Genomic DNA, 56397 nt, shown 5'->3' with positions numbered 1-56397 from the left:
CGTCATAGCCTATGCAGTGATGAGCCGCACGCCACCAGCGACGATCGCCGACTACTTCCTCGAGAAGGCATACAGCGAAGGCGGCGGACGCAATGTCGTCAACGTCATCCTGGTCGACTTCCGTGGCTTTGATACCTTCGGAGAGATCACCGTACTCGGCATCGTGGCGTTGACCGTGTTTGCCTTGCTGCGGCGCTTCAGGCCAGCGTCCGACAACGTCGGCTCGCCCGAACAGCAACGCATCCAGACGGCCTTCGACGAAGCCCAGCCGGATCGCCAGGTGGGAGACACGGCCAGCGACTGGCTGATGATCCCCGCCGTCATCATGCAATGGCTGTTTCCGGTCATCATCGTGTTCGCCGCCTATCTGTTCCTGCGCGGGCACGACCTGCCGGGCGGCGGCTTTGCCGCCGGCATCGCCATGGCCGCCGCCTTCATCCTGCAATATATGGCGGCGGGTACCAGATGGGTCGAGGATCGGCTCAAGGTGCTGCCTGTCAGGTGGATTGGCGCCGGCCTGCTGATGGCCGCGATCACAGGCGCGGGTTCGTGGCTGTTCGGCTATCCGTTCCTGACGTCGCATTCGCGCTATGTCGACCTGCCGCTGATCGGCGAGGTGCCGTTGGCCAGCGCCCTGTTCTTCGATCTCGGCGTCTTCTCGCTGGTCGTCGGCGCGACGGTGCTGATGCTGATCGCCCTTGCCCACCAGTCGATCCGGCGCCATCGCGTCCGCACCGCCTCAGCCGTAGTCGAGGAGAAAGCCTGATGGAACTGATCCTCGCCATCGGCATCGGCGTGTTTGTCGGTTCGGGCGTCTGGCTATTGCTGCGGCCGCGCACCTATCAGGTCATCATCGGCCTTTCGCTGATCGGCTATGGCGTCAACCTGTTCATCTTCTCGATGGGCAGGCTGCAGAGCAATGCGGCACCGGTGCTGGCGTCCGGGACGATCGACCCCGCCGACTATACCGATCCTATACCCCAGGCGCTGGTGCTGACCGCCATCGTCATCGGCTTCGCCACCACGGCGCTGTTCCTGGTTTTGCTGCTGGTGTCTCGCGGCCTCACCGGCAGCGACCATGTCGATGGCCGGGAGCCCCAGTGATGACGTGGGCGAACCATCTTCTTATCGCCCCGGTTCTGCTGCCGCTGGTCACAGGCGCATTGCTTTTGCTCTTCGACGAGCGCCGCCATTCCTTCAAGGCGCTGGTCAGCCTGTTTTCGACGCTGACCTTGCTCGCGATCTCCATCGCATTGATGGCCTATGCCGACGTTGCGCCAGATCAGGGCGCCGCAACCAAGGTCTACCTCCTCGGCAACTGGGCCGCCCCGTTTGGCATCGTGCTCGTACTCGACCGTCTGTCGGCGCTGATGCTGGTGCTGACTTCGGTGCTGGCGATTGCGGCGCTGACCTTCTCGCTGGCACGCTGGCACAAGGGCGGCCCGCATTTCCACACCCTGTTCCAGTTCCTGCTGATGGGGCTCAACGGTGCATTCCTGACCGGCGACCTGTTCAACCTGTTCGTCTTCTTCGAGGTTTTCCTGGCTGCCTCCTATGGCCTTGCCCTGCATGGTTCGGGCACACAGCGGGTCAAGGCGGGTCTGCATTATGTGGTCATCAATCTCGCCGGCGCGTCGCTGTTCCTGATCGGCGTCAGCCTGATCTACGGCGTCACCGGCACGTTGAACATGGCCGACCTCGCACTGCGGATTCCTCTCGTCGACGCCGACAACCGCATGCTGCTGGAGGCGGGCGCGGCCATTCTCGGCATCGCCTTCCTGATCAAGGCTGGCATGTGGCCACTCGGCTTCTGGCTGCCCACCACCTACAGCGCCGCGGCGGCGCCGGTGGCGGCGATCTTCGCCATGCTGAGCAAGGTCGGCATCTACATCCTGCTGCGCCTGTCACTGCTGCTGTTCGGGGCCGACGCCGGCCCCACCGCAGGCTTCGGCGAGCCCTGGCTGCTTTACGGCGGCATGGCGACGATCGCCTTCGGCGCGATCGGCGTCCTCGCCTCACAGGCCATGGGACGGCTGGCCGGCTCCTATGTGCTCGTCTCCTCTGGCACGCTGCTTGCGGCGATCGGCATGGCCAATGTCTCGGTCACCTCGGGCGCGCTGTTTTATCTGGTCAGCTCGACGCTGACGATATCGGCCTTCTTTCTGCTCATTGAACTGGTCGAACGGGCCCAGGACCCCGCCGCGCACGTTCTCGCCGTCACCATGGAAGTCTATGGCGACGACCTCGACGAGGAAGAGGTGGAAGCGGAGGTCGGGGTTGCCATTCCGGCGACGTTGGTCATCCTCGGCATCTGCTTCACAGCCTGTGCTGTGCTGCTTGCCGGTATGCCGCCACTGTCTGGTTTTGTCGCCAAATTCGCCATCCTGACGGCCCTGCTCAACCCGCAAGGATTGGGCGTCAGCGAAGGCACGATCTCGATTGCCGCCTGGTGCCTGGTCACGCTGCTGATATTTTCGGGTCTCGCCGCCATGATCGCCATGACACGCGCCGGCATCCGCACCTTCTGGGCTCCAATAGAAGGTACGGTGCCGCGCGTGCTGGTCATGGAGTTTGCACCCGTCGCCTTCCTGCTTGTGTTGTGCGTCGGCCTGACCATCCAGGGCGGCAAGGTGATGGCCTATATGGACGCAACCGCCCAGTCGCTGCACGACCCGCAGAACTACATCGCCGACGTGATGTCGGCGCAGCGCCTGCCAGGCTTCAAGTCGTCGGAGGCCAGATGAGGCGCCTTCTGCCCTACCCTCTCCTGACCGCCTCACTAGTGGTCATGTGGCTGCTGCTCAACCGGTTCTCGCTCGGCCATCTGGTCCTTGGCAGCATCATCGCGCTCGTCGCGTCGCGGGCGATGGCGGCGCTGCAGCCGGCCAAGCCGCAAATCAGGCGATGGGACAAGATCCCTCTGTTGGTCTGGCTGGTGTTCGTCGACATCTGCCGCTCCAACATCGCGGTCGCCAGGATTGTCCTGTCGCGGGGGCGGCGGCAGAACTCCGGCTTTGTCAGCATTCCGCTCGATCTGCGCGACCGTACCGGCCTGGCCGTGCTCGCCTGCATTGTCACCAGCACGCCCGGCACCGCCTGGCTCGAATACAACTCGACCAGCGGCCACGTCTTGATCCATGTGCTCGATCTGGTCGACGACCGGGCATGGATCGACACGATCAAGCACCGTTACGAGCACTTGCTGATGGAGATTTTCGAATGAGCGGCGTCATTCTCATCCTGGCCATCACGCTTTCCCAGATGATGCTCGTCGCAGCAATGGCCTGTGCCGGGTGGCGGCTGGTACGCGGACCTCGCGCCCAGGACCGCGTGCTGGGGCTCGACGCACTTTATGTGGCGGCGATGCTGTTGTTGCTGGTGTTTGGAATTCGCACAGGCTCGACGACCTATTTCGAGGCTGCGTTGGTGATCGCCCTGTTGGGGTTCGTCTCGACAGTGGCGCTGGCGAAGTTCCTCATGCGCGGCGAGGTGATCGAATGAGCCACATTGCCGACCTTCCTGTTTGGGCAGCCTTGCTCGTCGCATTCTTTCTGGTGCTGGGGTCTGGGCTTACCCTGTTGGGGGCCATAGGGCTGGTCCGGTTCGAGACCTTCTATGCGCGTGTCCATGCGCCAACCCTCGGTACGACCTGGGGCGCCGGCGCGATCTTGATCGCCTCGATCGTCTGTTTTTCGGTACTGCAATCCCGACCCGTTCTGCACGAGGTTCTGATAACGATCTTCGTCGTGGTGACCACACCCGTCACCTTGATGCTTCTGGCACGCGCTGCGCTTTATCGCGATCGCACTGCAAATGAACCGGGCATTCCACGAGACGATCAAATCGAGAGCTAGCAGAACCGCCCTGCCGGGGCGCGGGCGGCCATCGCCGCTTCCAAGCACGTTACGCTCGAGGCGAGACCGCGTAGCCGCACTCGGTCCGGCTGGGCCAGATGACCCGGCCGCCGGCCGAACGGGCTGGTGTCAGCGTCGGTTCTCTCTACCAGTATTTCCCCAACAAGGCGCTGCGTGCAGGATCAATAGCAGACGTTCAGGTCCCTTATCAGTGGGCAAGATTGTCGGTGAGAAACGAGAGGAGAGGTTGAACGATCCGCGCTTCGCTCTTTTCTTCTCCGATAACGACGATCTCGGTCATGGGAAGTGCAGGCCACTGATCCGACGGGCGGATAACCTGCATACCTTCCTGCACAAACGACCTACCGAGCACAGTCACCCCGAACCCGCCTGCGACGGCCGCACACGCGCCGGCCAGGCTGTTGGTGGTACAGGCTACATACCAATCGCGCCGAACCGAATCGAGCGCCTTGATGGCCACGCCGCGATATGTGCAGGGGGCTGGCAAGAGAACCAGCGGCACCGCTTCTCCTCGATCGCGATCAAACTGCTTGGACGAGATCCACATCAACGGTTCGCGCCAGATGACCCTGCCGCGCTGCGCGCGTCCGTCCTTTTTTGCGATCACGATGTCGAGCCGGTCCTCGTCATAGGCCGCCAAGAGGTTGCAGCTTAGGCCCGTCATCAGTTCGAGCCGTACTGCCGGACACAAGCTCGTAAACTTCGACAGCAATGCGGGCAGATGGTGAGGCACGAAATCTTCCGAAATGCCTATGCGCAACAGTTCGGCATCCGAAGTGTCGACGAGCGTACGAACCGCCAGATCATTGAATTCGAGTATGCGCCTGGCAGCGGAGAGAAGCCGCTCTCCCTCGCCGGTGAGGACGAGGGAACGGCTGGTCCGCCGGAAAAGCGGGCGCCCCAGCAGATCTTCGAGCCGGATGATCTTTTGGCTGACGGCAGACTGCGAACGTCCGACAACGTCGGCAGCCGCAGTGAAACTGCCCGTTTCGGCGACCGTCGTGAACGCGCGGAGCAAATCGATTTCTAGATCGGGATATCTCATTGCGGCCCCTGTCGTCGTCCAGGCGTCACCATAAGCCAGAAGCGTTCCAGATCGATAGCATTAGATTTATGCGTTTCCTCTGAGGCGGCGCTGCCGGCAAAGTGCCCAATAGACGAAATGTGTTGGGATTGGTGGATGCGTGCCATGGTCGTGGGGGCTTTCGGAGGCCCGGAGAATTTCAATCTAGCCGAGCTAGCGACGCCTCGGCCAGGCCCGGGAGAGGTGTTGGTGAGGTTGCAGGCCGCGTCCGTCAACCCAGTCGATGTCCGTATCCTGAGAGGGCTCCCGATCGGGCCTGTCTTGCCTGCCGTACTGGGCGCCGATCTTGCCGGGACAGTGGAAGCCATTGGCGAAGGCGTTTCGGACCTGGCACCAGGAGATCTGGTCTATGGCTGCGCAGGTGGCGTCAAAGGGCTTGGCGGGACTTTCGCCGACTACATTGCCGCCGATGCTCGCCTGCTCGCGCCGAAGCCACGCAACCTTTCGATGCTTGAGGCAGCGGCGCTGCCATTGGTTTCGATTACGGCGTGGAACTGCATGACGCGAGCAGCCGTTGGCGCATCCGATCATGTGTTGGTCCATGGCGGCTGCGGTGGTGTTGGTCACATCGCCATCCAGCTGGCGAAAGCACGTGGGGCGCGTGTCGCAGCCACCGTCTCGTCGATGGAAAAGGCAGCACTTGCCCGCGAACTGGGTGCCGACGACACGATACTCTACCTGCGGGAGACGGTTTCCGACTATGTCGGCAGACTGACTGGCGGCCATGGGTTCGACGTCGTCATCGATACGGTCGGCGGCGAATGTCTCGACCGTTCGCTGCAGGCGGCTGCACCGCACGGCCGTGTTGTCGCCACTGCAGCGCGAAGTACCCACGATCTGTCGCCGATGCATGCCAAGGCGCTGTCTCTCCACGTCGTTTTCATGTTGATCCCGCTGCTTTCGGGCATCGGCAGGGAGCAGCATGGCCGGATCCTCGTCGAACTGGCTGGCCTCGTCGAAAGTGGCAAGGTTCGGCCACTGCTCGACCCTGGACACTTCACTCTGGACATGCTGCCCGACGCGTTCCGCCGTCTCGAAAGTGGGCAGGCGGTTGGCAAGGTCGTTATCGATACAGCTGGGGGCTCCCATGCGTGAAACACCCGGGACCTCGAAACGCCTCGACATGCGCGAGGCGGCAGAGGCAATCCTGAGAGCCGAACGCAGTGCGACGAGCATGCCTCCGCTGAGCGGCGAACATCCTGATCTGACGCTCGATGAAGCATATGGCATCCAGAACCTGTTGAACGACATGCGCCAAAAGCAGGGGCTGCGCTTCGCTGGCTACAAGATCGGCCTGACCTGGCTGTCCACCCAGATAGCCTGCGATCTGACCGAGCCGATCCGCGGAAGGATCCTGAGCGATGCCGTCTTCGACAGCGGCTCCAGGATTCCAGCTGCACGGTTCGTGAAGCCGCATATCGAGGTCGAACTGGCCTTTGTCATGGGACGCGACCTCGATAGGCCAGGCGCAACGATAGAAGAGGTGCTGCAGGCAACGGACACCATCGTCCCTGCCCTCGAGCTCGTCGACCATCGAATGGCTCCGCCGCGAATTGTTGCCGACACGGTTGCCGACAACTCGGCCTTCGCCGCCATAGTCCTTTCTGAACGGCGCTTTCGCCCAGAGGACATTGACGTTCGTTGGGTCGGCGCCACCCTGTCGCGCAATGGCATCGTCGAAGAGACGGGCGTTTCGGCAGTCGGCATGGGCCACCCGGCCGCCTGTGTCGCCTGGCTGGCAAACGCGCTTGTCGAGACTGGAGAGCGTCTTCGCAAAGGAGACATCGTCATGTCCGGGGCCTTCGCAAGAGCCGTCGCGGTGGTGGTCGGCGACCAGATCGAGGCAGATTTTGGTCCATTCGGAAGCGTCAGGGCATCGTTCTGAAGCAAGTCCGTTTTCGGCTCGGGCGGCCCACTCAATAGCCGACTTTCACCCGTCGCCACGATTTCGTGGCACCGACATTCCCAGCGAGGAGCACGCAATGAACAATCGCAACCATGATGAAAAGCCGATACCGCCGGCGGTCGCGCAGATGGCGCGGATGGCCAAGGCCGGTCGAATGGATAGGCGCGAGTTTCTGACCATCGCCAGCACCATGGGACTGAGCGCAGCGACCGCCTATGCCCTCGCCGGACTGGCGATGCCTGTGGCTGCGCTGGCGGCGACCCCGCAAAAAGGCGGCGTGCTCAGGGTTGCAATGCCCGTCAAGGAACTGAAGGACCCGCGCACGTTCGACTGGGGCGAGATGGGCAATCTGGGCCGGCAGTTTCTCGAGCCCTTTGTCAAATACACCGCCAACTACACGTTCGAGCCCATGTTGCTCGAAAGCTGGGACGTCAACGACGATGCGACGCAGTATGTGCTGCACCTGCGCAAAGGCGTGAAGTGGAACAACGGCGACGACTTCACGGCGGAGGATGCGATATTCAACATCATCCGCTGGTGTGACAAGAAGACCCCGGGCAATTCCATGGCCGGGCGCATGGCCGCGCTTGTCGATCCCGCAACCGGCAAGGCGCGAGCGGACGCCATCGCCAAGGTTGACGATCATACCGTCAAGCTGTCCTTGTCGAAATCGGACATCTCGCTGATTGCGAACTTTGCCGATTTCCCGGCGCTCATCGTCCACCGCAGTTACGAGCAAACGGGTTCCGAGCTGGTGCAGCACCCGATTGGGACAGGACCGTTCGAACTCGTCTCCTTCGAAACATCGGTGCGCGCCGTCTACAAACGCCGCGATGGCTGGTGGGGCGGCGAGACCTACCTCGACGGCGTCGAGTTCATTGACTACGGCACCGATCCCAATGCACTCGCCAGCGCATTCGAGGCGGGCGAAGTCGACGCCAACTTCGAAACCACTGGCGATCAGATTCAAGTGCTGGACTCAATGGGCCTCTCACGCAGCGAGGCCCAGACCGCTGCGACCGCTGTTGCCCGCTTCAACGTGACCAACAAGCCCTATGACGATCAGCGCGTGCGCAACGCAATGCAACTCGCCGTCGACAATGCTGCGGTCCTTGAGCTTGGATATAGCGGCCGCGGCAATGTCGCCGAAAACCATCATGTCTGTCCAATTCACCCCGAGTATTTCCCGTTGCCGAAGCTGGAGCGGAATCTCGAAAAGGCAGCAGCCCTGATGAAGGAAGCTGGCGTGGTGGATTTCGAACATGAGCTCATCAGCAGCGACGACGACTGGCATCGGGGAACGGCAGACGCGATTGCGGGTCAACTCCGAGAAGCAGGCTTCAAGATCAAGCGCACCGTGTTGCCCAGTTCCACATTCTGGAATGACTGGACAAAATATCCGTTTTCGCTGACCGGGTGGACGATGCGGCCGTTGGGCGTCCAGATCCTGGCGCTCGCTTATCGCAGCGGCGAAGCCTGGAACGAAACCGGGTTTGCCAACGAGGAGTTCGATACAAAACTCAACGAGGCACTCTCGATCTCCGATGTCGAAAAGCGGCGTAGCGCCATGGAAGACATTGAAAAGATCCTTCAGGGGTCCGGGGTGATCATCCAGCCCTACTGGCGCAAGGTCTTTGCCCACTTCGTTCCAAAGGTCAAAGACCATCACGCCCATCCTCTCCTTCAGATTCAGCTTGAAAAGGTGTGGCTGGAATCTTGAAGGATTGACCGATCTTGAGGGATGGGCGTGGCAACCATGCCCTCCCCTCCTGGCGGCATGAATTCCGATTGCCAGAAGAAATCCACGCATGCCCTTGAGTCGATAAGATCGGCGCAAGCAATACATACAGCGCAGGTCGATCTCGCTTTGGTATCCCGCTATCTGTTCCGGTCCCAAAGCGTGACGACGGCCAAGGAATGAGATCCGTCGGCTCAGTGCTAGGTTCCAACGTGTGCGGCCGTGCCGTGCTCCCAATCGTTCGACACTCATATCTCAGGCCTCTTGACAGCGGGTGCGAGTCTGCGGCTTTATTGTAAAGCGGTTTAGTAAAGCGATTTACAACGCGCAGGGAGGAAGTGCGGTTGGCCAGGGAGAAGGTGACAAGCCTCAAGGATGTCGCGGGCGTTGCGGGTGTGTCCGTAACCACGGTTTCGCGACTCCTGAACGGCTCGCTCGAATTGCCGCACGAAACCAGGACGCGCATCGAACAAGCGATCCGCGACCTCAACTACCAGCCGAACCCCCATGCCCGGCGCCTGAGCCGGGGCCGCTCCGACACGATCGGTCTTGTCGTCCCCGATATTGCGAACCCCTTTTTCGCAACACTCGTTGCAGCGGTGGAAGAAGAGGCGGACAGCCGCGGGCTTGCGGTTTCCCTCTATGCGACGCTCAATCGACCCGGCCGTGAAATCGCCTACCTGCAGCTGATCGACCGCAATCATGTCGATGGCTTGATTTTTGTCACCAACCATCCCGATGACGGGCAACTGGCATCGCTGATCAACCGCAGCGGAAAGGTCGTCGTCGTCGACGAAGACGTTCCCGGTGCGCGCGCGCCAAAGCTGTTCTGCGACAACCGGCAGGGCGGATACCTGGCCGGCAAGCATCTCGTCGAGCATGGCCACCGCGATGTGTTGTTCATCGGTGGACCAGACGAGATGATCAGCTCCCGTCGCCGCTTCAGTGGCCTCGAGCATGCGGTGCGCGAAGGTTTCGACGCCGATGCCCGGCTGATCAAATATGCCGGTGACTACACCGTCGGCTTCGGCCGGGAGGCGGCGAAGCGCTTCATCGCCGATGTCAAGCCGGCGACGGCGATCTTTGCCAGTTCCGACGAAATCGTCATCGGTCTCATGGAGGTTTTCCGCTCCGAAGGCGTCTCAATCCCCGAGGACGTCTCGGTTCTTGGCTTTGACGATGTCGGACCGCTGCATCTCTTTGCTCCATCCATGACTGCAATACGGCAGCCGGTTCGAGCCATCGGCCAGCGCGCGGTATCGCTGCTTCTCGAAACAAACTGGCAGGAAACTGATGCGTCCTCGCGCGAGGAACTGCTGCCGGTCGAAATCATCGTGCGGAAATCCGTTGCTCCGCCGGCGAAACGATAATCACGCAATGGAAAACCCTCAGAGGAAGATAATATGACCTGGAATTTGAAACGCAGAACTTTCGTCGCTGCTCTCGGCGCCACCGCGCTGACCTCCATCTCCGTATTCGGCCCTGCAGCGGCTGCCGAAAAGACCATCGCCCTGGTGCAGATCAATCAGCAGGCGCTCTTCTTCAACCAGATCAATGAAGGCGCTCAGAAGGCTGCCGACGCCGCCGGCATGAAGCTGGTGATCTTCAATGCGAACAACGATCCGGCCGCCCAAAACAGTGCCATCGAAACCTATATTCAGCAGAAGGTTGACGGTATTGCCGTCGTTGCCATCGACGTGAACGGCATCATGCCCGCCGTCAACCAGGCAGCCGAAGCTGGCATTCCGGTCGTCGCTATCGACGCGATCCTCCCCGAGGGTCCGCAGAAGGCGCAGATCGGCGTCGACAACGCAACGGCCGGCGCTGACATGGGCAAATTCTTCCTCGACTACATCAAGGCCAACGCCGATGGCAAAGCCAAGATCGGCGTGGTCGGAGCCTTGAACTCGTTCATTCAGAACGTCCGCCAGGAAGGTTTCGAAAAGGCCGTCAAGGTCGATGGCGTGACGTCTGCCGGCGTGGTCGATGGACAGAACGTCCAGGATACCGCACTTGCCGCGGCCGAAAACCTGATCACCGGCAACCCTGACCTGACAGCGATCTATGCCACCGGTGAACCGGCCCTGATGGGTGCCATCGCAGCCGTCGAAAGCCAGGGCAAGCAGGACAGCGTCAAGGTATTCGGCTGGGACCTGACCGCCCAGGCGATCGCTGGAATTGACGCAGGCTATGTCGCCGCAGTCATCCAGCAGGATCCGGCTGCCATGGGCGCTGCAGCCATCGACGCTCTCAAGAAGGTCTCCGACGGCGGCAGTGTCGAAAAGACGATTGCGGTTCCGGTGACCATCGTGACCAAGGACAACGTCGAACCGTACCGGGCAGTTTTCAAATGATGACTGACGGACAGCATCCTCCCGCTGTCGCCGGTGTCGGGGGGGCCATGCCCCCCCGCATCGGTCCCAGCCCGCGCATATCCCTGAAAGGAATCCGCAAGGCATTCGGATCGCACCAGGCGTTGCGCGGTGTGGACCTCGACATCTATCCCGGCGAATGCCTCGGCCTGGTCGGCGATAACGCCGCCGGCAAGTCGACGCTGACCAAGATCATCTCGGGAACCTATATTCCCGATGGCGGCACGATCACGCTCGAGGGCGAAGACATCAGCTTTACCGGTCCCGCCGATGCCCGCAGCCGCAACATCGAGATGGTTTTCCAGGATCTCAGCCTCTGCGATCATATCGATGTCGTCGGCAATCTCTTTCTTGGCCGCGAGATCAGCAAGGGCCCGTTCCTCGACACCAAGACGATGCTCGAGGAAGCGCGCAAGATGCTGGATGCGCTGGAGATCCGCATTCCGCGCTTGACCGGAAAGGTTGCTCAGCTGTCGGGCGGTCAGCGGCAGGCAATCGCCATCGCCCGCGCTGCTTCTTTCAATCCCAAGGTCCTGATCATGGACGAGCCGACTTCGGCTCTCGCTGTTGCGGAAGTCGAGGCTGTTCTGGCGCTGATCAACCGCGTCAAGGCCAAGGGCGTCTCGGTGATCCTCATCACCCACCGTCTGCAGGACTTGTTCCGCGTCTGTGACCGTATCGCTGTCATGTACGAGGGCACAAAGGTCGCCGAGCGCGAAATCGGCAAGACCAATCTCGAAGATCTCGTCAAACTGATTGTCGGAGAGGGTGCCAGGCAATGACGGCCTATACCGAACGCGCCAAGGGCTCGCCCGCGGCAGACTTCCTATCCGAGCACGCTCAGGTGCTGTCGATCACCTTCTTCTTTCTTGCTTGCGTGCTGTTTTTCGCATTCACCACAGATACCTTCATGACGCTCGGAAACGTCCTGAACGTTATCCGTCAGGCCGCTCCCATCCTGATCGTCGCCGTTGCCATGACCTTCGTCATCATCACCGGCGGCATCGACCTTTCGGTCGGCTCGCAAGTGGCGCTCGTCAATGCTATTGCCGCCATCGTGCTCGCCATGGGCTACCCCTGGCCGGTGGTGGTCGTCGCCATGCTCACCTTCGGTGCATTCATCGGCTTCGTGCAGGGCTGGTTTACCGCCTATCAGGGCATTCCAGCCTTCATCGTCACCCTCGCCGGTCTTTCGATCCTGCGAGGCTTCGCGCTCTATCTCACACAGGGTTATTCCATCCCCATCAAGGACGTTCCGGGCTTCTTTGCGCTCGGTCGCGGCGAGCTCTTCGGCATACCTGTCCCCGCTTTGATCGCCATTGTGGTAGCCATTATCGGTTACGTCGTGATCAGATCGACGAAATATGGCCGCCAGGTGGTTGCGGTCGGCTCCAACATGGAAGCGGCGCGCCGCGTCGGCATGCCGGCGAAGTGGATCATCGCCTCGGTCTACATGATCGCTGGCGTTGCCTGCGCGCTGGCGGGCCTCCTGATCGCTGCCCGCCTCGGTTCTGGTTCTTCGAACGCGGCAGTCGGCTTCGAGTTGCAGGTCATCGCGGCGGTGGTGCTGGGCGGAACCTCGTTGATGGGCGGTCGCGGCACGATCCTCGGCACCGTGCTTGGCACGCTGACGATTGCCGTGATCGGCAACGGTCTGATCCTGATGCATATCTCGCCTTTCTTCACGCAGATCGTCACCGGCGCGATCATCCTGATCGCCATTTGGCTCAACACCCGCATCTTCACGGCCAACTTCCGCTTCGGCGGAAAGAAGAGGTGAGTGGCATGACCAACGAGCTCTCCGAAGGTCACGTCCGCTCCGGGCAGGTCATGACCGTCAACGGGCCAGTCGCGGCGGAAAGCCTCGGCATCACCTTGATGCACGAGCATACGCTCAACGACTGCCGCTGCTGGTGGCATGCTCCGAAAACCAAGGAGCGGCAATACCTCGCCGAAGGGTTCGTCTGCATGGAAATCCTGGGCGAACTCAGGCAAGACCCTTTCGTCAACAAGGACAACATCACCCTCAATGACGAGGCATTGGCAATTGCCGAGCTGGAGGCCTTCGTCGCCGAAGGCGGCCGGACCCTCGTCGAACCCACCTGCAACGGTATCGGCCGCGACTCGCTCGCACTGCGACGTATTTCGCGCGCGACGGGCCTCAATATCGTGATGGGAGCTGGTTACTACCTCGGCTCCTCCCATCCGGCGAAGGTCGCCGGCATGAGCGTCGACCAGATCGCCGATGAGATCGTGGTCGAAGCTCTCGACGGTGTCGACGGCACCGACGTCAAGATCGGGCTTATCGGCGAGATCGGTGTCTCGTCCGACTTCACCTCCGAGGAGGAAAAGTCGCTCCGTGGTGCAGCACGCGCCCAGGTTCGAACCGGCCTGCCGCTGATGGTGCACCTGCCGGGATGGTTCCGCCTTGGCCACAGGGTGCTCGACATCGTCGCTCAGGAAGGCGCAGAACTTCGCCACACCGTGCTCTGCCACATGAACCCGTCACATGACGACTTCACCTATCAGAGCGAACTCGCCGATCGCGGCGCCTTCATCGAATACGACATGATCGGCATGGATTTCTTCTATGCCGACCAGCAGGTCCAATGCCCCAGCGACGAAGAGGCGGCACGCGCCATCGTGCGGCTGGTCGAAGCCGGTCACCTTGACCGCATCCTGCTTTCACATGACGTGTTCCTGAAGATGATGCTCAGCCGCTATGGCGGCAACGGCTATGCCTATGTGCTGCGTCACTTCCTGCCGCGGCTGAAGCGCCATGGACTGCCCGATGCCGCACTTGAGCAAATGATGCGGGCAAATCCCCGCTCCGTGTTCCAAGCCGGGTCCTGATTTCCCGCCCTCAACGCATTCAACAAAGACGGATGAACCATGACAAAAAAAGTACTCCTCGTCGGCGAGAGCTGGATCAGCTCAGCCACCCATTACAAGGGCTTTGACCAGTTCGGCAGCGTGACGTTCCACCTTGGAGCCGAACCGCTCGTCAAGGCGCTCAAGGGCAGCGAATTCGAACTGACCTACATGACCGCGCACGAGGCCGTGGACAAGTTCCCATACGAGATGGCCGGCCTCGACGAATACGACGCCATCATCCTCTCCGACATTGGCGCAAACTCGCTGCTGCTGCCGCCGGAGGTATGGCTGCACTCACGCACCGTTCCGAACCGCCTGAAGCTGATCAAGGCCTGGGTCGAGAAGGGCGGCGCGCTGCTGATGGTTGGCGGCTACTTCTCCTTCCAGGGCATTGACGGCAAAGCCCGCTGGCGCCGCACGCCGGTCGAAGACACCTTGCCCGTCACCTGTCTTCCTTATGACGACCGCATCGAGATCCCCGAAGGCGCGGTTGCCGATGTCGTCAAGCCGGATCACCCTGTCATGCTTGGGCTAGGCGACAAGTGGCCGCTGTTGCTTGGTGTCAACGAGGTGGAAGTCCGAGACGGGGCCGAAGTCATCGCCAGACTGCCGCAGGACCAAGGTGGTCATCCGCTGCTGGTACTCGGCAGTCACGGCAAGGGCCGCACTGCTGCCTGGACTTCCGACATCGGTCCACACTGGCTGTCGCCGGCATTCTGCGAGTGGGAGGGCTACGGCCGCCTTTGGAAGAACATTCTCGGCTGGATGACCAAAAGCCCGCGCTGAGCCTGGACAGGCCCGCGCTGAAACTCAGCGCGAGGCCATTATAGAGGCCAATTGCTGGGCTGAAGGAAATGCCGACCGGGTTCCGGGCCGGGCGACGGTGATCGCAGCGGCCTGGGACGCATGCTCGATCGCGGTGCGATCGAGACGGGTTACGCGCAGTGCCGCCGAAGCAAGAGCGACCGCCATGAAGGTGTCGCCGGCGCCAGTCGTGTCGACGACCTCGCAAGGTACCGCTGGAACGCGGACAACGCCGTCCTCGGTGGCAAGTAGCGCGCCGTCGCCGCCAAAGGTCAGGACGACTTCACGAACCCCGCTCGCAAGCAGTTTGCGGGCGGCATCTTCGCCGCTGGTGCCGGTCAACGCCAATGCCTCTCCCTCATTGAGGAAGGCGATGTCGACAAGGCTCCAGAGGCTGCCGAAGAAGGGACGAAGAGGAGACGGATTGAAGGCGGTAACCATGTTGCGGGCGCGGGCGGCCTCGAGAACACCGCGTGTCGCCTCATCCGAGAGGTTTCCTTGCAAGACGGCAAGGTCCTTTGGAGCGGCCCCGGCAAGCAGGCTGACGGCATCGGCGACGGGAAAGTTCCGGGCGGAATCGGTCGTTGTGATGTTTACGTTTTCGCCGTCCGGGGTGGTCAAGACGATCGAGAAATCGGTCGATTTGCCCGGGAGCGGAAACAGTCTGCTGATCACCGGCTCTTTCGCCAGGTGTTCGCGGATCAACTCCGCGCGGAAGCCGTCGCCGAAGGCTGCCACAAGGCTCGTCGGCAGGCCTGTGCGGGCCATGACGACAGCCTGGTTGGCGCCCTTGCCGCCAAGGTCGCGGGACTGCTGGCTGCCATGGATGGAGGCGCCGGCTGCGGGCATCTCCGAGATCCGGATCGTTTCGTCGACAGCGACATTACCGATTACGTAAGCGTGCATGAACATACTTTCGAAAGGGAAAGAAATGCAGGAAATCTCCAACAGCTCAGCAAGCGCCGTAAGGGAAATATTCGGAACTGACAAGGTTCTGATTGGCATGATCCATTGCCCGGCTTTCCCCGGCGCGCCCCGCTATCGCGGCGCGGACATGTCGACGATCTATGACGCCTGCATGCGTGACGCAGAGGCCCTGATCGAAGGCGGCATGCACGGGCTGATGATCGAAAACCATGGCGATGTTCCCTTTTCCAAGCCCGAGGATATTGGCCAGGAGACGGCGGCATTCATGTCGGTGGTGACCGACAGGATCGCACGCGAGACCGGCGTGCCGCTCGGTGTCAACGTGCTTGCGAACGCCCCGATCACAGCCTTCGCCATCGCCATGGCCGGCGGCGCCAAGTTCATCCGGGTCAACCAGTGGGCAAATGCCTATGTCGCCAACGAGGGCTTCATGGAAGGCCGCGCCGCTGAAGCAATGCGCTACCGCTCGCTGCTGCGTGCCGAGCATATCAAGGTCTTCGCCGACAGCCACGTCAAGCATGGCTCTCATGCGATCGTCGCCGACAGATCGATCCAGGAACTGACCCGCGACCTCGCCTTTTTTGATGCCGATGGCGTTATCGCCACCGGGCAGCGCACTGGCAACACGGCGACGATCGAAGAGATCGAGGAGATAGGCTCGGCAACACACCTGCCGCTGCTCGTAGGCTCCGGGGTGACCAAGGACAACATCGTGGAGATCCTGAAGCGCACCAATGGCGTCATCGTCGCTTCGTCGCTGAAATTCGACGGAGTGTGGTGGAACCCCGTCGACATCGAGCGTGTAAAGGCGTTTCGCGCTGCTGCCGCTCCCGAACTTGAGGGCTGAGCCGGTGGCTGGCGAGACCCTATCCGAGCAGATTCTGCGGGAAAACGCGGCAGTCTTCGAGGCGATGCTTCACCATCGCTTCGTCGAAGACGTCAAGCAGGACCGGCTGACCAGGCAGGCTTTCGAACGCTATCTGGTTTATGAAGGCGCGTTCGTCGATACTGCGATCTCGATCTTCGCCTATGCCGTGGCGAAAGCCCGGACGATCGAGCAGAAACGCTGGCTCATCGCCGTTCTCGAAGCGCTTGCCAATCAGCAGATCACCTATTTCGAGAAGACCTTTGCCGAGCGCGGCATCGATCCCGCCACTTACGATCTCGACCTTCCTGAAGTTGCCGAATTCCGGATCGGCATGCTGGCAATCGCGCGCGACGGCGGCTTCCTCGATACGGTCGCGGCGATGTTTGCTGCCGAGTGGATGTACTTGACCTGGTCGAAGGAGGCCGCAGCGCGGCCGATCGCTGATCGGTTGTTGAAAGAATGGGTGGATATGCATGCTCACGACGATTTCGCTGCGCAGGCAAAATGGCTCAGGCAACAGCTAGACGAGGCCGGCGACCACCTCGACACCACCGAGCGCAAACGGTTGAGTGATATTTTCGGACGCGCCCAGCGCCTGGAGATCGCCTTCCACGACGCGCCCTATCGCTGATCCCGACATCGAACATTTGAGGTTGCCTGCATGAACTCCAATGCGCAGATCAATGGCGAACGCCTGCTGCAGCGCATCGACGATTTTGCCCGGATCGGCGGAACCGCTGCAGGTGGCGTCAATCGCCAGGCGTTGTCAGCCGAAGACAGGCAATCGCGCCGGCTGCTTGCGGAGCTCGCACTGGCACGCGGCTTCCGGGTGTTTCAGGATCCGATGGCCAACCTCTTCATCCGTCGCGAAGGCCGCCTTGTCGATCGGCCGCCATTTGTGATCGGCAGTCATCTCGACAGCCAGCCTACCGGCGGACGTTTCGACGGGGCGCTCGGCACGCTGACTGCATTCGAAGTCATGGAAAGCCTTGAGGACGCCGGCGTCGCGACCGAGCTGCCACTCGAAGTGGTTGCCTGGACAAACGAGGAAGGTAGCCGGTTTGCGCCCGGCACCATGGGCTCCATGGCCTTCTCTCTGGGTGCGATACCAGAAGCCTGGTCCGACCTCCGCGGCAGCGACGGAGCGCTCTTCACCGAAGAACTCAAGGCGACGCTCGACGCCCTTCCCGACATAGCCATGCGGCCGCTCGGCTTTCCGATATGCGGCTATCTGGAACTTCACATCGAACAGGGACCGTCGCTCGAAAGGGAAAACGTTCCTGTTGGGATCGTTCACGGCATTCAGGGCACCCGCTGGCTGGAGGTGACGATTTCGGGCCAGGCGGCACATGCGGGAACGACAGCACTCGAATTTCGCCGCGACCCGATGGTGGCGGCGACAGCCGCCCTCGACATATTGTTCAAGCGCATCATGCCAGGAGATGCAGCTGCGCGCGTTACCGTCGGACGTTTCACGATCGAACCGGGATCGGTAAATGCCATACCGGGCTCGGTCACATTCACCGTCGATTTGAGGCATTCCGACGCCACGGTCATCGATCAACTGGAGGCGCTGGTGCGCAAAAACTGCGCCACGGCTGCGAGCGCCGCCGGCTGCCAGGCAAATATCCGACAATTCTTCGACATGACGCCGGCCGCGTTTCCCGAGACGCTGCTCGGCTGCCTCGAGAGGGCGGGGCGCGCGCTCGATCTTCCGGCAAAACGCATGCTGTCCGGCGCATTTCACGACGCGCTGTTCATCAACCGGGTCGCGCCCTCGGCGATGATCTTCGTGCCCTGCCGCGACGGGCTCAGCCACAACGAGGCAGAGTTTGTCGAACCGGAGCATTCAATCATTGGGGCGCGCATGCTGCTGCAATCGACGCTGGAGGCGATGACCGAGCTGGGAAAGCCGCCAGCTGTTGCTTAAGGACCGGGCGGCCGTCGTCTGGCGGCATGCAGTGCGAGTGGAGAACGAGACGAGATGGGCAAGAACACAGTGGACGATATGCCGCCGGCCGGGTTGGTCGAGGCCCAAAGATTGGCGATAAGGATTGCGGAGGCCATTGCCGCCGACGCGATGGCAGGGGAAACGGAGATAGAGGTCCGTGACCGCGCGGACCGACTTGTGCGCGAATTCGGCGGGACCGATGTCTGGACCCCCACGATCATCGGGTTCGGAGCCGGAACCCTGAGTTGCTTCCCGACCGATCGACCGAGCACACGCCAATTGTGGGATGTGGACCTAGGCATGATCGATGTTCACCCAGTCACAGCGGATGGATGGTGGGGCGATTGTACGCGGACATTTCAAAGAGGGAAAAATGTCGGTCAGGGCAAGGCTTTGGCGGCGGTCGAGGCTATTCACGCAGCGGTCCTGGCCTCGGTGAGACCAGGCATGCGTGCCTGCGACCTCTTCCGTGTATTCGCATCGGAGCTGGAGAGAACCCCTTATCTTCTTCTGGATCGCCTATCGAATATCGGCCATTCGCTGAATGTCGGTTCGTCCTACGACGCGGGATACATCGATGCATGGAATGAAACCCCGATGACCGGGGCCTGGGCGATTGAACCATTCATTGGCAACCACCTCTATGGCGCGAAGAAGGAAGACGTCGTCTGGTTCGGACCAGCGAGGTGCACCGTTATTTCCTAGTCCGATCGGCAGGCCGTCAAAGGGCGTGCCTTCGGCGTTGTGACCCAATGGGTTGGCCCCACAGGGTCTTCTGGTCAGCCGCGTTGGTGCTCCCCGCCTTGCCGCGACGGGCCTAATGCTGCTGCAGGCCCGTGATCATGGCGATGATCTCGTTCTTGTCGGTCTTGGCTGTCTCGCGGATGCCGATCTGGCGGCCGCGGCGGAGAACGCAAATGCGATCCGACAGCTTGAACACCTGGTCGAGGCTGTGGCTGATGATCAGAACACCGATGTTGCGCTGCTTGAGCGAGAGCACGATTTCTTCGACCTTGGCCGTCTCGGCTACACCGAGTGCGGCGGTCGGCTCGTCGAGCAGGATCAGCTTGCTCGCCCAGTGCGTCGCCCTGGCGATCGCCACGCCCTGGCGCTGGCCGCCCGAGAGATCGCGGATGGTGGCATGGGCCGATGGGATACGGACATCCAGCTCCTTCACCAGCTTCTCGGTCTCGGCGATCATCCTGCGGCGGTCGAGCAGGCCGAAGCCGTTGACGGGTTCCCGACCGAGGAACATATTCATGTAGACCGTCTGCTGGTCGGCCAGCGCCAGGTCCTGGTAGACCACCTCGATGCCATGGGCGCGCGCCATCGTCGCGTTCGCCATGGTCACGGTCTCGTCCTCTATGGTGATCGTGCCCGAGGTCGGTGTGTAGACGCCCGAGATGATCTTGATCAGCGTCGACTTGCCGGCGCCGTTGTCGCCGACCAGCGCGACGATCTCGCCAGGGCGGACTTCGAGCGAGAAATTCTCGATCGCCGTAATGCCGCCGAAAACCTTGCGGATGTCGGTAAGCCTGAGAACAGGGGCTGCTTGCGTCGCGGTCATCTCAACCTCCTAGATCGGCCAGGCGGCGGTTTCGCCGAAGCCGTTCTCGATCGTTTCCACCTTGGGCTCGCCTTTCGAGATGCCCGAAACACCCACCACATAGGCGCGGGTGACGAACGCCTGGCCGCGGAAGCCGAAGACAGCGGTGTCGCCCGGCTTCGGGGCATTCGGACCGGCGGCATCGATCATGGCATAGTAGTCGATGGCCGAGGGCGGCGGCACCTCGACGCTGCGCAGTGCTGCTGAGGCGGTCGTCGGTTCGGAACCGACGATCGCCTTGACGTCGTAGTCGGGGAAGATCGGATCGATGTAGAAGCCGCCGCCGAAGCAATAGGCCTTGCCGCCCGACAGGTGCGAGACCTCGGTGAGATAGAGCACCGCAGGCTGTTCCGGAAGGTCTTCCATCGCATGCAGCGCGGTGGTGCCGTGCAGGCCATTGCCCGGTTCGCATTGCGTCGCCCCGGCTTCGGCGAGCGCGGCGAGCATGACGCTCGACGTGGTCCCCGGTGCGTTGACCTCGATATCCTTGCGCCCTGCCTTGGCCAAAGCCTCGGCGGCCTTGGTCAAGGTCACCAGATTGTGGGTCGGGACCACCTTGCGGCTGGCGTGATCGAACAGCAATGCGGGGAAGGTGGTGATGCCGGCGAAGCGGCCGCCGGCGAGCGCGTCGAACCTGTCGGCCACGTCAGCCACCTCGGTGGCGGCGAAGCCGCCCTCATGGCCGCGATAGAAGGTGTCGCCTTCGGCATGGATGCGGGCCAACAGGTCTTGCGTGCGGCCGGCTGCCTCGGCGCCTGCGGCAGCTTCCCTGGCCTTGGTGTCGTTGAAGACAGTCCAGTAGTCGGGCTTGAAGGTCGCGGCTGCGGCTGCGGCCTCTTGGCGGGCAACCTGCTGCAGATGGCCGAGATGGGCGACCTTGAGCCCTGCCTTGTGGGTGGCGCGGGCACAGGCCATGTCGACGGCGACCGCCGCGTCGATGCCGCCGCGCCTGACTGCCTGGCAGAACGAGCTCGAGCGGCCGACCTGCTTGGTCATGGCGAAGATCTTGAGGCCATGTCGGCGCGCTTCGGCGCTCAGCACGCCGGCATTGCGCTCGACGACATCAAGGTCGAGGACATAGGCATTGGCCGGAATCTTGCCCTGCTGGTGCAGGGCCATCGCGGCTTCGATGAAAGCCGGGTTGCGGCGGCGCAGGACGTCGAGAAACATGTCAGCTTCCTTCAGCGAGACTTTTCGCGCAGCGATACTGCAACTGCCGCGAGGATGATGAGACCGCGAACGATCATCTGGTCGGAAACGGAAAGGCCCATCAGGATCAGGCCGTTGTTGAGCATGCCCATCATCAGCGAGCCGACCAGGGCGCCGATGACCGAGCCCTTGCCGCCGTTGAGCAGCGTGCCACCGACGATGACGGCGGCAATCACCGTCATCAGGTCGGTTTCGCCGAGCGTGTACTTCGCCGCCTGCAGGCGGCCGGCATAAAGCAGCCCGGCAAGCCCGGCCAGGCCGCCGCTGATGGCAAGCACTGCGAGCCGGATGCGCGGCACACTGATGCCGGACACGCTGGCGGCGCGGGCATTGTCGCCGGTCGCCAGCACATGGGCGCCGAAGCGCGTCTCGCGATAGATGATGTGGCCGACTGCAACGGCGATCGCCGTCCACCAGATGAGCGAGGGGATACCCAGGAACACGCCCGAGCCGAAGAAGCCGGTGAAGGTGCTGTCCGTCACCGGAATCGAGCGCAGGTTGGTCATCGAGCGGGCGACGCCGGCAAACAATCCCAAGGTCGCCAACGTCACCAGAAACGATGGCAGCCTGACATAGGCGACCAGCGCGCCGTTGAGCAGGCCGATCAGGAGGCCGGCGCCCAGACCGGCGAGCACGCCGGCCACCAGCCCGTATTCGTTGATCGTCACGGCTGAGGCGAGCGCGGCCACGGCCACGGTGGACCCGATCGAGAGATCGATCTCCCCTGCAGACATGACGAAGACGAGGCCGATCGCCATGACGGTGGCAGGTGCCGTCTGCAGGACGATGTTGGAGAGGTTCCGGACCGTCAGAAAGCCGCTGTCCTTCAGCACGATGGCGAAGAAGAGGAAGATCGCCAGGAAGCCGAAATAGACGACGTATTGCTGCAGGTTGATGCGGCTGGCCAGGCCGGCTTGCTGGCCCGTGAGGCTAGTGTTGGCTGGGGGCATCTTTCTTCCTCCTGTTGGCAGGGGCGCCAGCCCCCTGCCCGGACAACTATTTTGCGGCCGCAGCGACGCTCGCCGGCACATCCTTGTTGAGCGACGCCTTCCAGCCATCGGCCACGGTCGCCTTGGTGACAGCGAGTGAATCGACGACGAGGAACGGCTTTGATTCAACGCCGACCAGCGAGCCGGCTGCCGAACGCGCCGCCGTCACGCCGATGCTGTACGCTTCGTCGGCCACCAGCGCCGCGATGGCACCGTCCTTGACCATGTCGAGCGCTGCCGGCTCGTTGAGGTCGAGGGTGACGATCTTGGTGTGGCTGTTGCCGGCATTGCGCAGCGCCGACAGCACGCTCAGCGCCGGCTCTGCCCAGGTCACGTAGATGCCGTCGAGGTCGGGGTGCTGCGTCACCATCGCCTGGGCGATCTCTTCGCTCCGCGCAGGGTCGGCCATGCCCGCCTCGGCGACGATCTTCATCTCGGGATAGTCTTGCTCGATCGTTGCCTTGAAGGCGCCGTCGCGCTGGTTGGTGACGTAGAAATCGGCGTCGTGGAAGATGTAGCCGAGATTGCCCTTTTTGCCGAGCGCGTCGGCCATGGCGACGGCAGCCTTGTTACCCATCTGGAACAGGTCGTCGGAGACGATGGTCACATAGTCCTTGCCGTGAACGTAACCCGCTGGCGAGTTGTCGACAAAGGCGAGCTTGACGCCGGCGTCGCGCGCAGGGTCGTAAACGACAGCGGCGGTTGCCGGGTCGACCGGCAGCGAGACGATGATAGACGGCTTCTTGGCCATCACCGTTTCGACGTCGGCTTTCTGGCGCGCGGCGTCGAAGCCGGCGTCGGTCTGCGCGATGACCTCGATGCCCAAGCGCTTGAACTCGTCATGCGCGCCGGCATTCACCGCATTGGTGTACTCACTCATCTCGTGCCAGACCAGGGCTGCGGTGAATTTGCCGTCCTTGATCTTCTGTTCCTGGTCCGGCGTCAGTACGACGCTCTTGGCCGGCGTTGGCTGTTCGCCATTCGGACCCTTGGTGGCGCCATCGGCCGCGAAAGCCGCGCTCACCGAAAGTATTGCCGCGAAAAGGGCTGTGCCCCTTGCTGCCATGTGCATGACTGTTTCCTCCCGGGTAGATGGTGCACCGGCGGCGGTATTGCCGCCGGTGCAACTGGCTTACTTGGCTGCGTCGAGCACCGACTTCGGCGCTTCGCGGTTGAGCGATTCCTTCCAGCCCTCAGCGACATTGTCCTTGGTCACAGTCAGGGCCGGAGCGACGACGAAGGGTGGGGTCTGCTGGCCGAGCAGCGACTTGAGCCCGGCGGCGGCCATGGCGCGGCCGAGTTCATAGGCCTTGTCGGCGACGAGCGCAGTCACGTTGCCACCCTTGACCATGTCGAGCGCCACCGGTTCGGCGAGGTCGAGCGTCACCACCTTGGTCTTGGCGTTACCGCTGGAGCGCAGGGCCGAGAGCACGCCGTCGGCGGGCTCTGCCCAGGTCACGTAGATGCCGTCGAGATCGGGGTTCTGCAGCAGCATCGCGTTGGCCAGTTCCTCGGCTCGTGCCGGATCGGAAATGCCCTGCTCGGCGACGATCTTGATATCGGGATAATCCTTCTCGATCGTCGTCTTGAACGCCTGGTCACGCTGGTTGGTGACGTAGTAGGTGGCGTCGTGGAAGATATAGCCGACCTTGCCCTTCCCGCCGATGGATTTGGCCAGGGCATCGGCTGCCTGCTTGCCCATCTGGAACAGGTCGTCGGTGACGATTGCGGCATAGTCGGTTCCGTGCTTGTAGCCGCTCGGCAGGTTCGACAGGAACACCAGCTTGGTGCCGTCCTTGACCGCCTGGCGGAAGGCCTCGGCCGAGGTGACCGGGTCGAGCGGCAAGGCGAGAATGACATTCGGCTTGGCCGCGAGCGCGGTTTCGATGTCGCTGCGCTGGCGTGCCGCATCGAAGCCGGCATCCGTGGTCACGGCAACCTCGACACCGGCACGGGCGAACTCATCCTTGGCACCGGCCGAGACGGCATTGGTGAAATCGGAAGAGGTGTGCCAGAGCAGCGCCGCCTTGTAGCCCTTGTCCTTCAAGGAGGCGATGTCGGCATCGGACAGTGCGACGTCGGCGCTCGGCGTTGCCGTCTCGCCCGAGGGACCGACTGTCTGGGCGAAGGCCGCACCGGCAGCAAGCATAAGGCTGCCAGCGAGAGCAGCGGCAAGTATCTTCTTGATGATCATGTTTTCCTCCCGATCATTTTCTAGCGAAGTAGGCAGTTCACTCGATCACCCCGCAATAGCGGGCCATGAAGGCGGCGAGGGCGACGACGCCGGCGAGATATTCCTCGACGTCGACATGCTCCTCGTAGGTGTGGCAATTGCGGATATCGCCGGGCGCGCAATAGACGGCGGGAATGCCCAGCCGGTTGACGAAGAACGGCGATTCCGACCAAAACGGCGCACCTTCGACGGTGCCGCGCCCCGGGAGCGTCTGGTCGAGCGCATCCGACAGCATGGTTACCTCGGCCCCATTGGCGTCGATCTCGGCAGCGGTTCCGCCCAAGGCGTGGTCACGCCCGGCAGGATAGGCAAACTCGATCCTGATCTCGGGATCGGCGATCGCCGAACGCACGGTCGCTTCGATCTCGGCGGCAGCGGCATCGAGGGACTCACCCGGCAGCAGCTTGCGGATGAGCGACAAGGTGCAGCGCTCGGGCACCGCTATATAGCCGCCGCCGGCAAGCCCGGTGATGAGCAGGAAGCCGCGCCCGACCAAAGGATGCTGGGCGCGAGCCGCAACCTCGTCGGAGTGCTTCCACAGCGCCGTCATCGCCTGATGGCTCGCCTTGAGGGCATCCTTGCCCAGTTCCGGCACGCCGAAATAGGCCGACTTGCCGGTGATCGTGATGTCGGTGATGAAGAAGCCGATCTGTGCCGGGTAGACGGAAAGCCGGGTCGGTTCGACATAGACGGTGAAATCGGGACGCTGCACCTCGCCGCTCTCGATGCGGGCGGCAAAGTCCTTGATGCCGGCGGAGACGCCGGTTCCAGGCTGGCCGCTCTCCTCGTCACCGACGAAGGCATAGGACACGTCACCGGCAAGGCGGATGCCGGCCCTGTCGAGCAGCGCAAGTGCGGCAAGCGATGCCGAGATGCCGGCCTTGAGGTCGCCCGCGCCACGACCCCAGACAGCGCCATCGATGACAGGAGCGGCGAACGGATCCTCGCGCTCGGTCCCGGCCCAATGCTCGCGCCAGCCATCGACATGCACCGTGTCGGTGTGGCCGATGAACAGAAGCCGCTTGCCGCCATCCGCACCCTTGCGTTCGCCCCAGATGTTGGGCCGCCCGGGCAGGAACTCCGCGGTGTGCAGGCCGGAAAGTCCAAGCGCCTCCATCTGCTCGTTCAGATAGCTGACAAAATTCGCCTCGTTGCCGGTGATGCTGTCGCGGCCAATGGCGCCGCGGAACAAGGCGAGTGCCTCGTCGCGGTCGAGCGCAGCCTTGAGACGCCTGGTCAATTCATCCGTCATCACACAGCCTCCCTCAAAGCACGCATGTCGACCTTGGGCAGCGAGATGCGCCCTTCGGGAGCGTCGACGCCGAACAACGTGTTGTGCAACTGACCGAGCCCGATCGCCGCAGCGCCGATGATCGCTGCACGCGAGCCCAACTCGCCAGTCTCGACATTGACCGGGTAGGGGAAGCACTGCGGCAGGAACACCTTGACGCGCGACAGGATCTCCGGTCGCAGGCCGATCGACCCGCCCAGGATCACCTTCTCCGGATTGGCTATCGCTGCGATGGCTCCTATGCCACGAGCGAGGTGCCGGGCGATCTCGTCGAGCACGGTCAGAGCCGACTGATCGCCTGTATTGGCTGCCTCGAATATCTCGGGCACAGAGCGGCGATGGCCAGCAAGAGCGGCATAACGGTCCGTTATGCCATGCGAGGCCACCGCCCGCTCGAATGCGCCCGTGCGCAGCGATTCCGCCTCGAACGGGTCAGCACCCAGCGGCAGGAAGCCCATTTCGCCAGCAGCGTTGATGGCGCCCCGCACGAGATGGCCGCCGACCATCAGGCCACTGCCGACGCCGGTGCCGAGCGCTACATAGGCGAGATTGTCGATCCCCCGCCCCTGCCCGAGCCAGTTCTCGCCGAGCACGGCGAGGTTGACGTCATTCTCCAGCATCGCATCGAAGCCGAAGGCTTCCGAGAATGCGCTGACCACATCCATCTTGTCGAAATCGGCAATGTTTGGCGCGAGCAGCACGCGGCCGGTCGCATTGTCAGGCGCGCCGGGGACGCCGATGACCGCAAGCTTGATCTTGTCGCGGGCGATGCCTTGCTGGGCCGCTGCCCGGAAGGCCAGCGCGGCGATCTGGTCGACGATGTAGCCGCCGCCGCGTGGATCTGTCGGCGCCGTGTCCTCGGCGAAGATCTGGCAGGCGAGATCGGTAATCGCGACACGAACCTTGGTGCCGCCGAGGTCGACGGCCACGATATAGGCGGCGTCGTAGACAAGCTCGTAGGTTACCGCCGTGCGGCCGACATGGCCACTGGTGCGACCGGTTTCCTGGACCCAGCCTTCCTGCTCCAGCACGCGGACGATTTCGGAGATGGTCTGTTTGGACAGGCCGGTCTGCTTGGAGATCGACGCACGCGAAATGGGCCCGCCCTGCACGATCGCTTCCATCACCGAGCGCTGCGAGAACTTCCGGGAGATGCGCAGGCTGTCGTTCACGCCGACCTCATTTAATTCGTTCTATAACCGAACTTATTAGCGAGACGGCCGGACTGTCAATCGTTTTGTTGACGCCAGGATTGTTGCGAGGGCGGCAAGCGCGGGGATGAGGTTTCATCTCGAAGCGGCGGCGTCCGGGCAATATGCTCGTAGCGGATGAGTCGCCGGCCATTTCCGGAGACGATAAACTCCAGCGAATGAGGCGTGGCAGCGAGCCGATGGTGACGAGCGAGCGATCAGGACATGGCGGCGACGAGGCGACAACCGAGGGCGCGCCTCATCGCAAGGTCATCCATGTCGACATGGACGCGTTCTATGCCTCGGTCGAGCAGCGCGACAATCCGGAGCTGAGGGGAAAGCCGGTTGCGGTTGGCGGGTCAGCGGCGCGCGGCGTGGTGGCCGCCGCCAGCTACGAGGCGCGCGCCTTCGGCGTGCGGTCCGCCCTCCCTTCCATCACCGCAAAAAGGCGATGCCCGGATTTGATATTCGTACCGCCCCGCTTCGACGTCTATCGCGCGGTTTCGACCCAGATCAGGGAGATTTTTGCGGAGCATACCAACCTGATCGAGCCGCTTTCGCTCGATGAAGCCTATCTCGATGTCACCGAGAACAAACAGTCGATTCCGGTCGCGACCGAGATCGCCACGCGGATCCGTGCGCGCATCAAGGAGGTGACGGGGCTCAACGCCTCGGCGGGGATTTCCTACTGCAAGTTCCTCGCAAAGATGGCGAGCGATCTGAACAAGCCGAACGGCCAGGCCGTCATCACGCCGCGCATGGGCGCGGCCTTTGTCGAGGCTCTCGCCGTGAAGAAATTCCACGGCGTCGGGCCGGCGACGGCCGCGAAGATGGAACGGCTGGGCATCCTGACTGGCGCCGATCTGAAGGCAAGGCCATTGCCGTTCTTGCAGCAGCACTTCGGCAAGGCCGGCGCCTGGTACTACAAGATCGCGCGCGGCATCGACGAGCGGCCGGTCCAGCCGGATCGGCCACGCAAGTCGGTCGGCGCCGAGGACACTTTCGCCGTCGACATTTTCGACCTCGAGGCGGCCCGCGCCGAAGTTACTGCCCTCGTCGCCAAGGTCTGGCGCCATTGCGAAGCGAAATCGCTGTATGGTCGAACCGTGACGCTGAAGGTCAAGTTCGCCGACTTCCAGCAGATCACCCGCAGCCGCACCGTGGGCACCGCGATCGACAATGCCTCCGATGTGGAGGAGGTCGCGCGCAACCTGCTCGCCCCGCTTTTCCCGACCGCGAAAGGCGTCCGTCTCATCGGTGTGACGCTGTCGTCGTTCGACGACGATCAAAGAGAAGAGCAGGATCAGCTCAGCCTGATGATCTAGGCGGCCGCCTACACAAGGACTGTGTTTTGCTGCAATGACCTTGGAGCTCGCGTGCCCCTTGCAGCAGGTCGGGCTACTGCCTCCCCAGCGTGCAACTGTCCTTTTCCGTTCAGAGAACCGTGGGTAGGGAACAAAAATAAGCCCCTGCCTTCGAACGCGCCGCCGCTGCACCCCATTTGTACGCGAGGGCAGGCGCCCTCGTCATGCCCGGACGCTTCACAGGCCGCATACTGAACCAATTGCCGACTTCCAACGTATCAGGAGTGACCACCCGTTCTTCCAAGGGAGCCGACATGCACGGAAACATGAACGCGGACGAAGGCCAGGCCGGAATGGACGGCCGCACGGCGTGGGTGACGGGAGCCAGTTCCGGCATCGGCCGCGTCCTGGCGCTTCGCCTCGCCCGCGAGGGCTGGAATGTCGCGGCAAGCGCGCGGACGGCGCGGGACCTCGAAAGACTTGCCGCCGAAGCCCCCGATCGCATCCATGCGTTTCCGCTCGACGTGACGGACGCCGAGGCCGCGCGTGAGACATTGGTCGGCATCGAGGACACACTGGGGCCGCTCGACCTTGTCGTGTTGAACGCCGGCACCTACGCCCGTGATACAGCTGCCCGCTTGGACGCCGCCGCCTTTCGCGCGACCGTCGAGGTCAACCTGATGGGCGCGGTACATTGCCTGGCCGCGCTGATGCCACGCATGATGGCGCGCGGGTCGGGCCACATTGCCGTCGTGTCATCGGTCGCGGGTTATGTCGGCCTGCCGGGCGCCGCTGCCTATGGCGCTTCCAAGGCCGCGCTCATCAATCTGTGCGAGGCGCTGCATCCCGAACTCGCCGCCCGCAACGTGCGCCTCAGCCTGATTAATCCGGGCTTCGTCGACACGCCTTTGACGCAGAAGAACGATTTTCCGATGCCATTTCTGATTTCGGCCGAAGCGGCGGTCGACCACATCATGGCCGGGCTGAAGTCGCGGCACTTCGAAATTGCCTTTCCCTGGAAGATGGCTCTGTCGATGAAGGTTTTGGCGTGCTTGCCGGCAAGACTGCGCCTGATGGTCACACGCCGCATGGTTCGAGGCTGACTGCCACGCCCGGCTGCTCATCCGCTGGCCGGAACTGGCAGGGATATGCGAGGACAAAGCAAGGCGCCGGTATGCCGCCTTTTATCCCAACCTTTCCGACCGAAAAGTGTGCGCCCTCGCGAAGGATCGGAGCGTCCGTTGCATGCGGGGCAGTGCCTTCAGGACAATGGTGGCGAACTGGCACGCGCCGTGCTGTGTCGGTCCAGCCGCGAAGAACACGGGCGCAGATCAGCTGTGACGGGTCCTTAAGGCGACGAATTTGCTTCCTTGGGCGGGACGACGGTCGTGGCGACCCGGCTGGCCGCCGCGCTATGGCGGTAAACGGGAACGCCCTTCGTCCAGATACGCAGCGCCTCCCAATAGATGCCGATGGTTACCTTGAGCGTCATCAGAGGATAGCGGAACAGCGCCCGCATCAGCGCACGGTCGGTCAGCGCTTCGCGGCGGCCGGAAAACGAAGCGACGAGAAGCTGGCCGTCCGCGTCCGATTCATCGATACGCACCAGCACCCTGTCGTCCGGCGGCTCGATGTGGAAACGGTAGAAGCATGACATCGGCATGAAGGGCGAGACATAAAGCTCCTTGGCGCAGCGCTGTCTCACGGCGCCCGACGTGCCATCTTCAACGGGAATGACATATGTGTGGCGCTCGCCGAAGGTGTTGCAGACCTCGTAGAGAATGGCCCGCAGCGCACCATCCGAGGCGTAGCAGAAGTAGACTGTCAGCGGATTGAAGACGTAGCCGAGAATGCGGGGATAGCAGAGCACGCGAATTCTCATGCCTTCTTCCAGCCTACCTGCCTGGTGCAAGCGCGCATCGATCCAGGCGCGTAGCCCGTCAGGGCTGCCATCGCCGTGGTCGGCGTCCCAGAAACTCAGCACGGCCCGGGCGTTGTAGCGGAACACGCGGGACGTCGAACTGATGGCCTTGAGCTCGTCCAGATCGAGCAGCAGCGAAAAGACGCGGTAGCTGAGCCGGTGCCGGCGTGGCCGCATCCGAATGTGCATGACATCGCCGAGGAAGATCGCCGACTGGCCGTTCATTCCGCCGCCTCCACGCGTGGCCGGATCACTAGCCGCCCCGATTCATCGCGCACCCGCCAAGGCCGCTGCACGTCGGTGACGCTCTCGGCTGCAGCCAGACCTGCCTGCAGTCCGTCTTCATGGAAGCCGAACCCGAAATAGGCACCGCAGAACCAGGTGTTGCGCCTGCCCTGCAAGCACCAGAGTCGCTGCTGGGCGTCCAGCGCGCGCTGGTCGAACAGTGGGTGGGTGTAGTTGTAGCTCCCGATGATCTTCGAAGGCGCGATCTCGCGGGTCGGGTTGAGGGTGACGAACAGGGGATACCGCCTGTCGAGATTCTGCAGGCGGTTCATCCAGTAGGTGACGCAAAGGGGCTGGGCGTCGTCGTCCCTGCTTTCACCGATGTAGTTCCAGCTCGACCAGACACGTCGACGCCTGGGCATCAGCGTCTCGTCGGAATGCAGCACGGCCAGATTGTCGGTGTAGCGGAAGGCGCCGAGCAGGCCCTGCTCAGCCTGGTCGGCATCGGCCAGCAGGCCGAGCGCCTGGTCGGCATGGGTGGCAATGACGACATCGGTAAAGGTGTCGACATGTCCCGCTGCATCGGTGACGACGACGCGGTCATTCTCCCGCGAGATGCTGCGCACCGCGACGCCGAGCCTGATCCCCTTGGTGAAGCTAGCGCTCAGACGATGGACATATTCGCAGCTGCCGCCGAGCACAGTTCGCCATTTCGGGCGGTCGGCGAGGCTGAGCAGGCCATGGCTGGCAAAGAACCTGACGAAGGCAAGCAGCGGATAGGCGCGCATCTCCCGCGCCGTGGTCGACCAGATCGCCGCGCCCATCGGCAACAGGTGATCCTCGATGAAGGCCGGCGCATAGGCGTTGAGATCGAGATATTCGCCGAGGCTGACGCCGTTGAGATCCGTCCGAAGCAGCAGCGCAGGCGCCTCGCGGTAGAAGCGCAATATGTCCCGCATCATCCGCCAGAAGCGCGGCCGCACGACATTGCCACGCTGGCCGATCAGACCGTTGAGGCCGGAGCCCGAATATTCGAGTTTGCCGCCGTCGAGCGAGGCTGCAAAGGACATGTCGGAAGCAGCCGTGGGCACCCCGATCTGTTTGAACAGGGCAACAAGGTTGGGATAGTTGCGTTCGTTGTAGACGATGAAGCCCGTATCGACGGGGAGCGCCCCGTCCTTCGTCGGCACTATCACCGTGTTTGAATGGCCGCCGAGACGCGTCTCGCTTTCATAGAGCGTCACGCTGAGCTTGCTGCTGAGCAGCCAGGCTGCCGAAAGGCCGGAGATACCCGACCCCACAACCGCGACACGGCGAGCATGATCCGGCAATTGCCTGCTGGTATGAATTCGCACTTTTTGCCCTTCCAATTCCGCAACGGCTTCGTGATTGATACGCAGCAGAAGCCGTGCCGGATCGCTGGGAGGCAAAATTTGCTGCATCGGTGATCCGGGGCGCTGCAGGGGACGTATCTGCAGCATGAACACAATCGTTTCCATAAGCGCGCCGGCGTGGCAGAAACGCTCTATGGTGGGGCACTGGCGCTCCGCGCCACGGCATTGCGATTTGGGAATTGTGGGTATGCGCCGCCAGACAGATGATGATGCACGTCCTGACTTGCGCGCGCTGCTTCAAGCCGTGGGCGCGCGGCGCGACATGGAGGCCTATGAGACGCTCTTCCGCCACTTCGCACCGCGCGTGAAGGCCTACATGGCGCGGACGGGCGGCGGCAACCAGATCGCCGAGGAGCTGATGCAGGAGACCATGATCGCGGTCTGGAACAAGGCCGCGAAGTTCGATCCTTCAAAGGGCGCGGCCTCGACGTGGATCTTCACCATCGCGCGCAACCTGCGCATCGACGCGTTTCGGCGCGAGAATCGACCGGATTTCGACCCTAACGATCCCTCTTTCGTGCCCGATGAGATGGCCCCTGCCGATGCCGAGCTCGACGCGCGGGAGACCTCGGAGCAGTTGCGCCAGGCAATCGCCACGCTGCCGGAGGAGCAGGCCGCGTTGCTCAAGCTGTCCTTTTTCGAAGACCAGTCGCACAGGGCAATCGCGACGCGCCTCAATGTACCGCTGGGAACAGTCAAATCGCGCATGCGCCTCGCCTTCGACAAACTGCGGGCCGCGCTCGCCCGCTCTGGAGAAGTGTCTTGACCATCCGTCACCATGTCAGCGACGATCTGCTCTTGAGCTATGCTGCCGGCAGTCTGGCCGAAGGCTGGAGTATCGCGGTCGCCACGCACCTTGCCCTTTGCCCGTCCTGCCGGCGCCGCTTGACTGTTGCCGAAGGCATCGGCGGTGAACTGCTGGATAGCCTGCCGCACGATGCTTCCGTCGACGATGCATGGGCGAGCGTGCGCAGGCGTCTGGAGCAGCCCTCCAAGGCCCCTCCATTCGCCAGCCGCGAAACCTCGGCTTCCGGCCAGGGCGATGGCTTGCCGGAGCCGCTGCGCTCCTACCTCGGCAGTGACATCGACGCGCTCAAATGGCGGCCACTCGGACGAGGTGCCTATCAGATCCCTATCAGGACCGGAGAGCGCGAGACCAGGGTACGGCTGCTGCGCATTCCTGCAGGCAAGCCTGTGCCTGAGCATAGCCATGGCGGCCGCGAGCTGACACTGGTGCTCAGCGGCAGCTTCGTTGACGGCGAGAACATCTTTTCCCGCGGTGATATCGAAGATGCCGATGAAAGCCTGATGCATCAGCCCGTCGCCACTGCGGACAGCGATTGCATCTGTCTTGCCGTCACCGACGCGCCACTGAAGTTCCGCAGCTGGATTGTCCGGGCGATCCAGCCACTCCTGGGTATTTGATCGGGCGCCTGCGCCCCAAGCAGCAGAAGTGCACCGATGATCGCAAGCTACGCCATCGCTTATGCCGCTACCGCCGTCGGCTTTTTCTGCATCGACTTCATCTGGCTGTCGACCATTTCCACCAGCTTTTACCGCAACCGGATCGGCAGCCTGCTTCTCGAGCAACCCAATTTCGGCGTCGCCGGTCTCTTCTACCTTGTCTATGTCGCCGGTGTGGTCCACTTCGCAGTGATGCCGGCGGTGAACGGCGCAAGCTGGGTGACCGCACTGGTCAATGGCGCGCTGCTCGGGCTTGTCGCCTATGGCACTTACGACATGACCAACCTGGCCACGCTCAAGAACTGGTCAGTTTCGGTCAGTGTCGTCGACATGATGTGGGGGACTGCCTTGACCGCAACCGCAGCCACCTTGGGTTACTTCTGCACAGTCTGGCTTGTAGCCAAGGCAAGTTAAAGGCTCCCCTGGCGATAGCGGGCTAAAGATGGCCGCGCGGTTTTCCCTGTGATCCCTGCCACGTCGCTGACCTGTCGGCAAATCAGGATCGCCAGAACTACTCGGCTGCAGAGCTACCTGCCTGACTGTGTGAACAGGGCAGTAATCGTCGACTGACAATACATTCTGTTTTCTTTCGGCCTTGCAGGGAAAATGCCTGACCGACGGGATTGACTTGAGGGCTGACACCGATAGGTTGCGCCGGTCAAGGTTCTGTCGCGGCGGTTTGCGCCGACGTGACAGCTAAGAGGGAATCCGGTGCGAAACCGGAGCTGTCCCGCAACTGTAAGCGGCGAGTTGTTACGCCAACGACGTCACTGGCACTTAGGTGCCGGGAAGACAGGCGAAGCAGCGATGAACCGCGAGCCAGGAGACCTGCCTGACTGCTTTTGGTTCCGTGGTCGGGGTGTGCCACAGGAGCGCGCGCTGTCGCAGCTGCCTTTGGCATGCTCGCGCGGCCACGTTTCCGTATCCCCGTCCGCATCAGGTCGGGGATTTTTCGTTGGAAGTAGATTTCTCTCTTTCGCACCAGCTCAGCCCGGACAAAGTCGCGTCCGGACAGGCCGTACTGTTGGTGGCAAAGTCTGCGTTTGCGGCGGCTCCGCATGCGGAGATGCAGCGCATAGCGACGATGGCTGCCATGCTGCCAGGAGTGGCGGCGGCGATGGCTTGCTACTCCGAACAGGGTCAACCCTCGCTGCGCGACGCACTCCTGTCGCTCCGCGGCGGCCCCTATGACGCGATCCTTGTGGTGCCGCTTGTCCTTCCGCTGGAGCCGAGCTTCCTGAACTGGATTACGCGCTCGCTGAAGCGCTGGCAGTCCGAACATCCCGGTCGATGGCCGCCGGTCCGCATATCTCGTGATATCGCCCAGAGCCTCCATTTCGAACCGCTGCTCGGTGCTCTCATCAACGGCGCGGCCGCCGAGCCTGCGGTTCCACCGGATGATCACGTGAAGCTGGAAGGATCGCTGGTGCCAGCGCAAAAGCGTCGGGTCCTGGTCTGCGAGGGCGGCGCCTGCAATGCGGCGGGTGCGCACGCGATCTGGGGCCACCTCCGCAATCTGCAGGAAAGCCGCAAGCTTCGGATGACTGGCGAAGGCACGATGACAGCGAAGGCGACCTGTCTTGGCCCCTGCAATCTCGCGCCCGTGCTCCAGGTCTATCCGGAAGGCACCTACTATGGCGGCGTCACGGAGACGGCGGTCGACCGCATCGTTGAAGAGCATCTGCTGGGCGGCAGCGTCGTCCATGATTTCGCCTATGAGCCGACAGGCCGCAAGCAGCGGCTGCGTCCGGTGATCAACAGTTCCTCATCCAAAGGAGAGTAAGATGAACGTCCTTTCGCGGAGCGCATTGGCCGCGCTGGCCATCGCATGGTCCACCTTCACCCTGCCTGCTTTCGCCCAGGAGGCCGCGCCTGCCGAGGAGCAGGTCTTGCGCCTCGTCACCGCAAACATGCCGCGCTCGCTCGACCCCATCAACATCGATGCCCAGCGGATCATCAACAATGGTTTCGCGGAGCCGCTTGTTCACGCGACGCTCGACGGCGCGGATCTGATCCCGGCGCTTGCGAAAAGCTGGGAACTGGTGGAACCAACCTTGTGGCGGATCGAATTGCAGCCGAACGCCAAGTTCTGGAGCGGCGCGCCCGTCGATGCTGCTTCCGTGCAGGCATCCTTTGAGCGACATCAGGCCAAGAACACCCGCGCGGCTTCGATCTTGCGTGGCGCGACGTTCAAGGCGGTGGGCCCGACCACGCTTGAAATCCGCACCGAAAAGCCCGACCCGGCATTCCTGTTCAAGACAGTTACGATCGCCGTACACAATGCCGCGCGTGCCGAAGAACTTGGTGACCGATATGCGCTGGAAGCCGACCTCTCAGGTTACTTCAAGCCGACCGAGTTTGTCCCCGGCGAACTCGTCGTAGCCGAGCCGTTCGAAGGCTACTGGGGCGAGCAGCCCAAACTCCAACGGCTCGAAGCCCGTTTCGTGGTCGATCCGCAGACCCGCTATCTGGCCATGCAGTCGGGCGAGGCCGACATGGATGCCAATGTCCAGTTCGAGCAGCGTCCCGCCTATGTCCGCAGCGAAGACTACAAGTTCCCTGTCGTGAACGCGAGCAACTGGAACATCTGGATGAACTATCGCAACCCGCTGCTTCAGGATGTGAAGCTGCGGCAGGCACTCAGCCTGGGCACCGATCGCAACGAGATCGTCGACGGAGTGATGGCTCCCTTTGCCACGCACTCGACCGGGCACTTTCCAGCTGGCCTGCCTTACGCGATCGAGACGAAGCAGGTTACCGACCTTGAGCGTGCAAGGGCGCTGCTGGACGAACTGGGCTGGAAGCCTGGCGCGGATGGCATCCGCGAGCGCGATGGCAAGAAGCTCGAGTTCACCGTGTTGACCTATGGCTGGTGGCAGACCGTCGCCATCGCTCTCGAGGCGCAGTGGCGCAAGATCGGTGTTTCCACCAAGCTGCACGTGGTCGAGCCGACGGCCTCGAACCAGATCATGCTCGACGGGGCCTTCGACATCGCGACCTACTGCTCGTGCGGAACGGCTACCGGCGACCTCAACGGCCAGCTCTCCAGCTTCTACCGTTCTGACGCTGTGCAGAACTGGCAGCGCTATTCGAATCCGGAGGTCGACACGCTTGTCGACCAGCTGCGCACCGAAGCCAACACCGAAGCTCGCTTCGCTTTGGCAAAGCAGATCCAGGAGAAAGTGATGGCCGACACAGCGTTGATCTACGTCGCAAACGCCGAACTGATCGGCATTGCGCATAACGCGCGCGTCGCGGGCGTCGATGTCGAGCGTCCACGCGATATCACGCCGTCTATGTACATCGCGGCGGAGTGACGAATGCTCGCCTACGCGTTCCGACGCGCGCTCGCCGGGCTTTCGGTCCTGTTTGGAATAACCGTGGTCGTCTTCCTGATGCTGCGATTCATCCCGGGTGACCCCGCCACGGCGGTACTGCTGACCATGGTCGAGCCAGGACTCGATTCCGCGCAGATCACCCGGCGCGACATCGATGAGGTGCGCGACCAGATGGGCCTGAACGACCCTCTGGCGCAGCAGTATGTGACGTGGCTCGCGCGCGTGGCAACGGGCAACCTCGGAACCTCGCTGCGCAGTCGCCAGCCCATAGCCGATGAGCTGGCGGCGCGCATTCCAGCGACGTTGAAACTTGGTGGTGCAGCACTTCTGGTGATGTTCGTCATCGCCATTCCGAGTGGAATCCTTGGCGGCCTCTACGCCGGCCGCACCACCGATCACGTCACCCGGGTTCTGAGCCTCGTGGGCGAATCGCTGCCGAGCTTCTTCCTCGGGGTCCTGCTCGTCTATCTCTTCGCCATCACGCTCGGATGGCTGCCGGCAATGGGCGGCAGGCGGCCGGAAAGCATCATCCTGCCCGCCGTCACGCTCGGCGTCGGCATCGCAGCAGCGACGTCGCGGCTTCTTCGCGCCAGCCTGCTCGATACATTGTCGCAGCCCTATATGCTGATGGCCGAGGCGAAGGGCATGAAGCGACGCACGCTGCTGTTCCGCCACGCCTTGCGGCCTGCGTTGATACCCGTGCTCACCGCCGCCTCGCTTGTCGCCGGCGGTCTGCTCGGCGGTGCAGCCGTTATAGAAACCGTATTCGCATGGCCCGGTGTTGGCAGATACATGGTCGAAGCGATCAGCGGTCGTGACTATCCCGTCATTCAGGGCTTCACCTTGCTGATGGCGACCCTGTTCGTCATCATCAACTTCGCCGTCGACATCCTCTACCGCTTCCTGGATCCGCGGGTCCGGCTCGAGGAGCGCCGCAATGTCTGACCGCGTCCTGCGCCGCTTTGCGGGTGGCCTGCGCCGTGACCCGGTTGGCATCCTTCTGCTTGCCGTCGTGATGGCGATGATTGCCGCCGTGCTCGCCGCGCCTCTCGTCTCCGGCCTGAGCCCGGTCGACACGGACTTCAAGCAGGTCCTGCTGCCGCCAAATGCCGCCAACCTGCTTGGAACGGACGATTTCGGCCGCGACGTCTTCACCCGGCTCCTTTACGGCGGTCGCACCTCGCTGATGGTCGCGGCCATCGCCGTGCTGATTGTCATGTCGATCGGCGTCGCCGTCGGCGTCGTGGCCGGCTATTTCGGGGGCGTGGTCGATCTCGTCCTGACCAAGATCATCGATGTGCTTCTCGCTTTTCCGCGGCTGGTGCTGGCGATTGCCGTCGCCGCCCTGATGGGCGGCGGCATGGTGCCGCTCATCATCGCCATCTCCGTCGTCGCGTGGCCTGCCTATGCCCGCATTATCCGTGGCTTTACACTTCAGCTGGCGCAAGAGGGCTATGTGTCGGCGGCCAGGTGCCTCGGAACGCCGACATGGAAGATCCTGACCGGTCATATCGCTCTGAACCTGATCGGGCCGATACTTGTGCTGGCGATGCTCGACATCGGCAACCTGATCCTAGCAGTCTCGGCCCTCTCATTCCTTGGCCTCGGGGTTCCACCTCCCGCTCCGGAATGGGGCGCGATGCTGAATGAGGGGCGCGGCAGCATGGAGATCGCCCCCTGGCTGGTCGTCGCGCCGGGGATGGCAATCTTTGTCGTCGTGCTGGCCGCGAACTACTTCGGCGACATCGTGCGTGACAGTGTCGAGGGCCGAGCTGTCCACGGCCCGCGCAACTGGTTGCGCCTCCCACGCTGGGGCGCGAACCGCCCTATGTGTGCCAATGCCATCGTTGCCTCATTCGACGCGCCCCAAGGGTCGGCCACTCCCGCCCTTGATCTGCAAGCTGTCCGGGTCGACGTCGTCGACCGCCGGTCACCCTATTTCGGTCGACGTCTCCTCGATGACGTCAGTCTGCATGTCGGGCGCGGCGAAAGCATCGGGCTGATCGGCGAAAGCGGCTCCGGCAAGAGTACACTTGCTGCCTTGGCACTCGGCCTGACAAGGCCTCCGCTCGGCCTTGTGAGCGGCCGTGTCTCGCTGTTCGGCCAAGACACCGCTCGGTGGTCCTGGGACGACTGGCAACAGGTGCGCGGGCGGATGGTGACGCTGGTCAACCAGGATCCTCTCTCCGCGCTCAATCCCGTATTGCGCATCGGTGATCAGATCCGCGAGGTGATGCAGGCCCACCTTGCCCCCTCCGCAGCTGCGCTCGAGTGCAGATTGCGCGAGGTGCTGGATGAAGTTCATCTGCCGGCGCGCGTGCTGGCGCAGTTTCCGCACGAGCTCAGTGGCGGGATGCGACAGCGTGCCGTCATCGCCATGGCCGTCGTCAACAGGCCAAAGCTGCTTATTGCTGATGAACCGACGACGGCCCTTGACGTCTCGACCCAGCTCCGCGTTTTGGATTTGCTTCGCGATCTGCAGGACCGCTACGGACTTGCCCTGCTTCTTGTGTCCCACGACTTGCGCGTTGTCTCACGCGTCGTCGATCGCGTTGTCATCATGCGAAACGGCGCCGTCATGGACAGTGGGCCGACCGCGACCGTGTTCGGAAGTTCGGCCCATGCCTATACGCGGGAGTTGCTGACGGCGATACCGGGCCGGCGGCTGCGTCGTGCAGCTTTGGAGGAGGCATGACGATGCTGTCGGTAGAAAGGCTGTCCAAGCGCTACAAGGATAACGAGGTTCTCACCAATGTCTCCTTTGAGGTTGGTCAGGCCGCGATCGTAGGGCTTGTCGGACAGTCCGGCTCGGGCAAGAGCACGATCGCAAAGTGCATCCTGGGCCTCGAGCGGCCGGACAGCGGCCGCGTGCGATGGCATGGCCAACCTCTTGTCGATGGCATGGCGCGGCGGAAGGCTCGTCGCGGCATCCAGGGCGTGTTCCAGGATCCGAGGTCAAGCCTTAACCCGCGCTGGACCATTCGCCGGATCCTGACCGAGCCACTGGTCAACTGGCTGCCCAAAGAAGGAGCCGCCGCAAGAAGCGAACGTCTCCGCCACTTGCTCGAGCGTGTTGCGCTCAGCGACGACCTTCTCGACCGCCATCCGCACGAACTCAGCACAGGTCAGTGCCAGCGTGTCTGCATGGCGCGGGCACTTGCGCCGGAGCCTGAATTGCTGGTGCTGGATGAACCTCTCTCGGCGCTCGATGTCTCAGTCCAGGCGAAACTGATCGACTTGCTCCTCGACCTGCACCGCACGTCTGGCATCGGTTACCTGCTCGTTACGCACGACTTTGGTGTGGTCGCTGACATCTGCCAGAAGATCATCGTCCTCGATCGGGGGCAGATTGTAGAACACGGCAATGTCGATACGGTCTTGTCGTCGCCATCCCATCCGTACACGCAGGCGCTGCTGCGCGACGTATTGCCGATGCCGGAATGGAACTTCGTCTGCGACACCCCGCCTGGTGTCGCGTCGCAGGAGCTTCCTGCCTTTCCATCGGTTCCTGCTGGCCGCCTGATTTCGTAGCATCGACGCAGGCGTGTCGGCAGCTCTTGGGTTCAGTCTTTCAAGTGCCGACGTGTCGGGCGAATGTCTTCAGGATGAAGCTCGACTGGATATGGGCAATGCCATCGATGCGTGTCAGCACGGCCAGCAATTCTCGATAATGGTCGAGGTCGCGGACGAAGGCGTGCAGCATGTAGTCGTGACCGCCACTTATGAGATATCCGCTCATCACTTCGGGTAACCCAGCGACCGCGGTTTCAAATTTGGCAAGAATTTCCTCGACTTGCCTTTCCATCGTGATGGTTATGAATAGCCCCATCGCGCCAATGAGTTTCGCCTGATCCAGATCGGCCGTGTAGCCTCGAATGATCCCATCCTGCTCGAGCCTCCGCACGCGGCGGAGCGTTGGTGTCAGTGACAGGCCGATTTCCTCGGCAAGCTCGCTCCAGGTAATTCTGCCGTCGCGAGTCAGCGCGTTCAAGATCTTGAGGTCTTGCTTGTCGAGTTTCAGCGGATTGGCAATGTTCGCTGTCATGCTGCAGTCGAGTAGCAAAGTTCACTATTTTTAGCGAGTAAGAACGCGCATAATTGGTCTGAATTGGAGGAAATTTTAGAGCATATATCGCCAATCTAGGGAGGATTGGCGTGAAATTCGAACGCAGTACCAGCTTGGACCCGATCTACAACACCGAGGCCGGCCCAACTTTCATGACAGGTATCCAGGCTTTGGTGCGATTGCCGTTGATGCAAAGGCGACTGGGCCGGCGATGGGGCCACAAGACATCAGGGCTCATATCAGGGTATCGCGGCTCGCCTGTCGGCGCATATGATCAACAGCTCTGGAAAGCGGTGAAACATCTCAAGGCCCACGATGTCGTATTCCAGCCGGGTCTTAACGAAGACCTTGCAGCAACGGCGCTTTGGGGTGCCCAGATGCACAGGGCTTTCGGGCCGATCAAGGAGGCCGCAATCGCCGAGTACGCTGGAAAGCGCGCATCGCTGCTCGCAGCCATGACCCCCGAGACTCTAGCCAGCAAGGCGGCCTGACGGAAATGACCCTCAACGATACTCAGGCCGCGATCCGCGACATGGTGCGCAATTTCGCTCAAGCGGAAATACGCCCCCACAGCACAAGTTTTGAAAGGAACGGCGGTTATCCTCCAGCATTGTTCCAACGCATGGCAGAGCTCGGCCTGATGGGAATGACCGCGCCGGTCGAATTTGGCGGGGCCGCTGCAGACTATACGAGCTATGCTTTGGCGTTGATAGAAATCGCTGCGGCTGACGGCGCGCTGTCGACAATTACGTCCATCCAAAACAGCCTTATCGTTTCAAGTCTGATCAAGGACGGCACGTCTGCCCAACAAGCGCGGTTCCTGCCGGATCTGATGGCGGGACGAATGATCGGGGCTTTTGCCTTGACGGAGGCAGATGCCGGGTCTGACGCCGCGGCGCTGCGCACGCGCGCCGAAAAGATCGATGGCGGCTATCGCCTGAACGGGGCCAAGCAGTTCATTACGTCCGGACGGATCGCGGGATTGGCAATTGTCTACGCGGTTACCGATCCGGCCGCGGGCAAGCGCGGCATCTCCGCCTTTCTGGTACCTACCGACCGTCCGGGCTACGGGATCGACAAGCTTGAACACAAGCTCGGGCAAGGTGCCTCAGATACCTGTGCGATAAGGTTCGAGGACCTGTTCATCGAGGATGAGCTAAGACTGGGTGCTGAGGGGCTGGGATATGGCATAGCCCTTTCAAACCTTGAGGCAGGTCGCATCGGCATCGCCGCGCAGAGCGTCGGCATGGCCCGGGCAGCCCTGGAGGTCGCGATCAGCTACGCCAAGGAACGCAAGAGCTTCGGCCAGCCGATCATTCAGCATCAGGCGGTGGGTTTCCGATTGGCCGATCTGGCTACCCGCCTCGAGGCTGCGCTGCAGTTGGTTCTCTCGGCTGCGTCCCTCAAGGACGCTGGCGCGTCCTGCCTGACCCAGGCTTCGATGGCCAAACTTTTTGCATCTGAAACCGCAGAGGCCGTTGTTTCGGGTGCGATGCAGACATTGGGAGGCTATGGTTATCTCGAAGAGTTCGGGCTCGCCAAGATCTATCGTGATGTCCGTGTGTGCCAGATATATGAAGGCACATCGGACATTCAGCGTCTCGTCATCGCGCGCAGCCTGTAGGAGTCAAACAATGACCGACCCAATCATTATCTCCTCATATGCCCGCACCCCCATGGGCGCTTTTCAGGGGGCCTTTTCCGGCACCTCGGCAACGCAACTTGGTGCCGCCGCCGTCAAGGCGGCGGTTGATCGAAGTGGCGTCGACCCACAAATCATCGACCGAATCTACATGGGCTGCGTTTTGCCGGCAGCTCTCGGACAGGCGCCTGCACGACAGGCGGCCCTCGGTGCTGGATTGCCGCAGTCAGTCGAGGCGACCACCGTCAACAAGATGTGTGGCAGCGGCATGCAGGCGGCAATCATGGCGGCCGAGGCGCTTGCGTCAGGTGCCGCCGACGTCGTCATTGCCGGTGGCATGGAGAGCATGTCCAACGCGCCCTACGCCCTTCCCAAGCATCGCAGCGGCGCGCGCATCGGCCATGACCGGATCATCGACACGATGATGATGGACGGGCTGGAAGATGCCTATGACAAGGGCAAGCCGATGGGTGCCTTTGCCGAGGATACTGCGCGCGACTACCAGTTCTCCCGCACCGAACAGGACGCATTCGCGCTCGCAAGCTTGTCCCGCGCCAATGCTGCGATAAACAGCGGAGCCTTCGCAGCCGAAATCGTGCCCGTGACGGTAACCAGTCGCGGCGGCGATGTCGTGGTCTCGGAAGACGAGCAGCCAGGCAAGGCGAAACCGGAAAAGGTCCCGTCGCTGAAGCCCGCCTTCGCCAAGGACGGCACCATTACTGCCGCGACATCCGCCTCCATCTCCGACGGCGCTGCTGCACTGGTGATGACCCGCGCCAGCGTCGCGTCGCGGTTAGGCCTCGCGCAGGAGGCGCAGGTTGTTGCCACCGCTGCACACGCACATGCGCCGGCCCTGTTCACAACCGCACCCGTCTTTGCCATCCGAAAGCTCTTGCAAAAGGCCGGCTGGTCGGTTGCGGATGTTGACCTTTTCGAGGTCAACGAGGCTTTCGCGGCAGTGGCAATGATTGCGATGCGCGATCTCGATATTCCTCACGACAAGATCAACGTCAACGGAGGAGCAACCGCGCTTGGCCACCCCATCGGCGCAAGCGGCGCGCGCATCGTCGCGACGCTGATCGGCGCCCTGAAGGCACGTGGTGCAAAGCGCGGCGTGGCCGCACTTTGCATTGGCGGTGGTGAAGCCACTGCCATTGCGCTTGAAATCATCTAGGAGGCGCTGGTGCGGATTGAAGGAGCTGCGGTGGTCGTCACCGGCGGCGCATCGGGTCTAGGTGCAGCGACCGCTCGGCACCGCGCCAGCGTCGCTCCTGCAATCAAGGCCGTCGGCCGGGAATTCATGCCGCACCCTGTCGAGGCGTTCAGGAAGGCAATCGAGATCAATCTTGTGGGAATATGCGCTCTTGGTGGAGAGCATCGTCTTGAATCCGATGTTGAATGGCGAAACGATCAGGCTGGATGGAGCCATTCGAATGGCTCCCAAATGACTATATAGGCGTGTCTGCGATGAATGAGGCTGCTATGGACAAGACTTTTGAGCTCACCACCACGCGGGCAACAGATCCGGTGCCTTCACGGGACCGGGCGAAGCTTCTGGAAAACCCCGGTTTCGGCAGGATTTTCACCGACCATATGGTGACGATGAGCTGGTCGGCAGATCAAGGTTGGCACGACGCGCGCGTCAGGCCGCGAGAGCCGTTTTCTCTCGATCCAGCCAGCGCAGTGCTACACTACGCCCAGGAAATCTTCGAAGGCATGAAGGCGTACAGGACAAGCAGTGGCGAGATTGCCCTGTTTCGTCCCGAGGAGAATGCGCGTCGCTTCAATCGTTCCGCCGAACGCATGGCAATGCCGCAGTTGCCGGAAGCCGTCTTTGTCAAAGCGGTTGAAGCGCTCGTCGGGATTGACCGCGAGTGGATTCCGGAAGGGGAAGGCAGCCTCTATCTCCGACCGTTCATGTTCGCAAGCGACGCGTTTCTGGGCGTGCGTCCCGCATCTCAATACATCTTCTGCGTTATCGCATCTCCGGTTGGCGCCTATTTCAAGGGTGGGGAGAAGCCGATTACGGTCTGGGTCTCAGACAATTACAGTCGGGCAGCGGCGGGTGGCACGGGAGCGGCCAAGTGTGGTGGCAATTATGCTGGCAGCCTGATCGCACAAGCTGAGGCGGCAAAGCATGATTGCGATCAGGTCGTGTTTCTCGATGCCGCGGAGCGCCGCTGGGTGGAAGAACTCGGCGGCATGAATATCTTTTTTGTCATGGACGACGGCAGCATCGTAACGCCGCCTTTGGGCACGATCCTACCCGGCATCACCCGTGCGTCTCTCATCTCGATCGCTCGCGACGCTGGTATTGCCATCGAGGAGAAGGCTTACAGTTTCGACCAATGGCAATCAGACGCCGCAAGCGGCAGGCTGCGGGAGGTTTTCGCCTGTGGCACGGCTGCGGTCGTCGCTGCAATCGGTGCCGTGCGTTTTTCCGGTGGTTCGTTCACCATAGCTGATGGCCAGGTCGGCCCTGTCACAAGCCAGCTGCGCAGTGAGCTGGTCGGGATACAACGAGGCCTGTCGGTCGACGAACGAAACTGGGTTTACGCCGTTCGCTGACGTTCAGTCGAAGGCCGCCCTCAGAACCGAGTTACCGAATAGGGCGCCGCGTCAAGCCGAGGTGGCCGCTTCAGGATCAGGTCGGCGACCAGGCGTCCACTCGGCGGCGCACCCGTCATGCCATAGGCTCCATGCCCGAAGCACAGCCAGAGGCCGCGATGTTCTGGCACTGATCCAAGGACGTGTAGCGAGTCCGGTGTGGCTGGACGCTGACCCGTCCAGATCTGCCGCGGCGTGGCCTTCAGCGCGGGGAAAATGTCCCTCGCATGGTAGAGAGCCTGATCGGCCCGCTTCTCATTGGGAACGCCGTCGAGGCCGGAGAATTCCACAGTTCCCACTACGCGCGCACCCTCCAGCATCGGCGTCATGCCGATGCCGCGTCCGATGAATGAAAGGCATGGCAAGGTCAATTGCGTCCGGGGGCAACATGACGTGATAGCCGCGCTGGCTCTCAAGCGGCACCTTGACCCCCAGAGGCGCGATCAACTCGGCAGACCAGACGCCACAGGCGACCACGATCTCGCGGGCGCGATGGTTGCCCGTTGACGTCAGGACAAGCCAACCGTCGCCCATCACGAATGAGTTTCAGCACGCGTTCGCGGATAAAGCGGACGCCCTCGCGCTCCATAAGGGCGGCCAGTGCGGCGTTCAGCTGGGCGGGACTGACGGTGTGGGCCATTCCGCGTCTCACCTTCGAGGAGATGCCGGGGGACATTTTTTGCAGTTCGGTGGGACCGAGCATTTCGACCTCGATGCCAAACTCCGCCTTCAGCCTAGCCTCGACCTCATCAGCCGGACCCGCACCAGGATGATCCCAAAGAACGGCCTCGCCTTCCTGCCGGATGAACCGTGCGTAAAGTTGTGGTCCGACGAGCCTCTGCCACTCGGCCAAAGCGGGGCTGTGCAGCGCGCGCATGTGCCGCGCAAGAAGGGTCATTCGTCCCAATTGCCCTGCTTTGAGCCACCGCATGAACCATGGCAGAGCGCGAGGCAGATAGGACGGCTTGTTCGCAAGCGGTCCCAGAGGAGCGCGCAGGCAACCGGGAACATTGCGCAACATCCCAGGCTGTGCACCTGGCATGTAGCTGGACCAAGAGGGCGGCGTCGCGATACGGATGCACGGCGACGTTGTGGATCTGTTCGAGCAGAGCGTGCCGAATGGCATGCCCATCCACAGCAATGGGCGGTTGCTATTGTCTGCTGGCCCGCACTCAGTCATTCTCTAACTTCGAGTTGCAAGCGGTTGTTCGGCCCCGCATCTTGGAGACTTCATGAACGAAGCAGGCATGCTCGCCACGCTGAAATTCGATACGCGCAAATTGCCGGTCGAACACCAGTTCGAGGCATGGCGCTCCTTCCACGCTTCGGTGATCGACGTCTCCATAAGTCCAGAAGCGCGGCAGGGATTCATCTTCGAGCAGCAAGTCTGGGATTTGGGCAAGCTCGCCTTCACCTCGTCGCGCATGCCTGGTCCCAAAGTGCCGCGCAAATGGCATCATTTGGGCAAGGATCCACTCGACCATTGGTGCCTCGTGCTGCCGGACAGCGCAATGCATGCCGCCGAGGCGGCAAACGCCCCTCGCCGGCAAGTCCATTTCCGCTCGCTTGGTCGCCCTTATGTTGGCGCTGCGGCGGATTCGAGCGTCTCTACCGTCTACATCCCGCGCGACCTGCTGCGACCTCTGGCAGGCGTACTCGACAAGCACCCCGGGAGTGTCGGCCCGGACGGTCTGGGCGGGTTGCTCGCCGACTTCCTGATCTCATTCGAACGCCGGCTGCCGCAGGTACCGGCACATGAGGTGCCCAAGGCCATCGAGGCGATGCGTGCGATGATCTCTGCCTGTCTGGCGCCGACCGCCGACCGTGTTGCCGAAGCACAGGCCCATATCGCGGCAACGATGCTCGAGCGTGCCCGCCAGATGATCCACAAGGAGCTTCACGCCCCCGATCTCGGGCCGGACAAGCTGTGTCGGCAACTCGGCCTCTCGCGTTCAAAACTCTATGTACTTTTTGAGCCGCTGCATGGAGTGACACGCTACATCCAGCGCCAGCGGCTATTGGCAGCCTACAACGAACTGTCCGATCCCAATTCGATGACCAGCATCTCTCGGATCGCAGAGAGGCTGTGCTTTGCAGACGCTGCGACATTCAGTCGGGCCTTTCGAAGCGAAATGGGTTGTGCACCAAGTGAAGTCAGGGCGGCAGCGGCCGCCGGACTGCCCTTGTCGCCCAAGCGGCTGCCGCTCAAGCTGCTCAACCAGGTGGTAAGCCTGGGCGAAATTCTGCTGTATCTGCAGGTGTAGAACTGATCTGCAGGTGAAGGCCTAGCTGCGTCCGACAGCCCATGTTTGACATGACGGCTCTTGCTGACACAGCGCGTCTCAATGCGATTTCTGGATAGCAATCAACAAGTTCGCTATCTCGCCATCTGTACTAATGCGCGGATGGATGGCAGCCTCACCAAAGATGTCCGGTGCTCATGACATCATTGTTGAGGGTGAATGCCTGCTGGCCTGCGTTTTTCGCTGCTATACGCCGCGCTGTTCTTTGAACTCGGCGTCAACTTGCCATTCTTTCCGGTGTGGCTGCGGTCGCAGCACCTTGATGACGGCCGTATCGGCATCATTCTGGCCATGCCGCTTCTGGCGCGTGTTGTTGCCAATCCGCTGGTCACAGCTGTCGCCGACAGGCAGGAGCGCCTGAGCGGAACGCTTCTGACATGTGCCGCTGCAGTTGCGATCGGCACGCCCCTTCTCGGGGCAACAACTACCTTCCTGCCGATCTTGCTGCTCGTCGCTGCGATCGGCCTCGCGCAGGGGCCACTGATCGCCTTGGCCGACGCGGTCACGCTGCGTGCCACGCGCACGGCAGTGCCGGTTGACTATGGACGCGTCAGGCTGTGGGGTTCGATCGCCTTCGCAATGGCCAACATTGCCGGGGGCATGCTGCTCATCTGGTTCGAGCCGGATATGATCATATGGCTGCTCACCGCTTCAGCCTGGCTGACTGCCCTGACCGCCTTGACCGTCGCAAGGCTGCCTTCGACGCAGCAGAGCGAGCGCCAAGCCTTCCGAGCAAGCGGCAGCGTCGGTCGCCTTATCGTGCTCGTCGTGATTGGAGCGGCCTGTGTTCAGGCAAGCCATGGGCTGATCTACGCATTCGGAACGTTGCACTGGCAGTCTGCAGGCATCGGCACAGGCACGACCGGAATGCTGTGGGCCTTGGGGGTGGTGTCCGAAATCGCCGTGTTCGCAATTGCCGGGCGTCTCGTCGGCAATGCCAGAGCTGCGATGTTCCTGCTCTTGTCGGGGGCTGCGGTTGCGGCAGGCCGCTGGCTGTGCATGGCATTCGACCCCAACGTCGAACTGCTTGCCGTTTTGCAGCTAACTCACGGCTTCACCTTCGGCGCCACGCATGTCGGAAGCATCGTGGTGCTGGCCCAGTTGGCTGCGCCCGCGATGCAGGCGCAGGTCCAGGGATGGCTTGCCGGGGCGTGGGCCGGGCTGATGGCGCTGCTGACCGCGCTTTGCGGTCAGGTCTATGCCGGCTGGGGCGAGCGAACCTACCTTTTCATGGCTGGCGTGGCAGCGACAGGCATGGTGCTGATCGGCCTCGCAGCACTTTCAGCAAGCCGCCGGAGCCTAGCTCTGCAGGCGCCGCAGAAGATGACCGAGCCGCTCAACCGGCTCGAGTGAGGCAAGGTCGGCGACCGGCCTCGCCGGTATCGCGCCCAGGCCGCGTGTCCTGACTTCGCTCGGGCTGTAGCCGAACTCGCGCCGAAAGGCCCGGCTGAACTCCGCGCCGTCGTTGAACCCGCGCTGCTCGGCGATCTCGAAGATGCGCCGGGTCTCTGTCGGGTCGGCGAGCTTCGAATGGGCATCGACCAGACGCCGGTGCAGGATATAGCGCATGACACCACCGCTGGGCTCGAACAGGCGGTAAAGCCGCGTCCGCGAAACGCCGAGCGCATGGCACAGCATGTCATTGTCGAGATCAGGATTGTAGAGATTGGCATTGATGCATTGCCGCGCCCGTTCCAGCAACATGTTCGATATAGGTGCCCTCGCCTCGTCGAGATGATCGGGGGAAGGCGCGATGCAGGCCAGTATCATGGCGCGCGTCGCCGCTGCCACACCAGGTAGGTCGGCAACCGTCAGTGTCGACAGGCGCTTGGCAAGACCGATGATGTAGTCGGCGAGCAGGCAACCCATACCACCGCCGAGCGTCGAGAATTCTGCCAGGCTCAAGGCGCCCGAATGCTCCTGGAAGAAATCCCTCGGGATCAGCAGCATCAGCATGTGACTGTCGGTGACGTGCCCTTCGAAAGGCTGCCCCAGGGAATGCAACTGTACCGCCCCGGCGCCGCCGTCAAAGGCCCGGCCTCCAGCCACGGTGCTCGCCTCCCCATCGAGAAACAAGGTCATCATCCAGTGGTCGAGAGCATCCCGGCGCACATGGCCCGGCAAACCGGCGAAGTTCAACGCTCCGGTGCTGATCGAGGTGAAGGCGAGACAGCCGAGGTCCCAGATGACCTGCCTGCCGTCGATCACCTCGGGCGTATTTCCAGTGGGCGTGAGGTCAAGCATTGCGGAAAAGTTTTGCCGCCAGGCGTCGAACTGGTCGGCGCGTGCCACATCGTCGGTCGAAAATTCGAAATGAGGAATAGGCCCATCGTGTTGACCGGCCGAGGCGTGAAAACCGTCCTGGTTCTCCGGCGCAAAGCTTCTACCAGTTGCAACCATGCCAACCCCCTCAGCCGGACGTGCATCTCGTCCAGTGGCGTTTCAGGTGCCGTCTGCGGTTGGCTTGAGACCTGTGGCCCTGCCCAAGCTGGCCTGTGCGACACCTGCAGTCATGATCCTTCGCGTGCACATATCATAGAGCTCGCGAAAGTTTGTTCAACGAGGCCGAAAAATGACAGTTAATGCTAATGTTTGGCCGGCTCGTGCAGACGATGGCGAGACGGCCGGTCTTCTCAATCCTGGCGTTCGAGCTGCGCTTCCAGTTTTTCCGTCTTGCCCGACGCGAGCAGCGCCGCGATCCAGCGGGACGATGGTGACTGGGCGCAATAGACGATGAAGGCGATCAGGATCGGCACGCCGATGAAGGCGCCCGAGATACCCCACATGAAGCTCCAGAAGAACACGGCAAAGATGACCGCGAAAGGCGAGATTGCCAGCGAAGCACCTGTGAGGATTGGCTCGAGGTAGCTGCCGATCATGAACTGGATCAGGTTGAGCCCGACGAACACCACCAACGCCATCTGCCACGACTCGAACTGGGCAATGGCGAACAGGGTCGGAAACATGGTCGCGAAGAATGGCCCGAGAAACGGAATGTAATTGAGCGCGAAGGCAATGGCGCCCCATGCCGCTGCGAGCTCGAGTCCGGCCACCAGAGCAAAGCCCCAGACCACAAGCCCCGTCAGCACACTGGCAAAGGTGCGCACCGCCATGAAGCGGCGCAGCTTGATGCCGATCTCGCGATTTGCAGCGCGAATGCGGGCGCCATAAGGCTGGGCGGCCGGAGTCTCCAGGCGCCGGTTGAAATCCTCGACCTCGAGCAGACCAAGCATTACCAGCACGAAGACCAGCAATGCCAGTCCGACAAAGCTGTTCAGGCGGCCTGCAATGCCCTGGGTGAAGCCAACCAGCCAGTTGACGTCGAAGCGGTCGGCAAGCGGTCCAGCGACCGCCACGCCGCGCTCCTCCAGCCAGTGGGTCCAATCGACGTAGATCGCCTGAAACCTGCCCGCATTGACGAATAGCCACTGCCCGAGTCGGCCGAAGCCCCAGACCACGGACGACCCGACGGCGAGCACGATAGCGATCGTCGTTGAGAGGGTGATGAACAACGCCAGCAGCCGTGGCAGGAACCGCTGAAGCGTTGCCTGGATCGGCCAGACCAGCGCGATGATGAACAGCGACACGACGAGCGGAACAAAGATCGAATCCCCGACTCGCAGCAATGCGAGCACCAGGATGCCGGTGGCAAGATATGCGTTCATGCAGCCGTTGCCCTGCCCCTGCTACCCATTGCCAGATTTCAACTGTCTCGATCGGACCATTTCGATGCACTGTCGTCAACGGCAGCGGCCTTGATACACGACGCGGAAATTGTCAGCACGCGCCATGCAGCTGTTGGAGAACGTCCGCCATCTTGCGCCGCTGACGGCGCAGACCGGCATGTAGATCGCCGGGCAGGCAGTCTGCTGCTCGGGCCTGCGGCACTGGCCATTATGGATAACGCGGAAGCCATCGGCGCGGGCCATGCAGGAATTGGAGAAGGTTCGGCTGCGATCGCCGCGCTGTCCGCAGACGGGCGCATATTCGAAGGTGCACGCCTGAGGACGCGATGGTCCAGGTCCGGGCCCCGACTGGGGAACACAGGACGTCAGCACGCCAAGAGTCATCAGCAGCAATGCGGCGGGACTTGCAAGCAGACGGTTCATGATGGCCAACTCCCCCTGTCAAACAATCAGACGACCATTCCGCGCAGCGCGGCGACGGCTGCAACGGGCCGGCTCCGGCCCGTTGCGACTTCCAGGGTCAAGGCACTCAGCTTGCCGGGTCGGCGGAGGCCTTCTGCAGGGCGTCGCGCAGGGCCTGTTCCTTGGTTTCGTCGAGCGAGGTCTTCAGCACCACGCCGCCGTAGCCCGCGACCTCCTTCAGCACCTTGTCGGCGGTCATTTCCTTGACTAGCACGAAGAGCGCGCCATTGCCGGGCTGCAGGCTGCCCGAAAGCTCTTTCATGAAGGCGTCGTCGATGCCGAAGTCGCTCATCGCACCGCCTACCGCGCCAGACGCTGCACCAACGGCGACGCCGAGCAGCGGGTTGAGGAACAGCACGCCGACGAGCAGGCCCCAGAAGCTTCCGGAGACGGCACCGGCGGCCGTGGTGTTGACGAGCTGGTTCAGCTTGATCTTGCCGGCATCGTTCTTGGTTGCGATAACCGCGTCGCTAAGCGTGATGAGATATTGTTTCTGCAGCTCGAACAGGCGCTCGCGCACTTCTTCGGCCTTGGCTTCGGTCGGATACACGATGACGATCAGGTCGGACATGGTAACTCCTTTTGCTTCAAAACCGGACAATGCGAAGCGTGTTGGCGAAGCGTGTTGCGCGGCAGCATAGCCTGTGGGCAATTGCCGGGGATTAGCGGTGCGTCCCAACGCTTTGCATTGCGTTTCATTTTGAGCGCCTCGACTTGAGGTCAAGGCCCTCGCCGCCCGGCGTGTCGTAGAAACTGACGCTCACGCTGGCATCGGCCAGGCGCCGATACAGCCTCTTCCTCTGGGCGATTGGCCACCAGTCGTAGAGAAAGATTTCAAGCGGCCGCCACAGCGCCACCCAGCCGACGATGATGAGCCCCTCCTCGACGAAGTGCCCGATGCGACCATAGGATGTGAGGGCGACAAACATTTGGCCCAGCAGCAGGCAGAAGCCGAGCACACCAAGCCCGATCAGCAACGCCCGCCGGCCCATGCGGAACTCATCGGACAGTTCACGCGCCACGATCCCGGTACGGTAGTCGAAATAGTTGCGCAATGACGAGTCGACACCATGAACCTCGGCACTGCCGGCTGCTGCCGCCGGCAGATGGATCCTGATTTCCAGCGGCCGGTCGGTGGGCAGTTCGCCAGCCCAGCCGCAGATGTATTCGTCCGCATCCCGCGCCAGATCCCGCTCTCTGAACGGAAACGGATCCATGGTCTCGAACAGCTGCGACACGTCCTCGAGCCGGATCTCGATTGCACCACTCTTCCCGACCGCCGGCAAGTCTTTGGTCTCCATGCTATTGCTCAGGCAGGCACACCGGCAGGTTGAGCCGTTGCCTGCGGCGCAGGCGATGCCGGCCGTTCCTCCGGAATGCGGAACCAAAGCACGTAGAGAGCAGGCAGGAAGATCAGCGTCAGCACGGCCGCTACAACCAGACCGCCGATGACAGTGTAGGCCAGCGGCGCCCAGAACGGATCGCGGATGATCGGCAGCATGCCGAGGATGGTCGACCCTGCGGTCAGGAATACCGGGCGGACGCGTTCAGCCGTGACGTCGATGACGCTCTGCCAGCACATCCCGCTACTCTCCAGCCGGTTGTCCATCTGGTCGATCAGCACGACTGAGTTTCGCGTGATCATGCCAATCAAGGCGATCATGCCGAGCACTGCGATGAAGCCGACAGGAGTGTTGGTAATCAGCATCACCAATACGACGCCGATCAAGCCGAGTGGTACCACGCTGATCACGAGCAGCAGCTTCTGGACGCTCTGGAGCTGGAACATCAGGATGATGACCATGACGATCGCCATCAGCGGGATCATCTCCAGCACCGACCCCATGCCGGTCTCGGCGCCTTCGACCGAGCCGCCAACCTCGATCCGGTAATTCGGATTGTCGTGGCGCAGCTTGTCGATGGCAGCAGAGGCCTGGTCGACGACGCTGTCGGCCATCACGCCCTCCGCGACATCGGCCTGCACGGTAATCGTGGTTTCGCGGTCGCGTCGCCAGATGATCGGCTGAGTGGTGCGGTATTCGATGTCGGCGATGCTGGCCAGCGGAATGGTCTGGTTCGGTCCTATCGGAATTTGCAGCGAGCGCAGTGTTTCGACATTGGCGCGCTCGTCAGCCGCGGCGCGGGCAACGACGTTGACCAGGTAAATGGAATCGCGGACCTGGGTGATCGGCAATCCCGACGCCGTGGCAAACAGCGTCTGGCTGATGGCTGCCGAGTTCAGGCCGACGAGCCGCGCCCGATCCTGGTCGACCTCGATCACCACCTTCCGGATCGGCTCGTTCCAGTCGAGATTGGGGGTGATGACGCCGCTTACATTGCCGACGGCGTCGGCGACTTTCCAGGCGAGGCCGCGGACACCGGCAACATCGGAGCCGATGACGCGATACTGGACCGGCCAGCCCACAGGCGGCCCCATCTCCAGCGGCGAGACACGGGCGATGATGTCAGGGAATTGCTGGTCGAGTTCGCTTTGCAGCCTTGCCTGCAGGCTATCGCGCGCTTCGACGCTCTTGGCTATCACAACCGCTTGGGCACGGAACGGCGCCGGCGCCTGGATATCCATAGGCAGATAGAAGCGGATGGCATCCGATCCGACATAGAAGCTCCAGTCGACGACGTCGCTGTCTGAAGCAAGCAGCTTTTCGACCTTGTCCACTTCCGCCGAAGTCGCCTGCATCGATACGCCTTGCGGCAGCACCAGTTGCAGCATCAGCTCCGGGCGGTCAGAGGGTGGAAAGAATTGCCGTTTCATCAGCGGCGCGGCGAGCAGAGCTACGACGAACAACGCGACCGTGGCGGCGACGATGATGTAGCGCATGCGGATGCAGGCATGAAGAAGCTTCTTGAAGTTTCGCGCCAGGCCGCCTTCGCCCTTGTCTGCCGATTTTGCGCCCGACTTGAGCACAGCCAGGCCGACGATCGGCGTCAACAGCACTGCGATCAGCCAGGAGACGATGAGTGCGACCGCGATGACCACAAACAGCGAACGCGCATATTCGCCCGAGACGCTTCGGGCGAGCCCGACGGGAATGAAGCCGGCGATGGTGACAAGCGTGCCGGCAAGCATCGGAAAGGCCGTCGAGGTATAGGCATAGGACGCGGCTTTCACGCGGTCGTAGCCCTCGTCGAGCTTGGCCATCATCATTTCGACCGCGACCATGGCGTCGTCGATCATCAGCGTCAGCGCGATGATCAGCGCACCCAAGGACACGCGTTGCAGGGCGATGCCGCTTATTTCCATGGCCAGGAAGGTCATGCAAAGGACGAGCGGGATCGAAACAGCGACGGCGATACCGGCGCGGAAGCCAAGTGCCAGGAAGCTGACGCCGAGCACGATCACGACCGCTTGGGTCAGCGAGACGGTGAAGCCCCTGATGGCGTTGGTGACGACTTCCGGCTGGCTCGCGACATGGACGAGCTCGATGCCGAGCGGCAGGTCGTGCTCGAAGCCGGTCATCACCTGCTTGATGTCGCGGCCAAGTTCGAGAATGTCGCCGCCAGACGCCATGGAAACGGCAACGCCGATGGCAGGCTTGCCCTTGACGCGGAACATCGGCTGGGGCGGATCGACCGTGCCACGTGTGACGGTGGCGATGTCGCCCAGCCGCACGAAACCCGACGCGGTCGGAATGTTGATCTCGCGGATGTCGTTTTCATCGCGAAGGTCCCCCGACACCTCGAGGATGGTGCGGTCGGTTGCCGATGTCATGGTGCCGGCCGGCATCACCGCGTTCTGCGCCTGGATGGTGCTCATCACCACGGCCGGGCTGATACTCAGGCTCGCCAGGCGCTGGGTCGAGAACTCGATGTAGATTGTCTCGTCCTGCGTGCCGAGCATCTCGACCTTGCCGATGTTGTGGACACGCAGCAGCCGGCTGCGCGCCTCATAGGCCCAGTCGCGCAACTCGCGATCGCTGAAGTCGCTCGACTGCAGCGCATAGATGATGCCGAAAGTGTCGCCGAACTCGTCGTTGAAGAAGGGGCCGCGCACACCAGCCGGCAAGGTGGCCTGGATGTCGCCGACCTTCTTGCGCACTTGATACCAGATGTCGGCGACCTCATCCGGCGCGGTCGAATCCTCGAGCGAGACGTAGATGATCGACTGTCCGGCACTTGTCAGGCTGCGCAGTGTGTCGAGCCGCGGCACTTCCTGCAGTGTCCGCTCCAGCCTGTCGGTCACCTGGTCGACGGTCTGCTCGATGGTGCCGCCCGGCCAGACGGCGTGAACCAGCATCGTCTTGACGGTGAAGTCGGGATCTTCGCTGCGACCGAGGTTCAGGAATGAAAATGCCCCGGCGATGGCGCCAAGTACCATCAGAAAGACGATGAGCCCCTGGCGCTTGATGGCCCATTCCGAGAGGTTGAAGCCGCCCTCGTTCATCTGGCTGCCCCGTTGAGCAGGCGCACTGGCATGTCGGGGCGAAGCTGCTGCACGCCGGCGACCACGACATTGTCGCCGTCCTGCAAGCCCTTGGCGACGAGGAAGTCGCGGGTCTCGAAACGATGGACCTCAATCGACACCAGCTTCGTGGTGTTGGTCTTGGGGTCGACCACCCAGACGGCTGGCTCGTTGCCCTGGTTGAACAGGGCCGTCATCGGCAGCCTGGCAACCGGGTCACCGGCAACCTGCACGGTGCCGCGCACGGCACTGCCGAAGCGGAAATCATCAGGCACCGCCTCCAACCCGACCCGGACGGTGAAGTTGCGGGTTACAGGATTGGCGACCGGAGAAATCTCGCGGACCGCGCCGATCGCCTTGCTGTTTGGGTTGCTGAGCAGCCGCGCTTCGACGCGGACATCGCGGCTGGCCGATTGAATGGTCGCCTCGGGCACCTGGAAGACCGCATCCTTGTCGACAAGCTGCGCGACGCGCACGATCATCTGGCCGCCGCCAACAACCTGGCCGACATCACCACCCACCGCGGTGACCACGCCGGCGGCGTTGGATTTCAGCACGCGGTTGTCGAGATTGTTCTGGGCGACGCGCACAGCGGCCTGCGCGGCATCGACGCCTGCCCGCGCGGCGTTTGCCTGGGCGGTGGCGGCA

General features: G+C 62.4%; 56 protein-coding genes, 2 pseudogenes and 1 riboswitch (2 of these 59 cut by a window edge). Of the genes and pseudogenes, 37 read left to right on the top strand and 21 right to left on the bottom strand.

Annotated elements, in window-relative coordinates; translation table 11 throughout:
• The 7 genes from DY201_RS26480 to DY201_RS29895 all read left to right on the top strand — a co-directional run.
• Nucleotides 1–766 carry the end of a monovalent cation/H+ antiporter subunit A gene (locus DY201_RS26480; protein ID WP_115734285.1) on the top strand. 2153 nt of this gene lie to the left of the window's left edge, so the window shows 766 of its 2919 coding nt (coding positions 2154–2919); its start codon lies beyond the left edge, outside the window; its stop codon occupies nt 764–766.
• Nucleotides 766–1104 carry a Na+/H+ antiporter subunit C gene (locus tag DY201_RS26475; RefSeq protein WP_115734284.1) on the top strand — a complete coding sequence of 113 codons (339 nt, stop codon included), beginning with the start codon at nt 766–768 and terminating at the stop codon, nt 1102–1104. Before DY201_RS26480 ends, DY201_RS26475 begins: the two co-directional genes overlap by 1 nt.
• Entirely contained in the window at nt 1104–2744 is a 1641-nt protein-coding gene (locus DY201_RS26470) for a monovalent cation/H+ antiporter subunit D (RefSeq protein WP_115734283.1), read from the top strand. Before DY201_RS26475 ends, DY201_RS26470 begins: the two co-directional genes overlap by 1 nt.
• Complete coding sequence (locus tag DY201_RS26465) at nt 2741–3223, top strand: Na+/H+ antiporter subunit E (RefSeq protein ID WP_115734282.1); 483 nt, start codon at nt 2741–2743, stop codon at nt 3221–3223. The genes DY201_RS26470 and DY201_RS26465 overlap by 4 nt, the downstream gene beginning before the upstream one ends.
• The gene (locus tag DY201_RS26460; protein WP_115734281.1) at nt 3220–3501 is read left to right on the top strand and encodes a K+/H+ antiporter subunit F; all 282 of its coding nucleotides are present in this window, start codon (nt 3220–3222) and stop codon (nt 3499–3501) included. The genes DY201_RS26465 and DY201_RS26460 overlap by 4 nt, the downstream gene beginning before the upstream one ends.
• Entirely contained in the window at nt 3498–3854 is a 357-nt protein-coding gene (mnhG, locus tag DY201_RS26455) for a monovalent cation/H(+) antiporter subunit G (protein WP_115734280.1), read from the top strand. The genes DY201_RS26460 and mnhG overlap by 4 nt, the downstream gene beginning before the upstream one ends.
• A gap of 98 nt (nt 3855–3952) precedes the next feature.
• Nucleotides 3953–4105, top strand: coding sequence for a TetR family transcriptional regulator (locus tag DY201_RS29895; protein WP_115734279.1), 153 nt, complete (start codon nt 3953–3955; stop codon nt 4103–4105).
• Here the strand turns inward: DY201_RS29895 and DY201_RS26445 are convergent.
• Complete coding sequence (locus tag DY201_RS26445; protein WP_115734278.1) at nt 4063–4920, bottom strand: LysR substrate-binding domain-containing protein; 858 nt, start codon at nt 4918–4920, stop codon at nt 4063–4065. The two genes, DY201_RS29895 and DY201_RS26445, sit on opposite strands and share 43 nt — an antisense overlap.
• 117 nt (nt 4921–5037) lie before the next feature.
• Between DY201_RS26445 and DY201_RS26440 the strand changes: the two genes are divergently transcribed.
• From DY201_RS26440 to DY201_RS26400, 9 genes are all read left to right on the top strand, one after another.
• On the top strand, nt 5038–6054 hold the full coding sequence (locus DY201_RS26440) for a zinc-dependent alcohol dehydrogenase family protein (protein WP_342635226.1): 1017 nt from the start codon (nt 5038–5040) through the stop codon (nt 6052–6054).
• A complete protein-coding gene (locus tag DY201_RS26435; protein ID WP_115734277.1) occupies nt 6047–6844 on the top strand; it encodes a 2-keto-4-pentenoate hydratase in 798 nt (265 codons plus the stop codon). Before DY201_RS26440 ends, DY201_RS26435 begins: the two co-directional genes overlap by 8 nt.
• A 97-nt stretch (nt 6845–6941) precedes the next feature.
• Nucleotides 6942–8585 carry an ABC transporter substrate-binding protein gene (locus tag DY201_RS26430; protein ID WP_115734276.1) on the top strand — a complete coding sequence of 548 codons (1644 nt, stop codon included), beginning with the start codon at nt 6942–6944 and terminating at the stop codon, nt 8583–8585.
• 362 nt (nt 8586–8947) lie between these two features.
• Nucleotides 8948–9973, top strand: a complete 1026-nt coding sequence (locus tag DY201_RS26425; protein WP_115734275.1) for a LacI family DNA-binding transcriptional regulator — start codon at nt 8948–8950, stop codon at nt 9971–9973.
• Between the two features lie 33 nt (nt 9974–10006).
• A complete protein-coding gene (locus DY201_RS26420; protein WP_115734274.1) occupies nt 10007–10957 on the top strand; it encodes a substrate-binding domain-containing protein in 951 nt (316 codons plus the stop codon).
• Nucleotides 10954–11757: an ATP-binding cassette domain-containing protein gene (locus DY201_RS26415; RefSeq protein WP_115734273.1), complete on the top strand. Its 804-nt coding sequence runs from the start codon at nt 10954–10956 to the stop codon at nt 11755–11757. Before DY201_RS26420 ends, DY201_RS26415 begins: the two co-directional genes overlap by 4 nt.
• On the top strand, nt 11754–12755 hold the full coding sequence (locus tag DY201_RS26410) for an ABC transporter permease (protein WP_115734272.1): 1002 nt from the start codon (nt 11754–11756) through the stop codon (nt 12753–12755). Before DY201_RS26415 ends, DY201_RS26410 begins: the two co-directional genes overlap by 4 nt.
• Nucleotides 12756–12760: 5 nt before the next feature.
• Complete coding sequence (locus DY201_RS26405) at nt 12761–13828, top strand: phosphotriesterase family protein (protein ID WP_115734271.1); 1068 nt, start codon at nt 12761–12763, stop codon at nt 13826–13828.
• Nucleotides 13829–13867: 39 nt separating this feature from the next.
• Nucleotides 13868–14635, top strand: coding sequence for a glutamine amidotransferase (locus DY201_RS26400; RefSeq protein ID WP_115734270.1), 768 nt, complete (start codon nt 13868–13870; stop codon nt 14633–14635).
• Between the two features lie 24 nt (nt 14636–14659).
• Here the strand turns inward: DY201_RS26400 and DY201_RS26395 are convergent, their stop codons facing one another.
• Nucleotides 14660–15559 (bottom strand): ribokinase, encoded by a 900-nt coding sequence (locus tag DY201_RS26395; RefSeq protein ID WP_115734337.1) that lies wholly within the window; start codon nt 15557–15559, stop codon nt 14660–14662.
• A gap of 25 nt (nt 15560–15584) precedes the next feature.
• Between DY201_RS26395 and DY201_RS26390 the strand changes: the two genes are divergently transcribed.
• From DY201_RS26390 to DY201_RS26375, 4 genes are read left to right on the top strand one after another with little or no spacing between them, the layout of a single operon-like run.
• The gene (locus DY201_RS26390) at nt 15585–16427 is read left to right on the top strand and encodes a BtpA/SgcQ family protein (protein ID WP_115734269.1); all 843 of its coding nucleotides are present in this window, start codon (nt 15585–15587) and stop codon (nt 16425–16427) included.
• 4 nt (nt 16428–16431) lie between these two features.
• Nucleotides 16432–17079: a TenA family protein gene (locus tag DY201_RS26385; RefSeq protein ID WP_172582964.1), complete on the top strand. Its 648-nt coding sequence runs from the start codon at nt 16432–16434 to the stop codon at nt 17077–17079.
• 30 nt (nt 17080–17109) lie between these two features.
• Nucleotides 17110–18378 carry a Zn-dependent hydrolase gene (locus DY201_RS26380; RefSeq protein ID WP_115734268.1) on the top strand — a complete coding sequence of 423 codons (1269 nt, stop codon included), beginning with the start codon at nt 17110–17112 and terminating at the stop codon, nt 18376–18378.
• Nucleotides 18379–18432: 54 nt separating this feature from the next.
• Complete coding sequence (locus DY201_RS26375; RefSeq protein WP_115734267.1) at nt 18433–19104, top strand: M24 family metallopeptidase; 672 nt, start codon at nt 18433–18435, stop codon at nt 19102–19104.
• A gap of 112 nt (nt 19105–19216) precedes the next feature.
• On the opposite strand, the gene DY201_RS26370 is transcribed toward DY201_RS26375, so the two are convergent.
• The 7 genes from DY201_RS26370 to DY201_RS26340 are packed head-to-tail and all read right to left on the bottom strand — an operon-like array spanning nt 19217 to nt 26899.
• Nucleotides 19217–19966, bottom strand: a complete 750-nt coding sequence (locus DY201_RS26370; RefSeq protein WP_115734266.1) for an ATP-binding cassette domain-containing protein — start codon at nt 19964–19966, stop codon at nt 19217–19219.
• Nucleotides 19967–19975: 9 nt separating this feature from the next.
• Nucleotides 19976–21175 carry an alanine racemase gene (locus tag DY201_RS26365; protein ID WP_115734265.1) on the bottom strand — a complete coding sequence of 400 codons (1200 nt, stop codon included), beginning with the start codon at nt 21173–21175 and terminating at the stop codon, nt 19976–19978.
• An 11-nt stretch (nt 21176–21186) separates the two neighbouring features.
• A complete protein-coding gene (locus tag DY201_RS26360) occupies nt 21187–22164 on the bottom strand; it encodes an ABC transporter permease (protein ID WP_115734264.1) in 978 nt (325 codons plus the stop codon).
• 46 nt (nt 22165–22210) lie between these two features.
• Nucleotides 22211–23275: a substrate-binding domain-containing protein gene (locus DY201_RS26355; protein WP_342635225.1), complete on the bottom strand. Its 1065-nt coding sequence runs from the start codon at nt 23273–23275 to the stop codon at nt 22211–22213.
• A gap of 60 nt (nt 23276–23335) precedes the next feature.
• Nucleotides 23336–24397, bottom strand: coding sequence for a substrate-binding domain-containing protein (locus tag DY201_RS26350; RefSeq protein WP_115734263.1), 1062 nt, complete (start codon nt 24395–24397; stop codon nt 23336–23338).
• A gap of 37 nt (nt 24398–24434) precedes the next feature.
• Entirely contained in the window at nt 24435–25688 is a 1254-nt protein-coding gene (locus DY201_RS26345) for a M20 family metallopeptidase (protein WP_115734262.1), read from the bottom strand.
• Complete coding sequence (locus tag DY201_RS26340; RefSeq protein ID WP_115734261.1) at nt 25688–26899, bottom strand: ROK family transcriptional regulator; 1212 nt, start codon at nt 26897–26899, stop codon at nt 25688–25690. Before DY201_RS26340 ends, DY201_RS26345 begins: the two co-directional genes overlap by 1 nt.
• A 218-nt stretch (nt 26900–27117) precedes the next feature.
• Here DY201_RS26340 and dinB point away from each other — a divergent pair, with 218 nt between their 5' ends.
• Both dinB and DY201_RS26330 read left to right on the top strand, forming a co-directional pair.
• A complete protein-coding gene (gene dinB, locus DY201_RS26335; protein ID WP_115734334.1) occupies nt 27118–28242 on the top strand; it encodes a DNA polymerase IV in 1125 nt (374 codons plus the stop codon).
• 293 nt (nt 28243–28535) lie between these two features.
• Nucleotides 28536–29324, top strand: a complete 789-nt coding sequence (locus tag DY201_RS26330) for an SDR family NAD(P)-dependent oxidoreductase (RefSeq protein WP_115734333.1) — start codon at nt 28536–28538, stop codon at nt 29322–29324.
• Between the two features lie 245 nt (nt 29325–29569).
• Here the strand turns inward: DY201_RS26330 and DY201_RS26325 are convergent, their stop codons facing one another.
• Together DY201_RS26325 and DY201_RS26320 are read right to left on the bottom strand one after the other, a co-directional pair.
• Nucleotides 29570–30367: a DUF1365 domain-containing protein gene (locus tag DY201_RS26325; RefSeq protein WP_115734260.1), complete on the bottom strand. Its 798-nt coding sequence runs from the start codon at nt 30365–30367 to the stop codon at nt 29570–29572.
• The gene (locus DY201_RS26320) at nt 30364–31722 is read right to left on the bottom strand and encodes an NAD(P)/FAD-dependent oxidoreductase (RefSeq protein ID WP_245432179.1); all 1359 of its coding nucleotides are present in this window, start codon (nt 31720–31722) and stop codon (nt 30364–30366) included. The genes DY201_RS26325 and DY201_RS26320 overlap by 4 nt, the downstream gene beginning before the upstream one ends.
• A gap of 226 nt (nt 31723–31948) precedes the next feature.
• Here DY201_RS26320 and DY201_RS26315 point away from each other — a divergent pair, with 226 nt between their 5' ends.
• From DY201_RS26315 to DY201_RS26280, 8 genes are all read left to right on the top strand, one after another.
• Nucleotides 31949–32527, top strand: coding sequence for a sigma-70 family RNA polymerase sigma factor (locus tag DY201_RS26315; RefSeq protein WP_172582966.1), 579 nt, complete (start codon nt 31949–31951; stop codon nt 32525–32527).
• Nucleotides 32524–33186, top strand: coding sequence for a ChrR family anti-sigma-E factor (locus DY201_RS26310; RefSeq protein WP_115734259.1), 663 nt, complete (start codon nt 32524–32526; stop codon nt 33184–33186). Before DY201_RS26315 ends, DY201_RS26310 begins: the two co-directional genes overlap by 4 nt.
• Nucleotides 33187–33222: 36 nt before the next feature.
• Nucleotides 33223–33639, top strand: a complete 417-nt coding sequence (locus tag DY201_RS26305) for a DUF2177 family protein (protein WP_115734258.1) — start codon at nt 33223–33225, stop codon at nt 33637–33639.
• A 230-nt stretch (nt 33640–33869) separates the two neighbouring features.
• Nucleotides 33870–34074: riboswitch (cobalamin riboswitch) on the top strand.
• 235 nt (nt 34075–34309) lie between these two features.
• A complete protein-coding gene (locus tag DY201_RS26300; protein WP_245432178.1) occupies nt 34310–35008 on the top strand; it encodes a (2Fe-2S) ferredoxin domain-containing protein in 699 nt (232 codons plus the stop codon).
• A 1-nt stretch (nt 35009) separates the two neighbouring features.
• Nucleotides 35010–36542, top strand: a complete 1533-nt coding sequence (locus DY201_RS26295) for an ABC transporter substrate-binding protein (protein WP_115734256.1) — start codon at nt 35010–35012, stop codon at nt 36540–36542.
• 3 nt (nt 36543–36545) lie between these two features.
• Complete coding sequence (nikB, locus tag DY201_RS26290) at nt 36546–37508, top strand: nickel ABC transporter permease (protein ID WP_115734255.1); 963 nt, start codon at nt 36546–36548, stop codon at nt 37506–37508.
• Between the two features lie 70 nt (nt 37509–37578).
• A complete protein-coding gene (locus tag DY201_RS26285) occupies nt 37579–39258 on the top strand; it encodes an ATP-binding cassette domain-containing protein (RefSeq protein ID WP_165916001.1) in 1680 nt (559 codons plus the stop codon).
• Nucleotides 39255–40094, top strand: coding sequence for an ABC transporter ATP-binding protein (locus DY201_RS26280; RefSeq protein WP_115734253.1), 840 nt, complete (start codon nt 39255–39257; stop codon nt 40092–40094). Before DY201_RS26285 ends, DY201_RS26280 begins: the two co-directional genes overlap by 4 nt.
• Nucleotides 40095–40134: 40 nt before the next feature.
• On the opposite strand, the gene DY201_RS26275 is transcribed toward DY201_RS26280, so the two are convergent.
• The gene (locus tag DY201_RS26275; RefSeq protein ID WP_115734252.1) at nt 40135–40608 is read right to left on the bottom strand and encodes an Lrp/AsnC family transcriptional regulator; all 474 of its coding nucleotides are present in this window, start codon (nt 40606–40608) and stop codon (nt 40135–40137) included.
• 110 nt (nt 40609–40718) lie between these two features.
• Here DY201_RS26275 and DY201_RS29890 point away from each other — a divergent pair, with 110 nt between their 5' ends.
• The 5 genes and pseudogenes from DY201_RS29890 to DY201_RS26250 all read left to right on the top strand — a co-directional run bounded on the left by DY201_RS29890 (nt 40719) and on the right by DY201_RS26250 (nt 44839).
• Nucleotides 40719–41120 carry a hypothetical protein gene (locus DY201_RS29890; RefSeq protein WP_207904349.1) on the top strand — a complete coding sequence of 134 codons (402 nt, stop codon included), beginning with the start codon at nt 40719–40721 and terminating at the stop codon, nt 41118–41120.
• Between the two features lie 5 nt (nt 41121–41125).
• Nucleotides 41126–42253 carry an acyl-CoA dehydrogenase family protein gene (locus tag DY201_RS26265; RefSeq protein WP_115734251.1) on the top strand — a complete coding sequence of 376 codons (1128 nt, stop codon included), beginning with the start codon at nt 41126–41128 and terminating at the stop codon, nt 42251–42253.
• Nucleotides 42254–42263: 10 nt separating this feature from the next.
• Nucleotides 42264–43445 carry an acetyl-CoA C-acyltransferase gene (locus tag DY201_RS26260; protein WP_115734250.1) on the top strand — a complete coding sequence of 394 codons (1182 nt, stop codon included), beginning with the start codon at nt 42264–42266 and terminating at the stop codon, nt 43443–43445.
• 178 nt (nt 43446–43623) lie between these two features.
• Nucleotides 43624–43719 (top strand): annotated as a pseudogene (locus tag DY201_RS29305) (3-hydroxyacyl-CoA dehydrogenase); the annotation flags it as partial.
• A gap of 34 nt (nt 43720–43753) precedes the next feature.
• On the top strand, nt 43754–44839 hold the full coding sequence (locus tag DY201_RS26250) for a branched-chain amino acid aminotransferase (RefSeq protein WP_115734330.1): 1086 nt from the start codon (nt 43754–43756) through the stop codon (nt 44837–44839).
• A gap of 20 nt (nt 44840–44859) precedes the next feature.
• Here DY201_RS26250 and DY201_RS26245 read toward each other — a convergent pair.
• Nucleotides 44860–45355: pseudogene (locus tag DY201_RS26245) on the bottom strand (NAD(P)/FAD-dependent oxidoreductase).
• Complete coding sequence (locus tag DY201_RS29210) at nt 45291–45776, bottom strand: FAD-dependent oxidoreductase (RefSeq protein WP_165916003.1); 486 nt, start codon at nt 45774–45776, stop codon at nt 45291–45293. The pseudogene DY201_RS26245 and the gene DY201_RS29210 overlap by 65 nt, the downstream one beginning before the upstream one ends.
• A 334-nt stretch (nt 45777–46110) precedes the next feature.
• On the opposite strand from DY201_RS29210, the gene DY201_RS26235 reads away from it, so the two are divergent.
• Nucleotides 46111–47142: a helix-turn-helix domain-containing protein gene (locus DY201_RS26235; RefSeq protein ID WP_115734247.1), complete on the top strand. Its 1032-nt coding sequence runs from the start codon at nt 46111–46113 to the stop codon at nt 47140–47142.
• A gap of 198 nt (nt 47143–47340) precedes the next feature.
• Entirely contained in the window at nt 47341–48534 is a 1194-nt protein-coding gene (locus tag DY201_RS26230; RefSeq protein WP_115734246.1) for an MFS transporter, read from the top strand.
• On the opposite strand, the gene DY201_RS26225 is transcribed toward DY201_RS26230, so the two are convergent.
• From DY201_RS26225 to DY201_RS26195, 7 genes are all read right to left on the bottom strand, one after another.
• Nucleotides 48481–49581 carry a helix-turn-helix domain-containing protein gene (locus DY201_RS26225; protein ID WP_115734245.1) on the bottom strand — a complete coding sequence of 367 codons (1101 nt, stop codon included), beginning with the start codon at nt 49579–49581 and terminating at the stop codon, nt 48481–48483. The two genes, DY201_RS26230 and DY201_RS26225, sit on opposite strands and share 54 nt — an antisense overlap.
• A 233-nt stretch (nt 49582–49814) precedes the next feature.
• Nucleotides 49815–50846: an AI-2E family transporter gene (locus DY201_RS26220; protein ID WP_115734244.1), complete on the bottom strand. Its 1032-nt coding sequence runs from the start codon at nt 50844–50846 to the stop codon at nt 49815–49817.
• A gap of 75 nt (nt 50847–50921) precedes the next feature.
• Nucleotides 50922–51290, bottom strand: coding sequence for a Kazal-type serine protease inhibitor family protein (locus DY201_RS26215; RefSeq protein ID WP_115734329.1), 369 nt, complete (start codon nt 51288–51290; stop codon nt 50922–50924).
• A gap of 106 nt (nt 51291–51396) precedes the next feature.
• A complete protein-coding gene (locus DY201_RS26210) occupies nt 51397–51900 on the bottom strand; it encodes a DUF1269 domain-containing protein (protein WP_115734243.1) in 504 nt (167 codons plus the stop codon).
• Nucleotides 51901–52024: 124 nt separating this feature from the next.
• The gene (locus DY201_RS26205) at nt 52025–52630 is read right to left on the bottom strand and encodes a hypothetical protein (protein WP_115734242.1); all 606 of its coding nucleotides are present in this window, start codon (nt 52628–52630) and stop codon (nt 52025–52027) included.
• Nucleotides 52631–52638: 8 nt separating this feature from the next.
• The gene (locus DY201_RS26200) at nt 52639–55731 is read right to left on the bottom strand and encodes an efflux RND transporter permease subunit (protein ID WP_115734241.1); all 3093 of its coding nucleotides are present in this window, start codon (nt 55729–55731) and stop codon (nt 52639–52641) included.
• A protein-coding gene (locus DY201_RS26195; RefSeq protein ID WP_115734240.1) for an efflux RND transporter periplasmic adaptor subunit crosses the window boundary here: on the bottom strand, nt 55728–56397 show its 3' portion. 434 nt of this gene lie beyond the right edge of the window; only the last 670 of its 1104 coding nucleotides appear in the window; its start codon lies beyond the right edge, outside the window; its stop codon occupies nt 55728–55730. Before DY201_RS26195 ends, DY201_RS26200 begins: the two co-directional genes overlap by 4 nt.

The sequence above is a fragment of the Aminobacter aminovorans genome, from assembly GCF_900445235.1.
In the GTDB taxonomy this organism is placed as follows: Bacteria; Pseudomonadota; Alphaproteobacteria; order Rhizobiales; family Rhizobiaceae; genus Aminobacter; species Aminobacter aminovorans.
Note: the sequence above shows the minus strand (reverse complement) of the source record. Positions and strands in the feature narration are given on the sequence as shown.

Bases quoted from the DNA above. Each gene is read 5' to 3' on its own strand.
- DY201_RS26475 (WP_115734284.1), top strand. From the start codon at position 766: ATGGAACTGATCCTCGCCATCGGCATCGGCGTGTTTGTCGGTTCGGGC.
- DY201_RS26470 (WP_115734283.1), top strand. From the start codon at position 1,104: ATGACGTGGGCGAACCATCTTCTTATCGCCCCGGTTCTGCTGCCGCTG.
- DY201_RS26465 (WP_115734282.1), top strand. From the start codon at position 2,741: ATGAGGCGCCTTCTGCCCTACCCTCTCCTGACCGCCTCACTAGTGGTC.
- DY201_RS26460 (WP_115734281.1), top strand. From the start codon at position 3,220: ATGAGCGGCGTCATTCTCATCCTGGCCATCACGCTTTCCCAGATGATG.
- mnhG (WP_115734280.1), top strand. From the start codon at position 3,498: ATGAGCCACATTGCCGACCTTCCTGTTTGGGCAGCCTTGCTCGTCGCA.
- DY201_RS29895 (WP_115734279.1), top strand. From the start codon at position 3,953: ATGACCCGGCCGCCGGCCGAACGGGCTGGTGTCAGCGTCGGTTCTCTC.
- DY201_RS26445 (WP_115734278.1), bottom strand. From the start codon at position 4,920: ATGAGATATCCCGATCTAGAAATCGATTTGCTCCGCGCGTTCACGACG.
- DY201_RS26440 (WP_342635226.1), top strand. From the start codon at position 5,038: ATGTGTTGGGATTGGTGGATGCGTGCCATGGTCGTGGGGGCTTTCGGA.
- DY201_RS26435 (WP_115734277.1), top strand. From the start codon at position 6,047: ATGCGTGAAACACCCGGGACCTCGAAACGCCTCGACATGCGCGAGGCG.
- DY201_RS26430 (WP_115734276.1), top strand. From the start codon at position 6,942: ATGAACAATCGCAACCATGATGAAAAGCCGATACCGCCGGCGGTCGCG.
- DY201_RS26420 (WP_115734274.1), top strand. From the start codon at position 10,007: ATGACCTGGAATTTGAAACGCAGAACTTTCGTCGCTGCTCTCGGCGCC.
- DY201_RS26415 (WP_115734273.1), top strand. From the start codon at position 10,954: ATGATGACTGACGGACAGCATCCTCCCGCTGTCGCCGGTGTCGGGGGG.
- DY201_RS26410 (WP_115734272.1), top strand. From the start codon at position 11,754: ATGACGGCCTATACCGAACGCGCCAAGGGCTCGCCCGCGGCAGACTTC.
- DY201_RS26405 (WP_115734271.1), top strand. From the start codon at position 12,761: ATGACCAACGAGCTCTCCGAAGGTCACGTCCGCTCCGGGCAGGTCATG.
- DY201_RS26400 (WP_115734270.1), top strand. From the start codon at position 13,868: ATGACAAAAAAAGTACTCCTCGTCGGCGAGAGCTGGATCAGCTCAGCC.
- DY201_RS26395 (WP_115734337.1), bottom strand. From the start codon at position 15,559: ATGCACGCTTACGTAATCGGTAATGTCGCTGTCGACGAAACGATCCGG.
- DY201_RS26390 (WP_115734269.1), top strand. From the start codon at position 15,585: ATGCAGGAAATCTCCAACAGCTCAGCAAGCGCCGTAAGGGAAATATTC.
- DY201_RS26380 (WP_115734268.1), top strand. From the start codon at position 17,110: ATGAACTCCAATGCGCAGATCAATGGCGAACGCCTGCTGCAGCGCATC.
- DY201_RS26375 (WP_115734267.1), top strand. From the start codon at position 18,433: ATGGGCAAGAACACAGTGGACGATATGCCGCCGGCCGGGTTGGTCGAG.
- DY201_RS26370 (WP_115734266.1), bottom strand. From the start codon at position 19,966: ATGACCGCGACGCAAGCAGCCCCTGTTCTCAGGCTTACCGACATCCGC.
- DY201_RS26365 (WP_115734265.1), bottom strand. From the start codon at position 21,175: ATGTTTCTCGACGTCCTGCGCCGCCGCAACCCGGCTTTCATCGAAGCC.
- DY201_RS26360 (WP_115734264.1), bottom strand. From the start codon at position 22,164: ATGCCCCCAGCCAACACTAGCCTCACGGGCCAGCAAGCCGGCCTGGCC.
- DY201_RS26355 (WP_342635225.1), bottom strand. From the start codon at position 23,275: ATGCACATGGCAGCAAGGGGCACAGCCCTTTTCGCGGCAATACTTTCG.
- DY201_RS26350 (WP_115734263.1), bottom strand. From the start codon at position 24,397: ATGATCATCAAGAAGATACTTGCCGCTGCTCTCGCTGGCAGCCTTATG.
- DY201_RS26345 (WP_115734262.1), bottom strand. From the start codon at position 25,688: ATGACGGATGAATTGACCAGGCGTCTCAAGGCTGCGCTCGACCGCGAC.
- dinB (WP_115734334.1), top strand. From the start codon at position 27,118: ATGGTGACGAGCGAGCGATCAGGACATGGCGGCGACGAGGCGACAACC.
- DY201_RS26330 (WP_115734333.1), top strand. From the start codon at position 28,536: ATGCACGGAAACATGAACGCGGACGAAGGCCAGGCCGGAATGGACGGC.
- DY201_RS26325 (WP_115734260.1), bottom strand. From the start codon at position 30,367: ATGAACGGCCAGTCGGCGATCTTCCTCGGCGATGTCATGCACATTCGG.
- DY201_RS26315 (WP_172582966.1), top strand. From the start codon at position 31,949: ATGCGCCGCCAGACAGATGATGATGCACGTCCTGACTTGCGCGCGCTG.
- DY201_RS26305 (WP_115734258.1), top strand. From the start codon at position 33,223: ATGATCGCAAGCTACGCCATCGCTTATGCCGCTACCGCCGTCGGCTTT.
- DY201_RS26300 (WP_245432178.1), top strand. From the start codon at position 34,310: ATGGCTGCCATGCTGCCAGGAGTGGCGGCGGCGATGGCTTGCTACTCC.
- DY201_RS26295 (WP_115734256.1), top strand. From the start codon at position 35,010: ATGAACGTCCTTTCGCGGAGCGCATTGGCCGCGCTGGCCATCGCATGG.
- nikB (WP_115734255.1), top strand. From the start codon at position 36,546: ATGCTCGCCTACGCGTTCCGACGCGCGCTCGCCGGGCTTTCGGTCCTG.
- DY201_RS26285 (WP_165916001.1), top strand. From the start codon at position 37,579: ATGGCGATGATTGCCGCCGTGCTCGCCGCGCCTCTCGTCTCCGGCCTG.
- DY201_RS26280 (WP_115734253.1), top strand. From the start codon at position 39,255: ATGACGATGCTGTCGGTAGAAAGGCTGTCCAAGCGCTACAAGGATAAC.
- DY201_RS26275 (WP_115734252.1), bottom strand. From the start codon at position 40,608: ATGACAGCGAACATTGCCAATCCGCTGAAACTCGACAAGCAAGACCTC.
- DY201_RS26265 (WP_115734251.1), top strand. From the start codon at position 41,126: ATGACCCTCAACGATACTCAGGCCGCGATCCGCGACATGGTGCGCAAT.
- DY201_RS26260 (WP_115734250.1), top strand. From the start codon at position 42,264: ATGACCGACCCAATCATTATCTCCTCATATGCCCGCACCCCCATGGGC.
- DY201_RS26250 (WP_115734330.1), top strand. From the start codon at position 43,754: ATGGACAAGACTTTTGAGCTCACCACCACGCGGGCAACAGATCCGGTG.
- DY201_RS29210 (WP_165916003.1), bottom strand. From the start codon at position 45,776: ATGACCCTTCTTGCGCGGCACATGCGCGCGCTGCACAGCCCCGCTTTG.
- DY201_RS26235 (WP_115734247.1), top strand. From the start codon at position 46,111: ATGAACGAAGCAGGCATGCTCGCCACGCTGAAATTCGATACGCGCAAA.
- DY201_RS26230 (WP_115734246.1), top strand. From the start codon at position 47,341: ATGCCTGCTGGCCTGCGTTTTTCGCTGCTATACGCCGCGCTGTTCTTT.
- DY201_RS26225 (WP_115734245.1), bottom strand. From the start codon at position 49,581: ATGGTTGCAACTGGTAGAAGCTTTGCGCCGGAGAACCAGGACGGTTTT.
- DY201_RS26220 (WP_115734244.1), bottom strand. From the start codon at position 50,846: ATGAACGCATATCTTGCCACCGGCATCCTGGTGCTCGCATTGCTGCGA.
- DY201_RS26215 (WP_115734329.1), bottom strand. From the start codon at position 51,290: ATGAACCGTCTGCTTGCAAGTCCCGCCGCATTGCTGCTGATGACTCTT.
- DY201_RS26210 (WP_115734243.1), bottom strand. From the start codon at position 51,900: ATGTCCGACCTGATCGTCATCGTGTATCCGACCGAAGCCAAGGCCGAA.
- DY201_RS26205 (WP_115734242.1), bottom strand. From the start codon at position 52,630: ATGGAGACCAAAGACTTGCCGGCGGTCGGGAAGAGTGGTGCAATCGAG.
- DY201_RS26200 (WP_115734241.1), bottom strand. From the start codon at position 55,731: ATGAACGAGGGCGGCTTCAACCTCTCGGAATGGGCCATCAAGCGCCAG.